General features: G+C 59.1%; 41 protein-coding genes and 3 pseudogenes (1 of these 44 running past the window's edge). 26 read left to right on the top strand and 18 right to left on the bottom strand.

The window, feature by feature from the left end; translation table 11 throughout:
• Positions 1 to 220: the 3' portion of a hypothetical protein gene (locus K3F49_RS32310; protein WP_234684941.1), read on the top strand. The gene continues 959 nt to the left of window position 1, outside the view; 220 of the gene's 1179 nt are visible here — the last part of the coding sequence; its start codon lies off the left edge, out of view; the stop codon is at positions 218 to 220.
• Between the two features lie 277 nt (positions 221 to 497).
• On the opposite strand, the gene K3F49_RS32305 is transcribed toward K3F49_RS32310, so the two are convergent.
• Together K3F49_RS32305 and K3F49_RS32300 are read right to left on the bottom strand one after the other, a co-directional pair.
• Positions 498 to 1223 (bottom strand): helix-turn-helix transcriptional regulator, encoded by a 726-nt coding sequence (locus K3F49_RS32305; RefSeq protein ID WP_027544409.1) that lies wholly within the window; start codon positions 1221 to 1223, stop codon positions 498 to 500.
• Positions 1224 to 2837: 1614 nt separating this feature from the next.
• Positions 2838 to 3083 carry a hypothetical protein gene (locus K3F49_RS32300; RefSeq protein WP_234684940.1) on the bottom strand — a complete coding sequence of 82 codons (246 nt, stop codon included), beginning with the start codon at positions 3081 to 3083 and terminating at the stop codon, positions 2838 to 2840.
• 691 nt (positions 3084 to 3774) lie between these two features.
• Between K3F49_RS32300 and K3F49_RS32295 the strand changes: the two genes are divergently transcribed.
• The gene (locus K3F49_RS32295; RefSeq protein ID WP_027544405.1) at positions 3775 to 4524 is read left to right on the top strand and encodes a P-loop NTPase family protein; all 750 of its coding nucleotides are present in this window, start codon (positions 3775 to 3777) and stop codon (positions 4522 to 4524) included.
• Between the two features lie 53 nt (positions 4525 to 4577).
• Positions 4578 to 5249, top strand: coding sequence for a hypothetical protein (locus tag K3F49_RS32290; protein WP_234685072.1), 672 nt, complete (start codon positions 4578 to 4580; stop codon positions 5247 to 5249).
• 124 nt (positions 5250 to 5373) lie between these two features.
• Here K3F49_RS32290 and K3F49_RS39715 read toward each other — a convergent pair whose 3' ends face one another.
• Positions 5374 to 5793 carry a DUF7694 domain-containing protein gene (locus K3F49_RS39715; RefSeq protein ID WP_452101135.1) on the bottom strand — a complete coding sequence of 140 codons (420 nt, stop codon included), beginning with the start codon at positions 5791 to 5793 and terminating at the stop codon, positions 5374 to 5376.
• A 923-nt stretch (positions 5794 to 6716) separates the two neighbouring features.
• Here K3F49_RS39715 and K3F49_RS32285 point away from each other — a divergent pair.
• Positions 6717 to 6989, top strand: coding sequence for a hypothetical protein (locus K3F49_RS32285; RefSeq protein ID WP_234684939.1), 273 nt, complete (start codon positions 6717 to 6719; stop codon positions 6987 to 6989).
• Positions 6990 to 8150: 1161 nt separating this feature from the next.
• On the opposite strand, the gene K3F49_RS32280 is transcribed toward K3F49_RS32285, so the two are convergent.
• Positions 8151 to 8345, bottom strand: a complete 195-nt coding sequence (locus K3F49_RS32280) for a hypothetical protein (RefSeq protein ID WP_234684938.1) — start codon at positions 8343 to 8345, stop codon at positions 8151 to 8153.
• A gap of 700 nt (positions 8346 to 9045) precedes the next feature.
• On the opposite strand from K3F49_RS32280, the gene K3F49_RS32275 reads away from it, so the two are divergent.
• The 3 genes from K3F49_RS32275 (at position 9046) to K3F49_RS32265 (ending at position 11104) form a co-directional block, all read left to right on the top strand.
• Positions 9046 to 9627, top strand: coding sequence for a transglutaminase-like cysteine peptidase (locus K3F49_RS32275; RefSeq protein ID WP_452101134.1), 582 nt, complete (start codon positions 9046 to 9048; stop codon positions 9625 to 9627).
• Positions 9628 to 9980: 353 nt separating this feature from the next.
• Positions 9981 to 10490 carry a hypothetical protein gene (locus K3F49_RS32270; RefSeq protein WP_234684937.1) on the top strand — a complete coding sequence of 170 codons (510 nt, stop codon included), beginning with the start codon at positions 9981 to 9983 and terminating at the stop codon, positions 10488 to 10490.
• Between the two features lie 155 nt (positions 10491 to 10645).
• A complete protein-coding gene (locus tag K3F49_RS32265) occupies positions 10646 to 11104 on the top strand; it encodes a hypothetical protein (protein WP_234684936.1) in 459 nt (152 codons plus the stop codon).
• A gap of 126 nt (positions 11105 to 11230) precedes the next feature.
• On the opposite strand, the gene queE is transcribed toward K3F49_RS32265, so the two are convergent.
• The 6 genes from queE to nifA all read right to left on the bottom strand — a co-directional run bounded on the left by queE (position 11231) and on the right by nifA (position 16830).
• Positions 11231 to 11887: a 7-carboxy-7-deazaguanine synthase QueE gene (gene queE, locus K3F49_RS32260; protein ID WP_234684935.1), complete on the bottom strand. Its 657-nt coding sequence runs from the start codon at positions 11885 to 11887 to the stop codon at positions 11231 to 11233.
• Positions 11874 to 12338 carry a 6-pyruvoyl trahydropterin synthase family protein gene (locus K3F49_RS32255; protein ID WP_234684934.1) on the bottom strand — a complete coding sequence of 155 codons (465 nt, stop codon included), beginning with the start codon at positions 12336 to 12338 and terminating at the stop codon, positions 11874 to 11876. Before K3F49_RS32255 ends, queE begins: the two co-directional genes overlap by 14 nt.
• 2 nt (positions 12339 to 12340) lie before the next feature.
• A complete protein-coding gene (gene folE / locus K3F49_RS32250; RefSeq protein WP_234684933.1) occupies positions 12341 to 13006 on the bottom strand; it encodes a GTP cyclohydrolase I in 666 nt (221 codons plus the stop codon).
• 667 nt (positions 13007 to 13673) lie between these two features.
• Positions 13674 to 13922 (bottom strand): hypothetical protein, encoded by a 249-nt coding sequence (locus K3F49_RS32245; RefSeq protein WP_234685070.1) that lies wholly within the window; start codon positions 13920 to 13922, stop codon positions 13674 to 13676.
• A gap of 119 nt (positions 13923 to 14041) precedes the next feature.
• On the bottom strand, positions 14042 to 14884 hold the full coding sequence (locus K3F49_RS32240) for an electron transfer flavoprotein subunit beta/FixA family protein (protein ID WP_027544396.1): 843 nt from the start codon (positions 14882 to 14884) through the stop codon (positions 14042 to 14044).
• A gap of 185 nt (positions 14885 to 15069) precedes the next feature.
• Positions 15070 to 16830 (bottom strand): nif-specific transcriptional activator NifA, encoded by a 1761-nt coding sequence (gene nifA / locus K3F49_RS32235; RefSeq protein WP_234684932.1) that lies wholly within the window; start codon positions 16828 to 16830, stop codon positions 15070 to 15072.
• Between the two features lie 1804 nt (positions 16831 to 18634).
• Here nifA and hisC point away from each other — a divergent pair.
• The 3 genes from hisC to K3F49_RS32220 all read left to right on the top strand — a co-directional run bounded on the left by hisC (position 18635) and on the right by K3F49_RS32220 (position 22508).
• The gene (gene hisC, locus K3F49_RS32230) at positions 18635 to 19735 is read left to right on the top strand and encodes a histidinol-phosphate transaminase (RefSeq protein ID WP_234684931.1); all 1101 of its coding nucleotides are present in this window, start codon (positions 18635 to 18637) and stop codon (positions 19733 to 19735) included.
• Positions 19736 to 20032: 297 nt separating this feature from the next.
• Positions 20033 to 21055: an LLM class flavin-dependent oxidoreductase gene (locus tag K3F49_RS32225; protein ID WP_234684930.1), complete on the top strand. Its 1023-nt coding sequence runs from the start codon at positions 20033 to 20035 to the stop codon at positions 21053 to 21055.
• Between the two features lie 427 nt (positions 21056 to 21482).
• Positions 21483 to 22508: an LLM class flavin-dependent oxidoreductase gene (locus tag K3F49_RS32220; RefSeq protein WP_234684929.1), complete on the top strand. Its 1026-nt coding sequence runs from the start codon at positions 21483 to 21485 to the stop codon at positions 22506 to 22508.
• Positions 22509 to 22634: 126 nt separating this feature from the next.
• On the opposite strand, the gene dctA is transcribed toward K3F49_RS32220, so the two are convergent.
• Complete coding sequence (gene dctA, locus K3F49_RS32215; protein ID WP_234684928.1) at positions 22635 to 24065, bottom strand: C4-dicarboxylate transporter DctA; 1431 nt, start codon at positions 24063 to 24065, stop codon at positions 22635 to 22637.
• A 228-nt stretch (positions 24066 to 24293) separates the two neighbouring features.
• Entirely contained in the window at positions 24294 to 25541 is a 1248-nt protein-coding gene (metC, locus tag K3F49_RS32210) for a cystathionine beta-lyase (RefSeq protein WP_234684927.1), read from the bottom strand.
• A gap of 922 nt (positions 25542 to 26463) precedes the next feature.
• Here metC and K3F49_RS32205 point away from each other — a divergent pair.
• Complete coding sequence (locus tag K3F49_RS32205; protein ID WP_234684926.1) at positions 26464 to 27204, top strand: outer membrane protein; 741 nt, start codon at positions 26464 to 26466, stop codon at positions 27202 to 27204.
• Between the two features lie 223 nt (positions 27205 to 27427).
• Here K3F49_RS32205 and K3F49_RS32200 read toward each other — a convergent pair whose 3' ends face one another.
• Positions 27428 to 27703 (bottom strand): hypothetical protein, encoded by a 276-nt coding sequence (locus tag K3F49_RS32200; RefSeq protein ID WP_234684925.1) that lies wholly within the window; start codon positions 27701 to 27703, stop codon positions 27428 to 27430.
• A 355-nt stretch (positions 27704 to 28058) separates the two neighbouring features.
• On the opposite strand from K3F49_RS32200, the gene K3F49_RS32195 reads away from it, so the two are divergent.
• From K3F49_RS32195 to K3F49_RS32180, 4 genes and pseudogenes are all read left to right on the top strand, one after another.
• The gene (locus K3F49_RS32195) at positions 28059 to 28307 is read left to right on the top strand and encodes a hypothetical protein (RefSeq protein ID WP_234684924.1); all 249 of its coding nucleotides are present in this window, start codon (positions 28059 to 28061) and stop codon (positions 28305 to 28307) included.
• A 192-nt stretch (positions 28308 to 28499) separates the two neighbouring features.
• A complete protein-coding gene (locus tag K3F49_RS32190; RefSeq protein ID WP_234684923.1) occupies positions 28500 to 33242 on the top strand; it encodes an AAA domain-containing protein in 4743 nt (1580 codons plus the stop codon).
• 3 nt (positions 33243 to 33245) lie between these two features.
• Positions 33246 to 34727, top strand: a complete 1482-nt coding sequence (locus K3F49_RS32185) for a hypothetical protein (protein WP_234684922.1) — start codon at positions 33246 to 33248, stop codon at positions 34725 to 34727.
• 231 nt (positions 34728 to 34958) lie between these two features.
• A pseudogene (locus K3F49_RS32180) lies at positions 34959 to 35154 on the top strand (DNA-binding protein).
• A 721-nt stretch (positions 35155 to 35875) separates the two neighbouring features.
• Here the strand turns inward: K3F49_RS32180 and K3F49_RS32175 are convergent.
• The 5 genes and pseudogenes from K3F49_RS32175 to K3F49_RS32150 all read right to left on the bottom strand — a co-directional run bounded on the left by K3F49_RS32175 (position 35876) and on the right by K3F49_RS32150 (position 41496).
• On the bottom strand, positions 35876 to 37273 hold the full coding sequence (locus K3F49_RS32175; RefSeq protein WP_346657371.1) for a HipA domain-containing protein: 1398 nt from the start codon (positions 37271 to 37273) through the stop codon (positions 35876 to 35878).
• Positions 37274 to 37800: 527 nt separating this feature from the next.
• Positions 37801 to 39608, bottom strand: a pseudogene (locus tag K3F49_RS32170) (amino acid adenylation domain-containing protein).
• Between the two features lie 73 nt (positions 39609 to 39681).
• On the bottom strand, positions 39682 to 40008 hold the full coding sequence (locus tag K3F49_RS32160) for a hypothetical protein (protein WP_234684918.1): 327 nt from the start codon (positions 40006 to 40008) through the stop codon (positions 39682 to 39684).
• A gap of 21 nt (positions 40009 to 40029) precedes the next feature.
• Positions 40030 to 40467, bottom strand: a complete 438-nt coding sequence (locus tag K3F49_RS32155; protein WP_234684917.1) for a condensation domain-containing protein — start codon at positions 40465 to 40467, stop codon at positions 40030 to 40032.
• Positions 40468 to 40515: 48 nt separating this feature from the next.
• Positions 40516 to 41496, bottom strand: a complete 981-nt coding sequence (locus tag K3F49_RS32150) for a metallopeptidase domain-containing protein (protein WP_234684916.1) — start codon at positions 41494 to 41496, stop codon at positions 40516 to 40518.
• Between the two features lie 1182 nt (positions 41497 to 42678).
• On the opposite strand from K3F49_RS32150, the gene K3F49_RS32145 reads away from it, so the two are divergent.
• The 11 genes and pseudogenes from K3F49_RS32145 (at position 42679) to K3F49_RS32095 (ending at position 57430) form a co-directional block, all read left to right on the top strand.
• Positions 42679 to 43617 (top strand): class I SAM-dependent methyltransferase, encoded by a 939-nt coding sequence (locus K3F49_RS32145; protein ID WP_234684915.1) that lies wholly within the window; start codon positions 42679 to 42681, stop codon positions 43615 to 43617.
• A gap of 1340 nt (positions 43618 to 44957) precedes the next feature.
• Positions 44958 to 46433, top strand: coding sequence for an acetyl-CoA carboxylase biotin carboxylase subunit (locus K3F49_RS32140; protein ID WP_234684914.1), 1476 nt, complete (start codon positions 44958 to 44960; stop codon positions 46431 to 46433).
• 1 nt (position 46434) lies between these two features.
• Positions 46435 to 46938 (top strand): biotin/lipoyl-containing protein, encoded by a 504-nt coding sequence (locus K3F49_RS39490; RefSeq protein ID WP_234684913.1) that lies wholly within the window; start codon positions 46435 to 46437, stop codon positions 46936 to 46938.
• A 1-nt stretch (position 46939) separates the two neighbouring features.
• Positions 46940 to 48547, top strand: coding sequence for an acyl-CoA carboxylase subunit beta (locus tag K3F49_RS32130; RefSeq protein ID WP_234684912.1), 1608 nt, complete (start codon positions 46940 to 46942; stop codon positions 48545 to 48547).
• A 450-nt stretch (positions 48548 to 48997) separates the two neighbouring features.
• Positions 48998 to 50518: a class I adenylate-forming enzyme family protein gene (locus tag K3F49_RS32125; RefSeq protein WP_234685069.1), complete on the top strand. Its 1521-nt coding sequence runs from the start codon at positions 48998 to 49000 to the stop codon at positions 50516 to 50518.
• A 455-nt stretch (positions 50519 to 50973) separates the two neighbouring features.
• Complete coding sequence (locus K3F49_RS32120; RefSeq protein WP_234684911.1) at positions 50974 to 52296, top strand: lysine N(6)-hydroxylase/L-ornithine N(5)-oxygenase family protein; 1323 nt, start codon at positions 50974 to 50976, stop codon at positions 52294 to 52296.
• The gene (locus K3F49_RS32115; protein WP_234684910.1) at positions 52293 to 53546 is read left to right on the top strand and encodes an MFS transporter; all 1254 of its coding nucleotides are present in this window, start codon (positions 52293 to 52295) and stop codon (positions 53544 to 53546) included. Before K3F49_RS32120 ends, K3F49_RS32115 begins: the two co-directional genes overlap by 4 nt.
• A 21-nt stretch (positions 53547 to 53567) precedes the next feature.
• Entirely contained in the window at positions 53568 to 54347 is a 780-nt protein-coding gene (locus tag K3F49_RS32110) for a phytanoyl-CoA dioxygenase family protein (protein WP_234684909.1), read from the top strand.
• 26 nt (positions 54348 to 54373) lie between these two features.
• Complete coding sequence (locus tag K3F49_RS32105; RefSeq protein WP_234684908.1) at positions 54374 to 54703, top strand: cupin domain-containing protein; 330 nt, start codon at positions 54374 to 54376, stop codon at positions 54701 to 54703.
• Position 54704: 1 nt separating this feature from the next.
• Positions 54705 to 56288, top strand: a pseudogene (locus K3F49_RS32100) (class I tRNA ligase family protein).
• Between the two features lie 11 nt (positions 56289 to 56299).
• The gene (locus tag K3F49_RS32095) at positions 56300 to 57430 is read left to right on the top strand and encodes an aminotransferase-like domain-containing protein (RefSeq protein ID WP_234684907.1); all 1131 of its coding nucleotides are present in this window, start codon (positions 56300 to 56302) and stop codon (positions 57428 to 57430) included.
• Positions 57431 to 57671 lie beyond the last annotated feature (241 nt).

Raw genomic sequence — 57671 nt, 5'->3', positions numbered from 1 at the left:
CCCATTGTGTCGGAGCACAAACATTGCGGTGTTGCGAAGTCGACATTTTACCGGGACATTCCAGTTCACCTCTAGCGATGATCGGTCTGTGGTCATGGCTTATCGCCACGGCCACGCAGGTCCCATTGGCGTGCTGATCGGTCTGCCGAAGGATCTGTCAGGACCGATATTTGGTAGCTGGGCCAACGCGGGAATGACCTTGCCGCCACCCCAGAAATGACAACGGTTTGGACCGCCGCCCAGCCTTGTCTGCGCAGGCACGATCAGGACTGATCCGTCACTGCCCGTGCGAACCTAAGCCCCTGCTTGCTGAAACACTCGGCGTCCGCTCAACCCTTCCTTGGCGGTAACGAAGCTGCGAAATTGGCCGTCCACGGGCACCGCTCGCCACGGCGACGTGCGGCTCAAGGCGATGTCCACCTGGTCGGTTGCACATCGCGGGCAGGACGGTCGTCCCTTACCGAATGATACTGTCGGTGCAGGGGCGGGCCGGGCATTCAAATGAGGTTTTGGCGAATGGCCTTTGCAATTCCGTGGGTCCGGTTTGAAGTCCCGAGCTTTCGTATCGCGTTCTTGAGATGGAAGTTGACTGTATTCTCGCTCACCTCGAGTATCTTGCCTATTTCCCAGGAGGACTTGCCCTCTCCCACCCATCGCAAGCAATCTTTTTCCCGCTCAGACAGTGCAACTTCGCAATTTGAGCCGCTAGCGGAGGGCCGCGAGATTTCAGCAAGGGCAATGTGGAAGTGCCAGGCCAGTACGTTGAGATGACTCATCTGGCACTGCGGATCAGCATCGTCGAACGGGGATGCAAAGGATGCCAGAGCCACTTGGCCCAATGGTCCGTACAACGGCACGCTCATACCGTGCTTCAGACCTGCCTCTTTGGCTTCTGCGAGTACGCGCTGCTCGCTGGGTTGCAATTGACATTTTTTGGCAAGTTGATCCCACAGGAACGGCCGCGAAAGCGTTGGCGCCCGTCGTACCACCGGATCGATGACACGGTACTTGCGTTCAACGTACCGGCCGCACCAATCGGACGGGAAGGTTACCGTTACCCCGGAGGGCAGATATTCAGGCAGACCACATGCCTCCGCGAAAGTGAGGGCTCCATAAGCGACTTCACTGAAGCCTTTCTCGCTCGCACAGCTTACGAGAAGGTCGAATAAGACCTTGATAGAGTGAGTTGCCTTGGCGCATTCGATGAAATTGAAAAGATCCATGTAGCGCCTCACGAGGCCCCACGGCCCAAAAGTCGTACTGCGTCATTGCGCGCAGAGCTTGGTGAGCGCGGGCGTCGTTCACTCGCCTTCACCGTTGGGCTTCGCGTCTTTGCAATGCGAGCGCCCGAGCGCTGCGGCACGCAGTTCCAGAGCCGGGTAAGCTCTCCCGAAACGCGCTCGGAAGGGATAGGCGCCTCGAAGCAGCGACGAGTCGAGAAGGCCGCGGACGCGTGTCGACGGATTAAGCCCGCCACGTCTTAACTGTCGTGTGGACAGCTGCGATTCGGCTCGTCGCAGCGCGCAGGGCCGGCTATCATGAACAGTGAGAGCGGCCGCTATCGGACTGCCGGCGAGCTCCTCGCTGAGTTGAGGATGACCGACTTCTAAAAGAGTGCGGTTGTGCAATCGCAGGCGCCATAGCGGTGGCGGAGCCTCGGGATGCCTTTTTGCGTTTCCGCAACCCGGATCCACGGTAGAGCAAAGCGCATCCGCTCTCTTTGTTCGATGCTGGTGAAGACGCCCTCGGCGAGCCGCACGAGATAGCCGTTGCCGAAGACGAGAACCTCGCACAAGAACCGCATGCCATCTCAAGCGCCAATGACCAAGCGTCTCAGCGCGTCCGACGCGGACCCGCGCGCAGTTGCAACTTTGCTTCATCGAGACGAAACGGTGCATGCGGGACTCCGGAACTTCCGAGCTGCCCTTAGGACAGCAAGTGTCGTACCAATTTCCGGCAGTCATGAATTCACGTCTGAAAGCAGTGTGTTGAGCCACTCGTCGGTCATTCGGCGGGTCGGAGGATCGAAGCAACTCCGACATTCGTCCGAATGCGACACTGCGCTTTGCTACAGAAGCGACATTTGCAGGTCAGCAAAGCTGCCGCCAACAACAAGATACGTAGCCTGTCTGCGGCACAAGGCAGGCGCACAAGAGGCGCCCCTGTAATCCCATGCGCGGCGAAGCGTATGGTCGAGAGCTGCTGAGCGCGGCCGACCGCCAGAGCGGGCGCCGTTTCAGTTCCAGCCAACAGCCATCGAACATCCCGGTCCAGCACCAATGCTCTGGGTTGCGATCAGCGATCGCGCTCCCACTCGATGGCACTGCATCCTCAGCCGTTGGCTGGTCGACTTGCGGATCGTCGGCCAGCTCGCCTTGACTGGATGCTGGACGACACACGCGGCTGAATGGCCGCTACCTTCAAGATCTGTACGATAGACCGGTGCTCATCGCACGAGGAACGAGCTGCCGCCGACCTGCGCGGTTTCCGACAATTTGGCGTGACGCGCTGGCAATCTGAAGCGGCACTACTCCTCGATTGGGCTTATCAAGCCGCGATCGTGTGTCACGCGGCGGACCAAACGTCGCAATGGTTGCTGCCAACAGGCCCGGTTGCGTTGCACCAGATACAGAAAGTGTGACGACGGGGATTGTGCCGCGGACCAGCATCGCGTCATCCTGGAACGTTACCTCGCGCCCAACGGGAATGCGCCACAATCCAAATGCGCGACCTGCGAGCAACACCCTCGGCGCCGTTTACATCCGACGTACGCCGAGGGCTTTTGCGTGCACGGACAGTGGTTCCGCTCGCAAACTCACAACAACTCTATTGGTTGCTCATTGCAACTCACCGGTATCAGGACCGACGAATTCCAGAATCGACTCTGCCTTCTGAACCTCGTGCGCGAGGCGCTTGAAGATTCGAATGGCAGACGCCGGCGTAACAAGGAGTCCAACTCTCTTGCAGGCGAGCTCGAAATGATGCGCAACCTGTTCGTTACTGGGGGCAACCCGGGTCTGAAGCGCGCATGTAGTTAGCGAGGCGAGCATGTGCTCGACGACATCCATTTCAGCCTGACTCACCCCTCTTCCTTCTTTCAGCTGTTGGCCCGCCCGCAAACGTCATCTCGCGAATTGACGGCCAAGTTATGACCGACAAAACAGCGAACCGTCCTGCGGCGGCGCCAGCCTTGCGACGGCCCTAGCATGATGTGCGCTCATTTCACAACCCCGCGGCGGCTTATGTCGACGCTCATGCTGCACACTTGGCTGCGCAATGTCGCTCAACTGTAAAGCCGTCGACACGTCCATCAAGGTAACACTTCAGTCGAAAGGCGCTCTCTTGATTCGACCGAGGCACGATGCCCTCCTTCGGCCAAGCTGGTCCTGCCGCCGATCCAGTTTGTCTAGCTTTCGCGACCGCTCTCGTTTTGCCCAAGATATCTCTGCGTGGTCCCCTCGCCTGCAAGCGAGCAGGCGGCATGTGACGCCCCACCGTTGGCTCTCTATTGCCCATACGCGATAGACGCCGAACGTGCCTGGCGTTCCGAGTTCAAACCTGACGTCACGTCAGATCGACGACGAAGGCCGCAGTCCGGATTCTCCGAGCTGTTAGATGGCCGCAAACCTGACGTAGAGCGCTGCCACGTCAGACCTCGCTCGCATAAATTTGCAAAACTTCGACGACCTCTTCTTTCTGCCATGTTCACGTCCAAAGCAAAGACTGTCGATCGCGCCTCGCGGTTGGCGTAGCGCGTGTCTTAAAGGGAATTCGATGGCGAAGCCGGTTGTGATTGTGGTGGGCGCGGACAAGGGTGGGGTCGGCAAGACGACCGTATGTCGGACGCTTCTGGACTATTTCAGCGTCAACAAGGTGCAGACCCGCGCCTTTGACACGGAGTCACCGCGAGGGACGCTGAAGCGCTTTCATTCCGACATCACTGAGATCGTCGATATGACGACGACGGCAGACCAAATGAGGATCTTCGACACCCTGAACGCCGGGCTGTCGGTCACCGTGATCGACGTCCGCGCAGGTTTGCTATCGGTCGCTCTGAACTCGTTGCGGGACATCGGGTTCCTGGATTCAGTAAAGTCTGGTCAGATCACCTTTGCCGTCTTTCATATCCTTGGCCCTTCGATCGCCTCTCTGGACGAGATCGCCGAAACTTCCAATTTCATGAACGGCGCGAAATACTTCCTCGTCAAAAATTTCATAAATGATACCCAGTTCTTTCAATGGGATCAGTCGACTTACGACTCGTATTTTCGCCGCATCAAGGGCGCCACCGAACTGACGATTCCGAAACTCAACGAGATGGCCTATGAGCAGGTCGAGGTCGCTTCCGTTTCGTTCGTGAATTTCGTCGCAAACAAGGGACCGCTCGATGAGATCGCGAACTACTCCTTTGTGCTGCGGGGCTATGTCCGGCACTGGCTGGCCAACGTCTGGTCCGAGTATGACCGCATCAATTTGACCGATGTGACTGGCGCCACATCAAGGCCCCGCAGCAGTGAAACGTAGCCCTTTTGGTATGCACCTTGGGGAATATACGAAGTCGTGTGATGTCGCTGGAGATGCCGCCCACGCCGGTCTACATCATCTGCTCTCCCGGCCTGCAGGTCGGCAAGACTCTGATCGCGCGGCTCTTGAGCGAGTTCTTGTTGCTCAAGAACGGATCGGTGCTCTCCTTCGACATCAGTTTGAGGGAGCCGTCGCTGGTCGATTACCTGCCCACAATTACCGAGACGGCAGATGTGACAGACACTTGGGGCAAGATGCAGTTGATGGACCGGCTCATCCTGGACGACGGGGTCGCGAAGGTGATTGATCTCGGTTTCCACGCATTCGACGAGTTCTTCAAAATGTGCATCGAGATTGGGTTCATGAGGGAGGCGGTACGCAACCAGGTCGCACCAATCATCCTATTTGTCGGGAGCGCCGATCGCGTCTCCTCACGGAGCTATGAGGTGTTGCGGCACCAGATCCGGGCACCAGCGCTGATCACCGTCCATAATCAGTTCGTGCTGCGCAGCGAGTTGCCCGAAGCAATGGACCGCGCTCCTGTGCTGCGCATCTTCGCACTGCCGCAATTTTTGAAGACCTATATCGATCGCCTGACGTTTTCCTTTACGGGGTATTTGCGCCACGAGAAGGATTCGACCACGGAGCTGCATCAATGGATTCGGCGGAATTACACCCTGTTCCGAGACCTCGAATTGAGCCTCATGCCGGCGCGCTCATTTTGAGGCCAAGCAATGAATCGCTGACCCGTGCAGTCGACGGGCCCTCTCCATCTTAAAATAGGAGACGTGGACCGACGAGGTCCAGCGTCCGGGTGCATTGGGCCGGGTGCCAACCGCACACATCCGATCACGATCGTTCTCTCATTTGTGCCAACAGCGACGCGGCCTCCGACGGTCCGAGGCCGACGACGCCTATAAAGGATGCCGGTGGCCTTGGAATATTCTCACGAATGGGCTTCCAGAGGTGCAGGCAGTACCTGCTGTTGTTCACGTATTGCGAGTATGGAGGATGCAGCTGCATGACGCATTCCTCTTCATCCCAAAACAGGTCCTTGACGAAGCACATCTCTTCCCAGTTCGGACAACGCCGCGGCGTCGAGACGGAGACGTGCTCCCATCCCGGACGGACCAATGCTGCGATCTGCAGTTTACAGCCGCAAGGTCCTTGAACAAAAAAGAGACCACAAGGACCTGACCCTGGCGCGCTGGCGAACTGCCCATGCTGTACGCGGCCGGCCTCCAATCTATCTATGATCTGCGCTCTCACGCGTCCTCCTTGGCTTTTCAACTCATCTGAAGTCGGCGCACAGGAAGGTTTCGCCGGTGCTTCATCGACTTCACCCAATGCTACCGCACATAGGTCAGCCTGAAACAATCCCAATACGTCATCTATGTGGCCGCAGCCGTTGAGTTCGTCAGGTCAATCAAGCTCGCGATCGCATTCGTCGCTGCATCACTCTCTCTCGAATGATCGGTCAGTGGGAAAGTGGCGTTCAGCGACGCATTCCGAAAGACCTTGGGCAGCTTCAGATTCGAATATCCCCGCTGGGACGCGTGGAGCAAGAACCGAATCATGGGCTGCGAGCGCGTCAATCCAAGATGTCGCAGACTCCAAACCGCGGGATTCGAGCAACTTCGATATTGCCTCACACGAGTTTGGTTGACGCAAACGGAAAAGACCGCCTGCGCACCGCTTAGCATTCAGGTCCGGTTCGTGACGAAGATGTCGGAAACCGGACCCTAAGCGCGACACCATTTGCCGCGGCGACGCCAAACCCTAGGCTTTCTTGCGTCAACGAACGCCTACAGCACCGCTTCCTGCGGCACGCCAATTGCTGAGCGGAATATGCGGCAGCGAACGCTTGCGCACAGCCCACCAACGCGGGATCTCTCGATGACACTTGGTCAACCCACGCAGATCAACACGCGGACGACTCGGCGGCTTGGCAATTGTCCGAGATGCACTTGACGGTCGTCGCAATCACGATCGAACCGATACCTGCCTCGACCGATCCGGAGATTGGCCAGGGCTAGGCTTGGCTTAACGTCCCAATCGGCTGTCGATGAGGTCGGCCGGGCGTTGGCCGCTCCGATCTTCAATTTGGGAGCATCGGGCCGTTTCGCCTGGCCATGGTGACATCCGATTTCGCGCGGATGCGACGCTCGCCTCGATTCACTAGGGATAGATGAGTGCTGATGATGCACTGGCGTGAACCAAGACGACGCCTGATCAACGCGCAGGACGCGCTGCGAGCGGCGCGTTGTGATCTCCCCCTGAAGTCGGGCACGCCACAACTTTGGTCGCTTGCGGCAATTTTCGCCGCGCTCGTCTGGATGAGCATCTATGGGCTTGCCGGGGTTTTTCGATGGGCGACTGCAACCCGCCACAGGTGCGTGCTGCGCTTAATGCGCCGACGACCCGGCTCGCCGAGCCTCGCCCGCGCCAAAGACAGATACAAGTGAAGTGGGCCATCGCGTTTTCGGTAAGCTTGTGGGCCATGCTTATCGCTTACTGCGCTGACAGTCCTGAGGCGTTCATCGCGGCGAGCCTTGCCGCAGCGGTAAGCCTCTGCCGATTCTTGGACTAGCCAAGTATCCGGAGAATGACGCAAATCTTCCGACGACAGTTGCGCACGAGCCTCTTTTGCGGCGTCGGGATGGGCCGCCTCACCCGCCTCGGGCTTGTCGGCGTTCATCTTCACTCGGCGACCATGATTACCGTCTTGGGACATTCAGCCCCGCTACTGGAAGATGGATCCTGAGCCGCAGCACTGCTCGGCTCGTGCCGCGCCCTGGTCCCAAGAGCGATGTCGGCGGTCGATAGCAAGGATGAAAACGATCGCAGTGTCTCAACATAAAAAAGCCCGACGCCCTCGGAGCAGGCTGGAGGTGCGTCGGGCCCAACCTGGCGAGGTTGGGGGCATCGACGTGCCGCTGAGGGAGCCCACGTCCATGCCCACGATGATTGTTGCAAATGATGTGCCGCGGAAATTGGCAGAGAGGTTTCGCGACGGTCATTGAATGTGTGCCGCGAGGTGTCGTCGGTACCCCTGCATGAAGGTCTATGTCTCGCCTGCCCGACAACGTCCGAAGTTCTGCGAACCCGATACGACGTACGTCGATGTTCAACACGGCCAGGGATGTCGCATGCTGGTTGATACAGCTCATTGTGCGTCTCTCGGCTGAGCAGCACGAAAAAGCCCGACGCGCCTTGCCGGGTAAAAAGGCGCGTCGGGCCGGCGAGGCATAGGCGCTGGAGAGCCTTTCCCCTCAGAAGGCTTCAGCAAACCACGTGCCACCCTGAAGGCTGCCGCGATGATCCGTCGCGTCTCAGGATGGGCGGGGGCGACGCGCGTGCTCACTTCCGGGTACGCGAGCCTATCCGAACGTCTAGTTCGATGCCGCTGGGCGACAGCACGCGTTGTCGTCGCATTGCTAGATCCAACTAAAAGACCCATCGAATTCGAGTCGGTGAGACCTCCTTCGAATTCCCGACATCGAAGGCAACGTGCGGATTATGGGCGCCGGGTGTCAAGGGTGCGAGCGCATGGGTCGCGGTCGCTTCAAATGCAGCGGGCCGGAGCCGAGAGAGATCTTCTCGGAAGGCCACCGGATTGAATATATTCATTGCTCCTCGTCGGCATCTCTTCTCAATCTTTCCCGCTCGTCGGCCCACCGTTCCAGCTTTTGATATTCCTCGGCGATTTTAAGCGGCTTGGCTTTTGACTTTGGACAATCGAACGACTCCGCCTTGGCAAGCGTCGCCTGAGCTCGCTGCCGCCAGTGTGTTGGACCGCTCGATGAGCCTTTGCGCTTCATGGAAATGGATATGCAACGGCTAGACCAGGTGAAGCGGCGCCCAACATCCGTGGTGATACGTAGGAACTTCTCGGGCGTGGGTCACACTACCTTCAATATAGGAAGTGGCGCCATTTTTGGTCAGGGCGGACATTATTGATGTCGCGAAGATCGTTGGCAGTAATGCCTGAGAGGCAAAACTAGCGGGGGTCCCGGTTGTCGGAACGGACTCTCCGCGCTGACAAGTGAAGAGTCGTCGGCGGTTGGACCGCCCTGCAGACCGGGATCTGGTGACGACTTCTGCGCAGCGAATTGTCCGCAGAACGGCGTGAGCCCGAACACGCTCGCACGACCTTCATGGGGGCTTGAATCGCACGTGGCGTCAGATTGTACGGTTTTCGGATCAGGCAGGCGGGCCTTTGCTCGTCCTCGATCTCTTCCCGCGCAGTCACAGGGGGTTGCACATGTCTTGCAGTTTCGGGGGCACGGCGCATGGGCTGCCGGTACGGAGTGGACCTGCGCATGACTGGCGGACCGCGGCGTCGCAGAGGTGCTGCGGACGACAGACCCTTTGGATGATGGCGTTCCTCGGGTCACTGCGCCTCGTAGCTCCGCTGCAGTGGATCTGTCGTTTCGTGCTCGTGACCTCGGGTCTGATCGGCCGTCCGTCAGCTACAGCATGCGCAGGACGTTAATCCTGGCTGCAGTCGCAGCCACCACAATGGGCTCTCAAACGATGACGGCCGCTCGATCTGCCGATCAGAGATCGTCGGGTATGCCGGCGATCGCGGTGTCGGCGTCTCCGCACATCAAGCTTGACCGTCCGGCGCTCCCTCCTATGGCATACACCATGTTCTGCCTGCGCTATCAGAATGAATGCCGCCTCCGCCTCCTGTTTCGCGGCGGTCCGGTCCACCTGACCGAGGCACGGTGGGCAGATTTGAAAGAAGCTAACCAGACGGTGAACAGCGCCATTATCCCGGAAGCCAGTGAACCCGGTCCCCCCGTGGAAGCCTGGCTCATTGATCCGGAGCGCGGCGACTGCAACGACTACGCCGTCAGCAAGCGCCACCAGCTTCTACAGCGTGGATGGCCGCCGCGAGCGCTGTTGCTCGCCGAGGTCGTGACCGCCTCGGGCAAACATCATCTGGTCCTGGTGGTACGGACTAAAAGCGGCGACCTCGTGCTGGACAATCTGACCCCGCAGATCCGATCGTGGTCGCGTGCTCCCTATCGCTGGGTTCGAGTGCAGTCGCCAGGCGATCCGCGATATTGGCGTACTATCGCGCAGCGCGGCGAGTAAGCGCCTCACGGAGGAGATCGGAAATGTTCCCGGCTAGCGCCACGGGCGCACTGCAGATGATCGAACCCCTGGGTAACTTTGTTCAGCGCGCCACCGGTCGGTCTCCGACCGGCGCCGCAACTGATCTGTGGTCCGCGCTCTGATCGGCGGCCGTCAGGTATTACGAAATCGCCTGCAATCAGACCAGCATCGCGCGCTGGTGAGATAGCTCGCTCAAGGCCCCGTTTTGATTGATCCATTCTCCTTGTTCCTTGGATATTTGCCTAGCGTGGTCGCGCGTCTTGAATCTGCGGAGCTTCGTAAGCAGAGCCGGCGGACATCACGCCTCTTTTGGCCGCTCCAAGAAAATATGGATGATCACGATGAAGGAACGTCACCGCCGATTGGACGCTCTCAGGACCGCTATTTGCAGTGCCGTCGGTATTGTCCTCCTCCAACCTGAAGGAGCGGATTCGCTACCACTGTCCCCCCATCGTATCCCCGAAGCATTTCGAGGAGATCGGCTCTTCAACCCCGATTTGGCAGCAGCAGACGAGATGCGTGGTTTGGAGCGAAAGGCAGATCAAGCGGATCGATCAGAACCGTACCAGGAGAGTTCACCTATGCGCTGCCCGAAATGTGAGGCCGACAAATGGTACGAAGTTGCAACGCACGATCCCTGGAGCGGTCGGCCGGTGATCGCCTGCAAGATCTGCGGCGAATATGCCGAGCTCGAGGCGCTCAAACGTGAGGATGCGCACGATGTGATTGCCCGAACGCTGGCGGCTGACTTGGTCGGTGAGGGGCAGGCTGACGCGCGGGCCCTTGCGAGCAAGATTCTCCAGGCGCTGGAGAATGCCGGCCTGACAATCAGCCGCTCCTGACGCGATTTCCCTCGACCCTACCTCATTCCGTGCCCGCGGAATCAGACACGATCGGGGTCTCGTTGCACTGGCATCCGCGGACGGGTTGATGTCTGTCAAGACTCGATGATCGGTCGCAAAACTGAAGCCCGGCCTATTGGAGCTTGACGGGGCGTGTGGAAGTGCCCGCAAACGTGGTCTCGACCGTTAGCCATGACGATGAAGCCGCTTGTCTCAATGTCGGTGATTGCGAGGAGGTACATTTTGTTGTTTTGAGCGTGAAAAAAGCTCCACTCGGCCATCGAAAGGGCTTGAACCTTACGCTGCGTAAGATTGTAGGCTTGCGGTTGCGGCGAAAGCTGGCTTGGCTTGCCGCCGCCGAGATTATTGAGCCGCCAGATTATCTGGCTATTCGCTTGACGTCGGCGGCTGTTGCTAAGGAAGAACCGATGATAGCCGGGCGAACGACGACAACGCTCACCTCAATCGACCGCATGTTTCTGAAGATTCGGGAACTGATCGACACAGACGACTCGATCCCGCTTGAGCTTCGCGCGTCGCTGCACACGACATTGGACAGACATCTTCGCCTGGCAAAGGAAGGATTCTTCAAGGCTCCTGTGAGGAGCCAATAAGCGGCTTGCGTTGCCCGGCTCCTGCTCGGTTTGCCCGAGGAGCCCGGTTTTCGGTGAAGTTGTCCCATTTCACAATCATTTCCGCGGTAGCAAACGTGGACTTTGTGACAATTGCTTTAGCGGGCTTCACCGCACGCCGATATACTTCTGCATTTGGATGCTGACGCGCCAGTTGCGTACAGTTGCCTCTCGGATGCACAGCTCCGTCGCTTTCCGGCTTTGGCTCAATGGTTGTAGCCAGATCACTGGCTCGAGCGCGTGCTCGATAGGCAGGCTCAGCAGGTTTTGGATGTCGGCAGGCTTGCCCACCGGGTGTTTGATCTCATTGGCACGCAGCAAGGCCTCCCCCAGAACGGACCGCCGACCCGGCATGCCAACTTTCGGACTAACGGTTACCCATGTGTAGGGATGCGCCTGAATGGCTTGGGTGCCCGATGTCTCCAATTGCACTGAGAATCCGGAGCCGATAAGCAGCGTGGTCAGTGGCCGCAGGTCGTACAGCGCGGGCTCGCCACCCGTAATCACGACATGCCGGGCGCTGAACGCCTGCACAGCGAGCAGGACGTCCTCCGGCGACATCATGGCCCAGGTGTTGGTGTCCTCGGTCTTGATCATCATGTCGGCGATCGACACTCGCCGCTCTGAATCGACGAACCAAGTGTGCTTGGTGTCGCACCACGGACACCTGACCGGGCATGCCTGCAACCGTACGAACACGGACGGTGTGCCCGCCTTGCAGGCCTCCCCTTGGATGGTTTCAAATATTTCGTTAATCGGCAGCACGGCCTGCCTCCCGATACATGGCGCTGTTCGCGCCGTGCTCCTTCACCTCGACTGACACCAGCCGGCAACGCGGAGCAAGTCCCTTTTCCGACAACCAGTTGCTGCCGACGCGGTAGACGTGTTCGGCAAATTTTTCACAGCCAACTGCCGGCAGGACAACGACGTCTGCTAAGCCGCGCCGTGCGGCTTCGCGAAACCATTCGAGCTCGGGGTCGTCTGCGGCCACGACCGTCTTGTGGTCGAACGTACCTTCGAGGATCGCCCTCAGCTCTTTGAGGCCGCCAAAATCGACGACCCAATTCTTGTCGTCCAGGGTGTAGGCTTCGAACTCGAAACGAAACGACAGCGAGTAACCGTGCAGCAGGCGACAGTGCGACTTTGCGCGCCACTGGCGAAACGTGGCAGATAGGCCGACCTCATGGCCGTATGTCTTCGTCGATAGGTATGCCACGCCTAGTCCTTGATCTGCGCCATAAATTCGCTACGCATTGACTTGCTGTCGCGGAAGGATCCGCGCATGATGCTGGTCGTCATGATGGTTCCGGTTTCGCGAACACCGCGCCAGACCATGCACTGGTGCTGTGCCTTGAGGACGACGGCCAATCCCTTCGGCTGGAGACGGCCCTCGAGCTCGTCCGCCAGCATGACGGTGGCTTCCTCTTGCAGGTGGGGTCGCGACAAGATCCAGTTGGCGAGGCGCACAAACTTGCTGATACCGATCAGCTTGTCCCCAGGCAGCACACCGACCCACATGCGACCGGTGACGGGGACAAGGTGGTGGGCGCACGCAGAACGTACTGCGATAGGGCCAAGCGAGTAGACCGCATCCAGACCGCTGTCGTTCTGAAACTCCGTGACCTCGGGCGCGGCCTCAAAGCGGCCGGCAAACACCTCGCGCACGTACATTTTGGCAATTCGCTTCGCGGTCCCCTGCGTATTGTGGTCGTGATTGGTATCGATGACCAGGGCATCCAGCACGGCCTGCATGTGCCGCTCGACCTCGGTCTGTATCACCTCAATGTCACCGGGCAGCAGGTGTTTTGCGATGTTGGCGTTTGGCGCAAACGACACGCCAGCTTCGAGGAGGCGTTTACGAATTGCCTGCGTTGAGCTTATCAAGAAGACTTCCTGCCTGACACTTTGCCCTGTTTCCGCCGAGGACTGATCTGCGGTCCGATCGCGTGATCCGCCCACGCCATCTGATTCGTCGGCCGAAAGAACTGAGAAATGGCCGCCTGGAGAAAAGGCATTTGGGGCATAACCTGCGATTGAGGGCACTTCAAAGACCGGACGCTAGTCAGCGGTGCAGGCGAAGCTTTTCAATGCACAAATTCGATACATTTGAGATGAACTCCTGGGGTGGTCGCTCCGAGGACCGCAATTGTTGAAATGGGTCTTCTCATCTCTAGCAATCAGCATGCCGGATACGACTCTGCGCGAGCTTGCCCGAAGAAGACCACGGGCTTTGCACCGCTCGCGCGGATGGGATACGCCGTCGCGTTCGCCCCCAGACATGGGCGTCTTCGACCCGACGGCGACTGATACGACGATACGGCCACTCTTCTACGACCCAATCGACTGCCAGAGACATGACGCCCCCCTAAGTGGGGCTGGAGTCCGCGGCCGAGCGGCTCGATGTGGAAACCAAGAGGCAACGCAAGATGCAACGCCAGAAAAGGAACGTCTCGGCCGCAAATGTGCGAGCCGCCTTCTCACCGACATAGTGGGGGCCAATCGCCATATGTGGTTGACGCTCCCGTTCATTGCAGCGCATCGGCTCTGAGCTTCACGCTGTCAGATGCTTCAGCATCGAGTTGCAGGCTTGCTCGGCATCGGCGAACGTTGTGAAGGGCGAGCCAGCGATCTTGATTGCGCTACGACTTCGATGGAGCGGGCGCCATGACGCCACATAGCCGGGACGTCCGTGAAAGCCGTGGCCTGCGCGGCTCGCATAAGCGATCACGAAGGAGAAGCCATGTCCGCTTGCACTCCACACGTCCAAATGCTCGACGGCGCAGTGGAATCGCAGGATCATCGCCACTCGTAGCCTGCAACTTTCGGCTTAACGCTCTGTCCACCCACCTGCTCTGCCCCGGCGTAAGCTCGTCGACGGCCGCTGCTCGTCCTTGCCGATCGCCCGAACCTCTCTCCGGGTCATGAGCCCCGGGCGAGAGCGGCAAGCTCAGCTTCAAGCTTGGGCTTCTGCTTGAAAATGGTGTCGATCAAGGCTTGCGCCGGCTGCTCGGCAGCATCCACGATGGCTGCCTTCTCTGCGCGCGCCGATGGCGCGAAGACGCGTTTAACAACGGTGGGCGAGCCCCTGAGACCGCATTTTGAAACATCCTCGACGCCAGCCTCCTGGGCGTTCCATTTTACAATCGGCGCTCGAGCGGCGCGCAAAGCATCTGCCATTGCGCCACGGCGAATCTGGTTGGTGGCCTCCATCATGGTGATGAGCGACGGCAGGCTTGCGCGCAGCACCTGGGTGCCGCCCTCGCAGCGCCGCTCCGCTTCGATTGTGCGCGCGGTGAGATCGATGGTCATGATCTTGGCAACGTAGGTTAGCTGTTGCACAGCAAGCCGCCTTGCGATACCAGGCCCGACCTGCGCGGTGTCGCCATCGATCGTCTGCTTGCCCGTGAATATGAGGTCAGGCTGGCCATAATCCTTGCCGATCTTGCGGATGGCGGTCGCGAGTGCGTAGGTGGTTGCCAGGGTGTCCGCACCCGCGAAGCAACGGTCGGTCAGCAGCACCGCGCGATCGGCGCCAAAGGTGAGGGCTTTCCGAAGAGTGTCCTCGGCCGAGGGTGGGCCCATTGTAAGGACGGTGATCTCACCACCAAACTTGTCGCGCAGATCGAGCGCAGCTTCGAGCGCGAACAAATCGTAAGGATTGATGATGGTGGGCACACCCTGGCGCATGATCGTGTTGGTCACAGGGTGCACGCGGATCTGTGCGGAATCAGGGACCTGCTTGATGCAGACGACATTGTGCATGTGCTTCTCCAGAGACTTTCGAAATCCGGAGAAAGCACAGCAAATGTCGTACCATTTGCGGTTTAAGGCATGAGTCGATGTAAACAACAAGTTCTGAGAGCTTGACGTGCTCCAACACGTGCAGACGCATTTCGGACATTCGTCGTCATCGCGACAGCGCTATGGTCGCACCGATCCCACACCGCTCAGAAACGCTTGATCTCGATGCCGTATTTCCTCAGCGCGTAGCCAATCTGGCGGGGAGTAACGCCAAGCAGGCGCGCCGCCTTTGCCTGAACCCAACCCGACCGCTCCATGGCCGCGATGACGCGCTCGGGATCGGTCATCTGTCCGGTACTTACGAGCGCGGCGCCGGCTGGACCCAGCCCAGCCTGCGCGTCCCGGACAGGCGGGACGGCGGCGGCGGTCGACCGACCAGCTTCAGCGCTGCTCGGCTTCGGGGCCCCTGCGCAAGTTGGGCGCGCATGCGGCGCCACGTCTTCAGATCCCCCCTTCCACAGCATCGCCGAAAGGCACTGGCCGTGGCAGCAGGCGAAGTCGTCTCTGCAGATCGAAGGTCCTGGGGCGAGGGTCGCTGTCCGCTGCACGCAATTTTCGAGTTCACGGACGTTACCCGGAAACCCGCAATTCATCAAAATGTCCGTCGCACCTTGATCGAATGTCAACGTGCGGCCGTTTTCGCTGTTGAAATTCCTGAGAAACTCGGCGGCGAGCAGCGGAATGTCGCTGCGCCTTTCGCGCAGGGGCGGCAGCAGCAAGGGAACCACGCTCACACGGTAATAGAGGTCAGCGCGGAACCCGTTATTTGCGACCGCTTCCTCCAGGTTTCTGTTCGTAGCTGCAATGACGCGAACGTCGACTTTCATGGTCTGATTGCTGCCGACACGCTCGAATTCCTGCTCTTGCAGGACGCGCAGCAGCTTTGCCTGAAACGAGGGCGAGATCTCTCCGATCTCGTCCAGAAACAGCGTACCCTTGTCGGCCAGCTCAAAGCGCCCCTTGCGCGAACTGAAGGCGCCGGTAAAAGCACCTTTCTCGTGGCCGAACAATTCGGACTCCAGAACGGTCTCGGGGAGCGCCGCACAGTTGAGCTTGATGAACGGCCGCTTGGAGCGCGCCGAGAGGGCGTGAATAGCCTTGGCCACCAGCTCCTTCCCGGTACCGGATTCGCCGCGCAGCAGAACCGTGCTATTCGATTTGGCAACCACCGCGATCTTGTCGAGCAGCGCGCGCAGCGCCGGACTATCGCCAATGATGCCTTCCACATTGACCTTCTTGCGCTCGCGAGCGGGTTGCTGGATTTCGGCCAATTGCTTTTGCAATCGATCCTTTTCCGCCATCAGTCGCTCGCGGTCTGTCGCAAAGAGCCGATGCAGCTTCACGGTCTGCCCGACCAGATTGGCGATCATGGTGAGAAGTCTCACGTCGTATTCGAGCCGTATGCTTGAGCTGTCGTCCAGAACACGGTCGATGGTCAGCGCGCCAACTGCTTTCGCGTCGATCCGAATGGGAACGCCGATGAACGATACCCGTGCGTTATCGCTGGCACCGAGCACCTCGAGGTCGGCCGTCGTGAACGCCGAATGGACTGCGATGTCCTCGGCCACGAGCGGCATGTCCGTCGCCACGATCTGATCAATCGCTTTCGGTGGGAGCCGCGTCCGGTACCGCTCGTCGCTGCCTTCGGTCCAGCCGACGCCGACCGTAATGTCTGGCTGGCCATCATGGTCGAAAAGCGAGACGATGCCGTGCCGCATCTGAACAAACGAATGCAGAATATCCACGACGTTGGCCAACGTGAGCTCGAGCCGGCAGGGGGCGGCGAGTATCTTCGAGATTTCGAAGATCCCGACAACGGCGCTTTCGTGCAGCGTTACAATGGGAACAGTTTGGCTCGTCTCCGACACTGAGTCAGGCCTTTCGTGTGCGGAAGCGATGTTCAACATGACGACGTCTCCGTTATTTTCAGCATCCTCCCTACCATCTTGTTTGGATTTTGCGAGTTTGATGCTGCGCCTGATGCTCGTGCGCAATTCAGGTCGCCAGCTAGACATAGCGCTCTTTCATGGCACTGCTATAAACGCATCGTGGTCCTAACGTCCTTGTTATGAGGTCGTCCTGCGTTCACAGTGCACGGCACGAGTTCCATGGACCTGCATCAACGATTTTCCGACTCCATCTGTAGCCGACCGCGAGCCGTCGGCAACCTTTGAATAGCAACTTGGCGCATGCGTCATCTTTTTCCCGATGAGAATGGGATTTTTTCCCGGCCAAACATTGGAATACGATGCTAGCGGTCTCTTCTGGTGCAGTCCCATGCGAGGAGCGCCGATGTTTTGCAGGGATGCTCATTCCTCACCTGCGACAAAACGCCTGCTCTCGCATGCAATCGCATTGCTCGGAATCTGACGCGGCGTGTTGGTGCGTGCGATTTCGCTCGTAAGACTCGGTAACCTCGCTTTGCGAGGGGCTGATCGCTGCTTGCAAAGGCCGGCGAACGCGCAAACGCCGACGATCACAGTATCGATGTCGGCGTGGCTCTTAGCTGACGAACAACAACATGCGGTTCACATCGGGTCCCCGATTCACGTGGAATAGGCCGAGCGCAGTCTTGACTGAACTCGTCAACGGCGAGCTTGGTGACGTCCGGCGACGTCGCAGGAATGCCGCCACTGTCGATCGATGCATGCGATTGCGCTCGCGAGCCGTTCATCGACGTCTAGGGCGCCGAATAATAGCTGCCGATATCTGCTGCGATTGACCTCGATCTTGACACTGGTTGCAGGGTCGCACCTGAATCGCTCACGTTGAAGCGGCGGATGTGTGCAGAGGGCCATCGGCCAGCCGGCGGCCCGAGACGGCGCTCCAGCAAGGCACTCGGGATTGCGCGAGGCCGCGGCGGGAACCAGCGTCTTGCGTCCTCGCTCCGGGATGCTGCCTTCGAAACACGTGAGGCCGATGGACGCCAGTCGTCGGCTCCGGCCGACTGAATTTCCCACGTTCTTCGCCAAGATCGAGGCCCAAACACACACCTTATTCCCATAACGCGATCTTTGGGCGCGTTGCAGGATCTGGGCCACTGCGATCAACAACGTAAGACTTCGCAGCCAAATGTCGTCTCGCGAAGGGGCGCGGACTCAGGACATGGGCTGCGTTTGCTTTCTGACATAGGGCAGAATTCCAACAGTCGATTGCCCGAGAGCCGTCCGGCGCTCGCCCCGGCGACCGATCTTGCCCCGTGATACCTCCCGAACCGCCCTTGATTCGCCGCACGCGCTCTCAAAGCCCGAGCTAGGCCCAACGAACGTTCAGCCACAAGCTTGCGCGAATTCGTACGACGAGCACGTCGACAGGACTTGATTCGCACGTAGCGTCAAATTGTAGCTTCGGCAAACAGGTCGCCACGGCCTTCAGAAAAGCCGGCGTAGGTCAGTGCCTCGCCGGGGAGCATCGCATGACGCTGCCAATGTACCGACTTTCAAACCAAGGCTTGCGGCTCGATCGTGCTGGGACTGCAAGGGCTGGCTTAGCGACCAGACTCGGCTGCGCCCAGTCGGCTGAGATTGACAGAGCGATCGCAACGTCGCGAACAAACAACCAGATCGCTGCATCTTAACCGCCGCCTTTTGGCTCGTGCACCGCCAACGAGCCAGGCGACGCCACGTCAGCTGTGCGAAACGGATTTCTCGCTAGACCGTCAAGCACACTCTTAATGGCGACTGCCGTCTGCGTATCAAGAGGGACAAGAATATGGTCGATGCAAAACTGCAAAGTGTGCTCTCTTCTCTGGCGCAGCCGGCTAAGGATCTAGAAGCCCAGTCGCCCGGCCAGCGGGCGCCAGATGCGCGTTACGTGAAACTAAACACCAATGAGAACCCATTTCCACTACCAACAATGGTATGGCGAAGTGCAATCTCGGCGCTCGAGCGTCAGTATCTGTATCCGGAAGACGATAACATCGGTTTGAGGGAGGCTGCCGCCAATGCCTACGGCCTCTCAAAAGACCATGTGATCGCCGGCAACGGATCGTCGGAGCTTCTCGGCCTGATCTACAGGGCCTTTCTTGGGCCGGGCGACAGCATCGCAATGATGTCTCCCGGGTTTTCGTTCAATCGTAAGCTAGCTGTGTTGCAGAGCGCCAAATTTCTCGAAGTTTTGTGGAGCGACTCGCATTCGATCCCGATTGATCAGCTGCTGTTCGGTCCGGCAAAGGACGCCAAGTTCATCTTGTTGGCTAATCCGAACAATCCGACTGGGACGTTCGCCCCCATCGCCGACATCGAACGCCTCGTGGCACAATCTGACCGCTTGGTCGTGTTGGATGAAGCCTATGTCGACTTCGCACCTGATAACGGTCTACGGCTCGTCCGCCGCCACCCCAATCTCCTGCTTCTCAGAACGCTTTCAAAGAGCTATGCGGCCGCCGGCATTCGCGTCGGCTTTGGCCTTGGTCATCCAGAGCTTATTGGAAGACTGCGGAATATTCAGAACGTCTTCAACATGAATGTCATAGCGCATGCGGTCGGCGTCAGCATCCTTTCACATCGCGCGGCCTACGAAGAGAACCATAGACACATCAGGCACGAGAGAGAACGAGTTGCGGCCGCACTGCGTCAGTTCGGGTTCCGCGTCGCGCCCTCTCATACCAATTTCTTGCTGGCGCGTGTCCCGAACGGACAGGACGGCAGGTGGTGGCACGCCGCACTGGAGAGGGAAGGAATACTCGTTGCCGTTTTTCCAGATGACGGCCTCGACCACTGCATCCGCATCAGCATTGGCACAAACGAACAAATGGACTCGTTTTTAGCTGCAGTTGCCGCGATCTCAGAACGCCTGAAGCGAGGTGGATAGCCAACCGCGCGTCGATGTCCACTCTCTTCGTTATACCGCTGATGAAACAGGAAGCCGATGATAGCGGCTCGAGCCAGGCAAGGACCCATGCAGGTGACGGCCAAGTGACCGCGCATTGAGTGCTTGCGCCTGCGCGTGTTGCAGGGCTGAAGCGAGACAACGATCTCGTGCGCTCGACGCACGGGCACCCATCGAAGTTCAGACCCGACGGTCGTGAGATGTGGCCATAATAAATGCGGCGCCCTTAAGCCTTCCTGGGGAACGAGCAGGCATTCCGCCCAAAAAGGATCTATGCAAATGACACAACAGCCTTCGTCAAAACTCACCTGCGGGATTTTCGATCACCTGGACGACGACGGCCGCGATGTTGGTCGTCAATACGAAGATCGCCTTATTTTGGCGGAGGCATACGATCGCCTCGGCTTCTATGCGTATCACGTGGCAGAGCATTGCACGCCCCATGGAAGAGGTCCTTCGCCGGGTCTTTTCCTGTCGAGTGTCGCCCAGCGTACGCGGCACCTTCGTCTCGGCCCATTTGTCATGCTGCTCAACTTCTATCATCCGCTCCGCGCTTTTGAGGAGATCTGCATGCTTGATCAATTAAGCGGCGGCAGGCTCGAGCTGGGTTTCGGACGGGGGGGCCTTCCAGTGGAGTTGAGCTGTTTCGGGATCTGCGAGGACGCGGCGCCAAGCCGGTACGAGGAAGCCAATGACATTTTCCTAAAGGCCATGACGGGCGGAGCCTTGTCGTACCAAGGCCGACATTTCCAGTTGAACGAGGTTCCTCTGACATTAACGACTCACCAGCGTCCATCTCCCCCGATATGGGTGACCACCAATCGGCTCGACACGGCAATTTGGGCCGCCGGCAATGGCGCGAACCTCGCCTGCGTGGGTCCCTCCGCCGGTGTTCGCAAAATTTCCGATGCTTACCGCACACATCGAGAGCGCAGTCCCTCCGCCCCTGATCGCGGGCCACTTGTTGGATTGCTGCGTATGGTCGTGATTGGGCGATCCGAGACGGACGCTTATTCGCTGGCTAGATCCGCCTACGAGCAATGGCTGCGGAGCTTCAAATTCCTGTACGAGCTCAATGATATCCCGACGCCACAGGCCTTTCCGCTGACATTCGATGCGGCAATCGAGAGCGAATTGTGCGTCGTCGGAACACCAACGCCCGTCCGACGCCTTCTGCTCAATCAGCTGGAGGAGGCAGGCGCAAATTACCTGCTTTGCCAGCTCGCATTTGGGAATTTACCACTCGATGCATCGCTATACGCCGCAAGAACCATCCAATCCGAGCTGCTAGGCCATCCCTAAGTCGTCATTTGGTACGCCAAGCCACCGTGACTCGTTGCCGAGTCTCCAGATGACGGCCTTGACCACTGCATCCGCATCAGCATTGGCATTAGCTGCAGTATGCCGCGATCTCAGAATGCCTGAAGCGAGGTGGATAGCCAACCGCGCGTCGATACCACTCATTTCGTTATCCCACTGGTGGAACGAGAAAACGATGATAGCGGCCCAAGCCATGCATTGACCTGTTACAGCTGACGACCAAGTGGCCGCGCATCGAGCGCTTACCGCAGCGTCACGGAGGCGGAACGGAACAACGATCTCGTCGCTCGATCCGACGGCACCTATCAAAGCTCAGACCGACGCTCGCGAGATGCGGCCAAAACAAATACGGCCCTTAAGTCCCGCCCAGAAAACGAGCAGGCCTCCCCCCCAGCAAGGATATATTCTAATGACACAACAACCTTCGTCAAAACTCACCTGCGGCATTTTCGATCACCTGGACGACGACGGCCGCGATATTGGCCATCAATACGAAGATCGGCTCATGTTGGCGGAGGCCTACGACCGCCTCGGATTCTATGCGTATCACGTGGCAGAGCATCATTGCACGCCCCATGGAAGAGGCCCTTCGCCTAGTCTTTTCCTGTCGAGTCTCGCACAGCGTACGCGGCACCTCCGTCTTGGCCCATTGGTGATGCTGCTTAACCTCTATCACCCGCTCCGCGCTTTTGAAGAGATCTGCATGCTCGATCAATTGAGCGGCGGCAGGCTCGAGCTGGGTCTCGGGCGGGGCGCTCTGCCGGTCGAGTTGGGCTACTTTGGAATTTGCGAGGATGCGGCGCCAAGCCGATATGAGGAAGCCAACAACATTCTCCAGAAGGCCATGCAGGGTGGAGTTCTGTCCTACCAAGGCCGACATTTCCAGTTGAGTGAGGTTCCTCTGACATTAACGACTCACCAGCGTCCATCTCCCCCGATATGGGTGACTACCAATCGGCCCGAGACGGCCATCTGGGCCGCGGGCAATGGCGCAAACCTCGCCTGCGTTGGGCCCGCCGCCGGCGTCCGCCAAATTACCGATGCCTACCACACCCATCGAGAGCGCAGCCCCAGCGCCCCTGATCGTGGGCCATTTGTTGGATTGCTGCGCATGATCGTGATTGGGCGATCTGAGGCGGACGCTTATTCGCTCGCCAGATCCGCTTACGAGCAATGGCTGCGGAGCTTCAAATTCCTTTACGAGCGCAATGACATCCCGACGCCACAACCCCTTCCGCTGACATTCCATGCGGCAATCGAGAGCGAATTGTGCGTCGTCGGAACGCCAAGCTCCGTTCGAAACGTTCTGCTTCATCAGCTGGAGGAAGCGGGCGCAAATTACCTGCTTTGTCAGCTCGCATTTGGTAATTTGCCGCTAGATGCTTCCCTCTACACCGCGAGGACGATCCAATCCGAGTTGCTCGACCGATCCTGAGTCATCATTCCGCCGTTTCAACAGCAGCTCGCCTTCAATGCTCGTTCGCGTTTGGTCTATGCGCGGAACCACCCACGACCTCGACCTTCGCCTACTCCATCAGGCGTTGGTCGCGTTGAAACAGCATCACGACGAATGCGTTCGTCCGCGTTTGCAACGCGCACGTTCAGTCCAATTTCCTCCTCTTGCGGACGCGATCTCTGAATTGCGCGTGTCTTCCGAGGCAGGAACGGCGTCAGCAGTCGCGAACGCCGTTTCCACATCGGGCAAATCGACCTGGCGGCCAAGGCGTGCATGCAGCGTGATCCGGTCGAGCTCGCCTTCCCACCAGGACACGAAAACAACGGCAACGCCATTGCCTATGATATTGGTGAGTGCGCGCACCTCGCTCATGAACTTGTCGATCGAGAACACGATCGCCATCCCTGGCACCAGAGCCGGGTTGACCGCGGACAGGGTCGCTGCCAGCGTGATGAAACCAGCTCCGGTGACGCCGCTCGCCCCTTTTGAGGTCAGCATCGCCACGATCAAAATCGTGAGTTGCTGGTCGAAAGCGAGGTCGAGCCCGAGGGCGCGCGCGATGAACAACGTCGCGAGCGTCATATAGATGTTGGTGCCGTCGAGATTGAAGGAATAGCCGGTCGGCACCACGAGGCCGACCACGGGCTTCGAGCAGCCCAGCCGCTCGAGCTTCTCCATCAACTGTGGCAGCGCACTCTCTGAGGACGATGTGCCGAGCACAATCAAGAGCTCGTCTTTGAGATAGGCGATGAACTTGAAGATGGAGAAGCCAACGAACCGCGCGATCAGCCCGAGAACCACGATCACGAACAGCGCGGCGGTCGCGTAGAACAGCGCGATCAATCCGATCAGATTGGCCAGCGCCGCGGGTCCGAACTTGCCAATTGTAAATGCCATGGCGGCGAACGCTCCGATCGGCGCGGCCTTCAAAATGATGGCGATTACGCCGAACACGGCCTGCGCGGCGTCGTCGATCGTGCTGCGCAGCCTCTCGCCGCGCTCTCCGAGCGCCATCAGTGAAAAGCCGAGCAGAATCGCAAACAGCAGCACCTGCAGGATGTCACCGCGCGCGAGCGCGCCGACCACGCTGTCTGGAATGATGCCAAGAACAAAGTCGACGAACTTGGTCGCCTTTGCCTGCTCGACATAATTGGCGACTGCGGTCGCATCGGGCTTGGCGGCAAGGCCGCGGCCGATCTGGAACAGATTGCCCATGACGAGACCAATCACGAGCGCGAGGGTGGAGACGATCTCGAAATAGACCAGCGCCTTGATCCCCACCCTGCCGACCTTCTTCGCATCCTGAATATGAGCGATGCCGGAGACCACGGTGCAGAAGATGATCGGCGCGATCACCATCTTGATGAGCTTGATGAAGCCGTCGCCGAGCGCCCTCATCCAGTCAGAGGTGGCAAGCGACGGCCAGCCCCAGCCGACGATGATGCCGAGTAGGATTGCCAACAACACCTGGACGTAGAGGACCTTATACCATGACCGAGACGCCCGTGCGGTTGGCGCAGCTGCAATGGTTGTCATAACGCTCCTCCCAGATTTGGCGGCGATCCCGCTCGATGGGGTATCGGAGCTGTTCCGACACCATCCCGCGAGCGACCTTCTGACCCAGGAATCGTAGGCCAGAGCATCTCGATGACGAGCGGGTCTCTCGCTCTTCATCAAAAAGCGCCGATGGCGTTCCCTTTACGACTCGTTCACTGCCGACTTCTGTCTTGGCCAAGCCAAGGTTCGGCTTCGAGTTGACTGCGCTTAAGCTCGTTTGGAGCGCTCAGCGACAAGCGCATCATCGTTGTCCGGATCAAGGCGACTGCTTCTTGTCTCCCAAGCCGCAGCGAGCGCCTGATACATATCCGCGATCAGGTCGCTTGCGTCCTCCAAGCCCGCGTGAACCCGAATCAGCGGTCCAGCGAGAGCAAGCGATGGTTCCGCGCGTTTCACTGGGTCAACATGCATCACGAGGCTTTCATATCCGCCCCAGGACCAGCCGATGCCAAAAAGCCGCAGCCTATTGAAGAAAGTCGAAAGCTGCGGCTGCGACATCGGTTTCAGCGCAAGGCCAAAGAGGCCGCTCGCCCCCGAAAAGTCTCGTTTCCAAAGCGCATGGCCAGGATCGTCCGGACACGCCGGGTGCAAGATGTTGTCGACAGCTGGATGCGACTGAAGGCTTTGGGCCAGCTTGAGGCCATTGTCCCAATGACGCTTCATGCGGACCGCCAGGGTACGCAGTCCCCGCAGGGCCAAATAGATGTCGTCCGGCCCCGCGATCTCCCCGAAATCATGGGCACTCGACCGCAGCGCCGGCCACGCCGATTCGCTGGCAGTGGCGATACCAAGCAGCGCGTCTGAATGGCCGACGATATATTTGGTCGCCGCTTGGATCGAGATGTCGATGCCGTGCACAAACGGCTTGAAATACAGAGGCGTTGCCCACGTGTTATCCATGATCACTACCGCATCGGAGCGATGGGCGATGGCAACAAGCGCAGGAATGTTTTGCACCTCAAACGTGAGGGACGAAGGTGATTCCAGATAGATGGCCCGGGTCTTCTGGGTGATTTTCGCCGCAAGCTCTGCAGGCTGCGTTGGAGAGAAGTATTGCACCGTGATCTGAAGTCTTGAGAGAACCTCGTCTGCAAATGTCCTGAGAGGTGTATAGACGCCATCGCTGATCAGAGCGTGGTCGCCTGCGCGCAGAACGCCGAGAAGCGAATGCGTGCAGGCAGAGAGCCCCGACGGAAACAGGAGCGAACGATAGCCGCCCTCCAGTTCGCAAACGGCAAGCTCGAGTGCGCGGGACAGAGGCGAGCCAAAGCGGCCGTAGTTCGCCGTCGGATCGCTCTGCCTGCGCGATTCGTATTCCTCCATGGTTTCCGAAACAATTGTGGAGCCCCGGTAGACGGGCATGTTGACCATCCCCGAATGTTCGGCGGGCGCACGACCGAGACGAGAAAGCCGGGTCTCGATGTCCAGGTCCTTGCTGTCCTCCAGGTACTTCATTGCTTCTTTCTTCTGAGATTGTGTTCGGCCTGGCCGGGGGGAAGGACACCAGGTGCGGTTCGGATGGGCCTAGTCGATGCGAGTCGTTTTCGTAGGTCGTCTCCTCGTTCTAAATGAAATCGGCTCGTTCCTTCGCACCAGATCCACCTGCGTTGCGTTCGCCTCATCAAGATTGGTCGCACATCGGGACGACGCAGTATCAAAGCACGCCCCCTTGTAAGATCCACCAATAGGCCGGCATTCACCGCCTCCTATCAAGTCGAGCCAAATCCCTTAAGCGCCATCGAAGCAAGAGGCGGGCCAAGCGGCCTGGGCCCTCGATCGCAACGGCTCATCGTGAATGCGCAGCGACGTGGACGCCGCGCGCGCTTTGTCGCGAACGAAACACATCGTGTTGAGAACCCGCCACCATCGGGCGACTATGTTCGAACTGGCTTTTTCCCGATGATGTTGTGAACGAGGTCGACGAGCAGCGCGCGTGCCGCGTTTGATGCCAGTGCAGTCTTGATCGTTTAAACGTTCAGCCCACTCACGGACCGTGACGTGATCCGTCATGAGGGACCAGATAGTGGCTGCGTCCGGTTTCCGGGTCGTGACGATCAGAGGAAATGGAACGACATGATAGCGCTCGCTCGATTCTCTCGTCGCTGCTTCAGTGTGCGCGCCTGTCGTGATCGCTCTGGTTCGAGTGCAACGACGCCACGACTTCATGCCGGAGCTGACGCGTACATCCTTGGGTTCGATACACGATGGACTACTGCGTGTTTGTCGGTTTGATCATGATTGATGAGCGCGCAACCTGACGCGGCGTTCGATTCAAGCGCTTCTGGAAGCGAGAATGTTGCGCGACAGCTACAGCAATTCGCGACAGCACTGTTAAGACGCGCGTGGCGCAGGGGACATGTGAAGGAGCGTATTCGAAATGAAGAAGTTGTTGCTTGTGACTGCGAGCATCGTCGCGTTTATCGGGGCAGCGCCCGCATTCGCCGCCGATCTCGCTCAGCAGCCCATCTACACCAAGGCACCGCCGCCAGCACCGGTCGCGGCCGCAATCTATGACTGGAGCGGTTTCTATCTTGGTGCCAATGGCGGCTGGGGTTCGACCCATAGCTCCTGGGATTTTGGCGGCGTCACGCCCGAGGGCTCTCACGACGCGAGCGGCGGAACCGTTGGAGGCCAGTTCGGCTATCGCTGGCAGACGGGCCAGGTGGTTTTCGGTGTCGAAGGCCAAGGCAACTGGGCCGATTTCAGCGGCTCCAATGTCAGCGCCGCCTTCCCGGGCGACATCAATCAGACCAAGACCGGGTCGTTCGGCCTGCTTACAGGCCAAGTCGGCTACGCCATCAACAACGTGTTGCTTTACGCCAAGGGCGGTGCCGCGGTGACCGGCAATACCTATCAGATCAACACTCTCGCCGGCGCTCCGCTGGCGAGCGCCGACAACACCCGCTGGGGCGGCGTGGTCGGGGCGGGCATCGAACTCGGCTTCGCGCCGAATTGGTCGGTCGGGGTCGAGTACGACCATATATTCCGGCACGACGCTAACGTGAACTTCAGCAACTCCGCGGGTGCGGTCGGTAGCGAGCGCATCGGGCAGGATTTCGACCTGCTGACCGCGCGGCTGAACTACAAGTTCTGGGGCCCGGTCGTTCTCAAATACTGACTCCATCGCGTTAGAGCGGTGGATCGAGAGCCCCGGCCCCAGGCCGGGGCTCTTTTTTTCAGCTGTTCATTTGCCTCCAACAACGAGCTTCCTGTTTCCGCGGACTCGACATAGTTATGTTCTAATTCGGGCATGACCGACCACCCCGCGAGCTGGCGCATGCCAACGCCAAAGCCGCGCAGAAACCATTTTTCGTCTGGCCACAATTCTGCATCGCCGGATTTCATTCGTGGGCGACTTTTCTCGCGCAACCGCTTTCACTTTCCGGTGGTGTCCTGCCGATCGACGCCTCATGGCCGGAGATATCCAAGGTGAGAAGATGTTGCGCCACCCGGTGCGCCACCTCGCCCAGAGTAAGAAACTTCCAGCCGACAGGTTCGCCGTGCATGGCGCTTAGCAAGCAATGCATCATGCCGCAAAAGTTGCCATCTGAGCTCGGCGTGTCCGGTAGCTCGATGCTGTGCTTGGCTAGGCTCGTCTTGACCGACTGCCAGCGCACAAGGCTTTCCTGACTGCGTCAAAGTGGGGCTGGACAGACTTCCTCTGGGAGTTCTGCCTCGGTCTCGCGGCCAAACGACGAACCTCGTCTTCGTAATTGAAGAAATAGGCGCGTTGTTGATCGACGCTGGCTGCGCCGCATTGCCCGCAACTCATGGCGCTGTTGCCGCCAACCTGCGGGAACTCACAATAGGGGCGAGAGGCTTGGGTGACGGCGCTCCGCGGCGCGGTCGCAAATTTGGCATTGACCCTTGACCCAGACATGACGGTAACGCGCTATTTCCGTATGCCGCCCAATGCCGAAATGGAGCCAATTCCTAAGGCCGCGCGCCGATCTGGCCACTATCGCGTGGGCAATGATCCACGAGGCAAAGGGCAGTGAGTATGGCGCCGTATGCGTGGTCGTTCCACCGGGCGAATATACCGAACAGCTTATTGCTGCGTGGGAGAACCGAACCGAATTCGAGCCCAAACGCGTGATGACCCGCGCTGAGAAAATCCTGGCCATTGCCGTTCCCGCTCAACTTGTAGCTCGCCTCAGCGGTATCCTGCAGACAAATCGGGTTCCGTTCGAGCTTCATGACCTGTCTATTGAACCCGCGTAGTACGTCATGACCTTCGATTTCCCTGTTTAACACAGCGGTATAATGAAACCGAAATCCATCTTTGGGCAATCGCACGAAATACGTGTATTGCAACGTTAGACTGTCGAATCGCGTGTTTCGCGCGATTCGAGGATTAGACTGCGCTCCGGGACCGGGATCCACCGGAGCGCCAGCGTGCGCAGGCGATCGACCGTGGACATCAAATTTTTCCGGCCGGAAGGCCCGCAACCCACAGAAAAAGTCGGTCTCGAAGAGATTCGCCTCGCTCTTCCACGCCAATGGAAGGGGTTCGCCAATTTCGTGATGCGGCAACCCAACAAGCGCGGTCAGGACCGAGAGATAGACCTGGTCATCGTGGCGCCGGACAGGCTCATCTTGGTCGACCTCAAACATCTCCGCGGCCGAATCGAGAACCGCGGAGGGTTCTGGTACCGGGGCGAAGAAAATCAGGGCGCCTCTCCGGCGCACAAGATTCGCGACAATGCGAAGAACTTGGCCTCACTCATCCGCGCGGAAATGCCCCAGCTTCCTGCAGTGCCGCCCGTGGAAAGCGTGGTCGTCCTCACGCATCCTCTCTCCGATCCGAGCGGCCTCGATCAGGTCGAGCGTGATCGCACTTTCAAGCTCGCCGACTTCGTTCGCATTTCTAATGGCGCGCAATTCCACGCGATGTTCAGCTCGGCAAGCAAGTTCAGTTCTGCTCAGCCGCTCACGGCGGCTCCGGCGCTGCCCGCCTTGCAGAAATTCTTCAGCAATGGGCGGCTGTTCGAGCCCAGGAAAGCCCAATTTCATGGCTTCATTCCGCAGGGCGAGCCAGACTTCAAGCATCGCCTCTATCTGGAATATGCGTGCCATCAGCCGACCGACACGAACTACACGGGCCTGCTTCGCCTCTGGGACTTCAGTATCGATCCGGATTTTCTGGTCGAGGAAGATAGGCGGCCGATCGCCGAGCGTGAGCGCGCCATCCTGGGCCACATCCGCGCTCACGACCCGGCCTTCTATCAGAACTATTTGCTTCAATCCGTCCGATACGACTCTGAATTCACGCTGCGCTATTCGGAGGTCTTCGACAAGCTCCCTGATCTCGAGCGCTTAACGCGTTTCTCGGCCGTCATCGACGATCTCTCGCTGGAGCGCAGGATCGAGCTGGCGACCTTGTTTCTCGATCGCATCGCGAGCCTGCACCGCCTTCGCGTCGCCCATCGCGATCTCGACCGTCATTCCATCTGGATTGACGATCGCCGCAGCAAGGTCGTGCTATCCTCCTTTGGCGCCGCCCACTTTCCAGAGCGCAAATCCATCGGGGCATCGCGGTCGAAGCTTATGGCCGGGGGCCATCGCGTACCCGAAGACATCGGCGAAGGCTGCGAAGGAACACCTTTTCATCAAGATGTCTTCCTTGCAGGCGCCGTAGTTTGGAACCTGCTGACGGGAAAGCGCCTGCCCGTTGTCGATGCAGTCCCGGTCTGGATGTCCGGCACGTTGGCGACTGCCGACGGCCTGCCCGCACTTTTTGCGTCCTGGTTTGACCGCTGCCTTCAGTTGGAGGCGCGTGCTCGCTTTGCCGACGGCGTCGAAGCCGCTGACGCTTTCGCGGAGTTGGTCCGCAAAACGGAGAAGGTTTCACTCGAGAAGCAACTCGAACGTTATCGCCAAGATATCGATCCAATCTCTGACTATCCGCCTACCGAATGGATCACGCAGAAGCCGTGTCGAATCTATCGCTCGCGAAAAAACAACACCGATTACTTCGTCAAGAGCTGGCCAGAGCGGTCTCTCGGCGAACGCCGAAAGACGGCCGCGCGGCTCATTGAATTCTTCGGCAAGGCCGACGTCCTGCGTCTTACAGCGGTCGATTGGCTGCCCAAGACAGAGCTGTCGTGCCTGTGCACGGACGGGCTGCTTATTGTCCAGGAATGGATCGACGGTAAGCCTCTTGCGCAGTCCGATACTGGTCAATGGCCCGCATCCGACCTTCGATCCTTCGTGATCGATTTGACCACCGCCATCGACGAGCTTCACGAACTCGGGCAAGCGCATGGCGATCTGACGCCGACGAACATCGTCGTCCGAACAGGCGAAGGGCGAATCCACCCCGTGCTGGTCGATGTCGTTGATTTTACGTCGGACGATAATGGAAAAAAGACCCCTGCGTACTGCCCGCCCGATGATACCGATATACGCGTGCGGGATCGTTACGCAGTCGGACAGGTCGCACTTGAGTTGGCCGACAAGTGCGATGACGCCGAGACAAAAGCAGCCTTGCTCGCCGGTGTTGCGAAATGTGGCGAGGGTGCTGCTCCCTGGATCACTCTAAAGCCTTTGAAGGACGCGCTTGCGCCGCGCAAGACGCAGTCGCTTGGCGGCACCTTTGAACTCACGATCGAGACTGCCCGTGCTGCCTTCGAGGGGCAGATGCTGTCTGACAACGGCCTGTTCCACCTCGTCAAGTTGAAAGGCAAGAGCTCAATCGACATTTACGGATTCGACCAGCACGTTACGATCGACCTAGACGACAAGGACCTGAAGCCACGGCATGCTATCGCGCATAAGGCGGACCTGCGCGGCGCGTCCTGGGCGCAGCGATGGCGGTCTTTTTCATTCAGGGGGAGCGTCAGTGTTCAGCGCTCGACGAAAGCTCGGTTCTCAGGCTTCGATCCGCTCGCTACGGTGCTCAGGGACATGGTTGCCCCGGTTGTGCCCGTTCTCGAAGCCGTGGCTCCGCAGCCGGCCATCGCGATCGCAAAGACGACACGCGAACAGTTTCCCGTTGCCCGCTTTTGGCAAGAGACGATCACGATCGAGCAGGAAATCACTCCGGAAGTCGACTTGGCCGACGATCCCAAGTTTGACGAGAGTGACCGAACCTTGACGATATCGGTGTCAGCTGACGCCTTGTCCGATCTAGAGCCAACCGATGGACAGCCCATCGGAGTCACATGGAACGGCTATAAGATTGGCGATCTCGATCTCGCGCGCTCGCGCGGGACTACGTTGTTGATCAGGAACGTCAGGGGACACCGCGGTCTGCGTTCTGGAGCGACTCTAAGGCTTCAGACCTCGGATGACTTCACTAGCTTCCAACGCCGCTCTCGGGCGGTGTCCCGAATACTCGAAGGCCGCGCACAGGTAAGAGATCTAATCGGTTACTTCGACCCGCAAAATACCGCCGCGCCGAAAGATATCGGCGGAGAAGTCAGCGCCGAAGACATCGCTCCCTACAAGCTCAACGACGACCAAGCCAGCGCTCTGAAACATCTCTGGAAGTTTGGACCGGTAGGCCTGTTGCAAGGCCCACCTGGCACCGGAAAGACACTATTTATAGCGTCTCTGGTCCACTACGCACTCACCCACGCCCGCATGCGAAATGTACTTGTACTGTCGCAGTCGAACGAGGCAGTGAACACTGTAGCTGAGCGCATCCTGCAAGTATCGGAGCGTTTGGGAGGAGACATTTCCCCGCTTCGGGTCGGGTACCATGAGAAGATATCACCTGCGTTGCGGCAGTACCACGCGCGAGCGATTCAAGACCGATATCGAGAGCTCTTCCGCGCCGGCTTGAAGGAGCGGGTTGGCTGGGCAGCTGGGCGGCTCGGCCTGGATCGGAACTACGTGTCCGAGGCGATCGAAGTCGAAGCCGTGTTTGGTTCTCTCTTTCATCAAATCGAGCTCTGTGAGGCCGATATTTCCGGCGACATCGGGCAAGACGTCGTGGCCGCCGCGCGAGAGCGGCTTGCTCAACTGAAGGATGTGTGGAGCACTGCGCTTAAGGAAAGAGGGCTGAGCGAGGGTGACGAACCGCGCAGCACGCTAGAGCAGCTGCGAGACGATTTGGCCTCGCGCCACTCAGTCAATGATCCTGATGCGCGGCGACGCCTACTTCGCCTGTTGAGCTTGGCGAATGAATGGACTTCGGTTCTAGGCATTCGCCACAGAAGCCTCGAAGAGCTTCTTGCCCGCAGCCGCAATCTGATCTGCGGGACTTGTGTCGGCATTGGCCGGCCTGGCATTCAACTCGATCGAAACGCATTTGACCTCGTGATCATTGATGAGGCGGCACGTTGCACACCGAGCGAACTCGCCGTGGGCATGCAATCGGGGCGCCGCATTCTTCTCGTCGGAGATCACCGGCAGCTTCCGCCACTTTACGATCATGACTTGCTCAATGCCATCGGGCCGCGGCTGGGTAATCTGTCACGGAAGGAGTTGCAGCGGAGCGACTTCGAGCGCGCTTTTCATTCTGATTACGGTCGTACAGTCGCCCGAAGTCTGCGAAAGCAATACAGAATGGCGCCAAAGATCTGCAGCGTGGTGGCCAGCGCGTTCTACAAGGGCCAAGAGCTAACAGCTGAGCGCGGCCCGCCGCCGGAACACTATCGGCTGTTGCCGAGGCCGCTTGATGATGAATTGACGTGGATAGATACAGGTCACTCCAGATCCGAGCGCCGGGAAGCAGCAGTCGGAAGCAGCTACGTGAACCGGCGCGAAGCGAACGCCGTGATGGCTTTGTTGCGGCTCATCGCATCAACGCCGGCGTTCCTGGATGCGGCGAAGGCTGACGTCAAGAAGGACGAGCCGCTGATCGGCGTCATATGCATGTACGGACCTCAAGCCGCCCTGATTGAGGAACAATTCGTCACATCGGGATTGCCAGAGGTGTTTCGGGATCTGGTGAAGATCGACACCGTCGACTCCTATCAAGGAAAGGAGAACCGGATCGTCGTCGTGTCGCTGGTGCGAAGCAATCCGGAATATGCCATGGGTTTCTTGCGCACCGAAAACCGGATCAACGTTGCACTTTCACGAGCCATGGAACGCTTGGTCATCGTTGGCTCCGCACAGATGTTCAGCGACAGGAACCATCCGCTCTCGACGTTCCTGCAGACGTTGCGTCCTCAAGGCCGCGTTTTCACCGACGATCGAATTAGGTGACGCATGGTAACAGTTCCTCAAGATCACGGCGTTGAAGTAGACTCGGTATCGTTCCAAGTTCGTGCCCAGAAATTTCGGGTTGCGGCGATGATCATGAAGCGGACGCGAACTCCTGTCGCAACCGAATTCGCAACGCGCCTAGTCCATCTTGTCAAAGGCATTCGCCTTGACGACATGGCAGGTTTCTTTGATTTCGAACCGAGCGAGACGAAGGTACTTCTGGAGGACGTGCTCGGCACGGGTCTGGTCAGCGAGCGGAACGGCCAACTTGTCCTTTCTGAACGCGGACAGGACGCGCTGTCACCGAGCACGGACACGTTGGATCTCTATGAGGTCGAGGAGCTCGTCACAACTATCTCGTTCGATCTCGCGGCTTTCGCGCCTGTTGAGGAAAGCAAGCTCAATCCGCGCGAAGCGCGAATCGTCGAAGAGCTCAAGCTGCCCGATCGGGAGAAAGCCGCAGCGGCCGCGAAGGCCGCTGAGAATGCCTTCGAGCTCCATTTCCACGAGTGGCGGCAAAGATACGGTCGGCGCGCGTGGGACGAGGAGACAAGGCTCCATTCAATCGATGATGTGCAATCCATCGCGACATTTCCGGCGGTCTTTCAAATGCCAGTCCGCTGGCGGTCGGGCGACATGGCGGCGGTCGAAGCAGACTTCTCGGAGCTTGCTGGGAAAGGTCGCGCCGGCTCGCGGAATGCACTCATATCGGCGCTGAGCACGCGCTTGAAGGATTTCGCCGCGCCGTCCGATCACGCGGTCGCTTTCGAGCTTGTTAGTGAACTTGACGGTGGCGTGTTTCGGCGCGACGGGGTCCGTTCGACCCAAGAGGTGTCATCGTGGGCCGACCTGTGCGGGAGCATCCAAGACCGCGCTCTACCTCATCCGGCTGAACCGGGCTTGCGTGTTATCGGTTCTACGGCAACGACTGCCGTTCGCGCGGCTCTGCTCGATTGGACACAGAGCATTGGCGGAGCGCAGACCGCAACCAAGGCACCTGTGTTCTGGCTTCCACCCGAAAGTCCCTCGTGGGGCCGCTCCCTGCCTTTCGCCAGTCTTGCTGCGGCACTCTCTACGGCCCACGCGTCCGACGATGGGACCGTGCTTTTGGCCCGAACGCGTGACGCGGCTGGCCCCGATAAATTCTGGTCGAAACTCTATGGACCGACAGGTTCGCTCTCAGCTGTATTTGATCGGTGTCTCGCGGTCCCCGCTATGGAGCTACCGAATGCACTGGAATTGATCGTGAAGCCCGGGTCTTGGGCCTTCGTTTTGGTACACGCGCCTGATCCGGCAACCGGCTATCCGTTTCCCTTGGGCTACATCACGGCCGCGCGCGCCATCGTCGACCGGTTTTCATATCAGGTCGCCGAGCTCGCATCGAAGGCGGATGGCACGCGTGCCATAGCATGGCATCGGAGCAAAGAAGATGCCCACGCGGCGCTCGCTATGATCGATGAAGCCCTTGGCATTGGGGTAGCGTAGCGACCAGCGTGAGCAAGGACGACGCACCCGGTCTCCGGCCGAGAGACGCAAATATTGTCGCTACGCGTCGCTCCGCCGTACGACGATCAGTGACGAATAGCGACGTCAGTCTTGCGCGTTCGACGTGAGCTACGAGCCTTATTGAATGTCGTTTTCTTGCGTCATTGCGGACACCAACATTGCGCCGTCTCGTCCATGACGTGTTTTGCGGCGGGGTGATGGAGAATTCGAATGTCGGGCACCAAATTCCTTACCCCCGGAGAAGTGTCGGCACGGTATCGTGACGAGGGTCACAATGGGCACGCTGCGAAATTGGCGTGCGATGCGGTTCGGACCGGCATGCATCAAGATTGGTAAAGACGTTTTGTATCCCGTGAGTGAACTTGACGCCTGGGATAAAAACAATCTTCAAAAGGCTCGAACGTGAGCTAGCGTTGGAGACGGTTACGATCGCGGAAGAGCACGCTCAACCGCCCCCAATCCACGTCCCCACCGTTTTCGAGTTGGCCAATTTTTGTGTTTAGTTCAACCTCTTTCGTCGGATAGCCTGCTTCTCCACAAAGATCCCACTTACTATCCATCTGCACGCAGGATCACGCCTCATCATTCGCATGCAGTGATTGAACGTGATTCTTGTGCCTTCCGCGCGGCGCGCCCTTCTCGGTCACCTTCTCACTTACCGGTTTTCCCGTGCAGACCAGCCCCGGGACAGATGAACCTCAGATTCCTCCATCAGACCTAAAGCGGCCCAATCTTCACTTCCGCTTGTGGCAATCGGCGGCGGAGGTGCTCCGTGACTTGAGCCGACCTATGTCACCACCGCAGGCTAAGCCTCGTTCTCCTCGACGTACTTGGGACTGGGATTTAGGGTCCGGCGCCTTTTCCCTCACCAAGCCGAATGGATTCCTGGCCTTGATGACCGGCTGCTCAAAATGCTGAGCATGTTGTCGTAAGCGCTCTTCTTCTGGTAGTCCTTCGCGAAGTGGACCACGTAGTCGGACATATCCGTCCAGTTAGATTTGTTCTTGCCGAAGAATGGGGACGCCATGGCTGCTCCAAATTGCTTCTTACGCGCGTGTGTTGTGGGGAGTCAGTAGTAGCTTCCGCCGACGTAGGTAGATATCAACGAGCCACAAGTGTATGAAGGCTCATGCGAACGCGCCGCATCGCTCGGCGACGATCGCCTTGACGCGCTCCTCTATGGACTTGGCGCCTTCGCCGTCCCGCGCCATTTCTGGCAGCGAGATGGCGCCCGCGGCTTTGCGCGTCGCCGCCGTGACGCTCGCCATAGCCTCTTCCGCACGCGCGATGGGAAGCTCGATCGTGCGGGAGAGCGTCAGAAAATCACGCGGCGTGAGCCGTTCGTCCTTCCCGCTCAGCTTTAGCGCCATGCGATCGCTGGCGAGGCCGGGAAAGACCCGCGTGGTGACGGCATCATAGAGTGGCGCGAACCGGACGCTTTCAAATTGTCGCGCGCCGGGCGCGGCGCCCCTCAGCCGCGCCAGGTTTTTGAGGTGCATGTCCCCGTCGGCTATCAACCACGCGAACAGTGCGCGCCGGAATAGAATATCGAGATCGTCGGCGGGATCGGTGGACAGCGGTCGAAGCCCGCGCGCCACGCGCTCGATGGTGCCGTCGTACTTGGCCGACGCGGGCAGGTCGAGCACCGAGCAAAAGTCCTCGAGCGCAAGGCGGCGCTTGTCAGCCTCATCTCGCCTGATGTCGAACCGCTCGACGACGAGCGCGGGCGCCATGCCGTCGGGCATGCCGACGAGCGCCGCGTCGGGAACGACGAACCCCGCTGCGCGACCGAGCTCCAGGCATATCCATTCGACGATTGGCAGCGCCTCGAAGCCGGCCGTCCCGGCGGGCTTGAGGATGTGAGTGAACGGCGCGTCGATCGCCGCGATCAGCGCGCCGTCGGACGTCAGGCACATCGGCGCCTTGATCTGCACGCCGGATAGACGAGGCGTTTCCGCGCGCTCAAATAGTTGCGCGAGATTCTCCTCGAAGCTCTGCTCCAGCTCACCCCTCGACGGGCCGACATAGCGTCCGATGAATTGCCCGCGCTTGGCAAACTTCGCGAGCGGCGCCTGCAGGACGTCGAGCGGCAGAGCGTCTAGCTCCTTCTTGGTGGCAACGACCGCGATGTTCGACGTGAACCGCTTGCCGCGCCGAATGGCGTCGCGATTATCGCGCTCGTGAAGAACCTGGGCGAGCCAGCCTGCCGGCAAGAGGGACTCCACAAAGGCTGGCAGCCTGCCGGGCGCCGTCTGGCGGACGAGCGGCGGCGCCGTATTTGCCGCAGCCTTCCAGCGCCATTCGAAGCCGTCATGCGTCAGGCGGCCGAGGGGCTCGCCATGCCAGGCCACGATCCGCTCAAGCGCCGCCTTGTTCGCAGCGGCCTTGCCGAGCGCCGGGCGTGTCGTCAGGTAGCGCTCGGCGCCCTCGCCCTCGCGATACCATCCGTTCTCGCGAGCCAAAGCCCAGAGCGCGTCCGCCGCCGCTTGTGGTGATCCAAACTCCTCGACCAGCCGCGCGGCCATGTCCGCGCGAAGCTCGTCGGTGATCGCGCTGGCGTGCTCGCTTCGGAGGCGGAAAGCTTCCAGGAACCGGTGGCGCGGCGACGACACCTCGATCCTGATCTCGCCCTGATCGTCGCCTACGATCGCAGGCGCTGTCGACGGATGTGCCGGCGCCTCGTTCTGGACGATTTCGAGAGTGCGAATCCTGGTGTGCTGATTGCGACGTCCGCTGAGGAAAAGCCGACCGTCAGAGGTTGGCCGCAGGAGTGCAGCCGAGGCGGACGAGAGATAAGCGGCCGGGTAGAGATAATGTGCGATGCGCACGGCGTGGGCCAAGACCGCCGTGTCGACATCGGCATTGGCTTGGGCATAGACCCCGCGGACGAGCTGAATGAGCTCGCCTGCCGACGCCTGGACATGGGCGCGTCGCCTGTCAATGGTCTCACCGACCAGGAGGATCGTCACAGACTTGCCCGCATTTCAGATGCGCGAAAGTCAGGGCCGCTTCGAACCGGTCGGTTCAGGCGAGCAGCCGTATTCGATCGGCCTCAAGCCGCGCCAGTCGATCCCGCAGACTCGTCCTGCGCCAGCGCGATCAGCGGCAGCATCTGCGGCGTGATCGCCGCACTCTGTTCGGTGATCAGGTTGGCCGGGACCGCCACTTCCTGATGACTGCCCAGGCTTGCCGCCAGATCGGCCAGCACGGGCCTTGCGAACAGGGTGCGCACCTCCACCCCCAGCGACAACTGCCGCAGACGCGTAATCAACTGCACCGCCAACAGCGAGTGGCCGCCGAGCTCGAAGAAGTGGTCGTGGCGTCCGACCCGCTCGACGCCGAGCAGCTCGGCCCAGATCTGCGCGAGCGCGGTCTCGATCTCGCCCTGCGGGGCTGAGTAGCTGGCCCTCGCAAAGGCCTCATCGTCCGGAGCTGGCAGCGCGTTGCGGTCGAGCTTGCCGTTCGGCGTCAGCGGCAGCGCCGCGACCCGCACGAGCGCCGACGGCACCATATAGTCCGGCAGCCGCGCACTGAGGTGCCTGCGCAGCGTGGCGGCCAGATCGGCCTCGGCCCCGTGCTCCGCCGGAACGACATAGCCAACCAGGCGCGGCTCGCCACGACCATCCTGTTGCGCCACCACCACCGCCTCGCGCACCAGCGGGTGCTCGGCCAGCCGCGCGGCGATCTCGCCCGGCTCGATCCGGAAGCCGCGGATCTTGACCTGATCATCATTGCGGCCCAGGAACTGCAGATTGCCGTCCGGCAGATAGCGCGCCAAGTCGCCAGTCCGGTACATCCGCGCGCCGGCCTCGCCGCTGAACGGATCGGCCACGAACCGCTCCGCGGTCAGCTCGGGCCGGTTCAGATAGCCGCGGGCAACGCCGGCGCCGCCGATATGGATCTCCCCCACCGCCCCGAACGGAACGGGCGCGGCATCACCGTCCAGCAGGTAGATCCGCGTGTTGGCGATCGGCCGGCCGATCGGCAGCCGACCGGCTGTCTCGTCGATCGCGGTGATCTCGCAGACCGTCGCAAAGGTCGATGTCTCGGTTGCGCCATAGCAGTGCAACAGACGTTGCGGCCTACACCGGCGCAACACCCGTGCGACCGCCGCCACATCGACTGCGCCGCCGCCAACCAATAGCAATCGCAAACTCGCGAGCACCGGTGCCAAATGATCGGCGCTCCGGTTGAACAGTCCGGCTGTCAAATGCAGCACGGTGACGCTGTTCTGCTGAACCAGCTCGCACAGGATGTCCGGCTGCAGAACGGCAGTGCATGGAACGACAATCAGGCGCCCACCGTGGAGCAATGGCGCCCAGACTTCCAGCGTACTGATACTAAAGGCGGGATTGCCCACCCACGCTACCCGATCACTCCAGCTAAACTCCGCATATCCATTGTTGATGACAAGCCGGTTGACGGCACGATGAGGAACAGCAACCGCCTTGGGAACGCCAGTCGACCCCGACGTGTACATCACGTAAGCGGTGGCCTCGGCGGCCAATGTCAAGCCTGGATCGGCATCACATCCCTCTCCAGCGATGATTGGCTCAATGGCTTGAACAGGAATGGCAGCCTCGACCTCGCCGTCACTGTCAGTTGCCGTGAGCACCAGACGCACAGCACAATCGATCATCATCCAGCTCTGTCGCCCGGATGGAAGCCCCGATCGATCGGTACGTAGACCGCGCCTGCCTTCAGAATGGCCAGTTGCGCTACGACAAGAGCGATGGAGCGATCCAACACTGTCGCGACGCGATCCGCCGGCTTGAGTCCAAGCCCAATGAGATGATGAGCGAGCCGATTCGCTCGCCTGTTGAGCTCGCCATAACTTAAGTCCGTCTCCGCATCGACCACCGCTACCGCATGCGGCGCTTTCCGGACCTCGGTCTCGAACAGTTCATGGATGCACTTATGCGACGGATAGGGCTCAGCTGTTCGGTTCAGTTCCTCCAAGAGGTAGGTGCTCTTCACCTGACAACAGCGCAAGCCGTCCCAGCGGCTGCCCTGTATCGGCCATCACGGCGTGCAAGAGATTGTTCAGATGCGTCATCATCCGCTCGATTTGCGTGGACGCCAGCCGACTTGCATCAAAGTGCCATCGAAAGCTTCCATCGAGCACGCGGATTTCTAACGTCAGCAAATCACCACATGGAGCCGCGTCCGAACTGGCGCGCGAAGCCAGATCTCCAGCAGCGGGAGAGCCGATGTCGCTGATGGTGATGCCAATCGGCCAGGGTCGGCAGGACCGTAACATCCCGATCTCCCGCAACGCCGGTCAGCGCGCGATCAGATCGCAGGCAAAACTATCGTGCGCTCTCAGAACGGCGCATTCGGCTGCAACAACCCCGTGCAGCTGCGCAAAGTCATGAGCAAGATCAATTGCCACCTCCATTGGCACGACGGATGCGACCAGCGCCTCACCCGCCTTCAGGCCCACTTGCGGCCGCTTGGGTGCGGGCTCCCAGCCGAGTTGAAGCTCAGATTCACCTGTGATGCGGGCAAGATAGATCAGGAACGCAGCTAGTACGCACTCCGTGCGATCGATCGGCAGCAATTCGACCAAAGCATCAGGAGACAGCCAAGCAGTCGATTGCCGTCGCGGCGACACCTCTTGTGAAGACGATGCAAAGGGAAGCTGCAATGACTTGAACCGCTCAAGTCGCTGTCGCCAAAAGCTCTCCCGAGGCGCCAACATTTCATGGGCAACTGTCATGCGGGCGCACCTTGTCGTCGCTTAGAAATAGCATTGCGAAAACTCCGGCTAGCGCACCTTCACGCCGACAACGTAGCGGTCCTCGCGTTTGGCTTTGATCGAAAGACTGAACGGCAACGTCGGGTCATCGAGGATTGATCCTGAGGAAAACGGCGCTTCGAACAATTCCCCGTAGTTGAAGTTCGCCGTCGTTTTGGCCGGCACGATTCTCACCGGGCTCTGTCCAGTCGGGATGACGGCATCAACGCTATAGACAAGGACACCGTCGCCGGTGGTTGTGCCATCGTGTCCTCGAATCGGCTGTGCAAGTTCGATCGCGTACACTTTCGATGGATTCAACGCACCGTCGGCTGGTACCACAATCATCGATGTTCCTGTGCTGCCTGGCAATGGTGTGAGGACAGTCTCACGCTCACCGTGCGCCAGGTACGCCTTGCGCTCGTCTGCAAGCCAGCCAAGTTTGTGGCGATGCCAGCCGATCAGCGAAGTCCCCCGAAAGATATCGCACATGATGTCCCAGGAGCCGGTCGTAAATCGCAATGGCTCGAAGTTATAGAGATCAGGCAACCCGAGGGTGTGGCACACCTCATGACACAGGTTCATGTGGGTGTTGGTATAGCTGTCCTTGCCGAAGGTCACGCCCCAACGAACCGGCCCCGTTGGAGTCACAGGTGCATTGATCGGCGTGGCGATAAAAGTTGGTGAAATAGCAATCCCGTCGGTCTTCGCGCCAACGACAAGCAACAGGGGGTGGGTTCGGACATCGAGTTCTGGGAAAAGTGCTGCGGCGTCTGAGATATAGTCCTTCTGCTGCTGGAAGGTAAAAGGTTTGTTGGCGCCGGTGTAGCTGGTGGAGGGCTTCGGCATGCGTCGCCAGCCAGGAATTCTGGCAATCTCGAAAGTGAGGCGCCCGTACGACTGGTCCCTAAACCATTTCTCGGCCCTACCGTGTCCGGTGAGAAGATCGGCTATCCCTTCCGTGCCGCCGACATCGCCGGGTGCGTCAGCGAAGTCCACAAACACCATCATGGCTCTCAGCGCCCCAATAGCTGGGTGGCTTCGAGGGTCCGTCTCACCTTCGCTCAAATAGGTATTCCACTTTCGGTCAAGAACCGGGATTCGGTCTGGCCCGGCGAATCGCGCCGGGCCTCCGGACATCACCGGAAGCCACGCTGAAACTCCAAGGGCTAACACATTACGACGCGTGATCTCTGACATGCTTGTCTCGAAGTCGCCTCCAGTCCGGGCCTGACATCGCCCAGACTTCATTTTGAACCTGTCGAAGGGTAGAGCGTCATCATGAGCACGCTGTTCTGTGCAGCGCGGACGCGAGATTTGTCCGATCTCTCGCGATGAAGCTGCAACAAGCTGAGTGCCTGTGCGAGGAGGGATTATAGAAGTGAACCGAGCTCACGCTCCTCCCAATTATGGTAGGGAGCTGCGATCCGGCTTCCGATATTCTTCCATTTGGACCGATAAAACTTCTCATAACCGAAACCGCCGCAGCGGGTGGAGAATGACGGGTCGGTTCGAAGAACGGCGAGACGCTCTCAGAGCTCCCGTGGGTCTTCGCCCAGGCGGGAAGGAAGATGAGAGGTAAAGACCGGAGGGCGATCATGACTACAGTATTGGCAGGTCACGTGCGCGCGGGGGGAATCTGATATCTCGCTGAATGGTCTGGATGCGAGCGAGGTCAAGTCCCTACAAGATGGCAGCGATGGCCTTACTTCGAGCGGTTGCGAAGGGAAGATCGCGGCCACCATTGTAGAGATCGTCTCTACGGTCCGATTGGTCCATGACATCGCCATGCGCTTGAGCTGTTCGCGCATCCGGCTCCTCGACATATAGAGAGACCTAGGCGGAGGGCGCGCCTGGTGGAACGACTATTGCAGTGGGCGTTATGTCGAGAAGATGCTCGCAGCCCCGAGCCTGCCCCAGCATCTTGGAAAGCGTCCTTCTGCGCAGCTTGTCGCCACGGATTGGCCATCGCTCTACGTCTTCACCCCGCCTCAATGTGCAGGGTCAGCATCAATGCGACGAGCTGCAGGCCTCACGGAGGGAGAATGACTGGCTCATCTTTCAAGGAATTGGGATTAGGCAGAACGCAAAGCACCGTGAGGTTCATAGATCGGCCAACATCTGCAATAAGAGAGTACCGGTCGAGGCAAGAGCCTCGGGCTTATGTGCAAATTGAAATGTGGAGACGTGGGGTTGCGAACAGATTTTTCGCGTATCAATCAGGATAAAGCTGCCTTCGATGACATCTATGCTTCGGATGATCCAAGAGCGTATTTCTCCGTCCTGGGAGGCCTGGATTACATGATCCCGGATGTGGCTGAGCCGATCGTGCGTCAGATTCTGGCAGCGAAAGCTTCGGCAACCAGCGTTAAGCCGATCGTGCTTGATGTCGGCTGTTCATATGGCATCAACGCGGCGGTGCATCGGTTTCCACTGACCTTCGGCGGCTTGCGTCACCGCTATGCCCGACGCGAGATGAGGGCGATCAGTTCCGAAACACTGGTGCGTCTCGATCGCAATTTCTATTCGGCCTGGCCTGACGTTGGACTTGCGCGATTTATCGGTCTCGATGTATCAGCACCGGCCGTCAGTTATGCAACGGGCGTTGGTCTCCTTGAGCAAGGTATTGTCGCCGACCTTGAAAAGGAACCGCTTTCGACCGAGAGCGCGCGTATTCTCCGCTCCATCGATGTCATCATGTCAACGGGCTGCATCGGCTACGTCACCGAGAAGACGTTCAGCAAAATTCTCGATGCGACAGAGAAACGTCCATGGATCATCTCTTTCGTGCTGCGGATGTTTCCTTTTGATTCCTTGGCTGCGACGTTCGCGAAGCGTGGTCTTGTGACGGAACGTCTTGCTGGCGCGACATTTATTCAGCGTCGATTTCGCGACGCTGAGGAATTTGAAAGGACTTTGGCCACGTTGGCGGCTCTGGGCATCGATGCGACCGGACTGGAATCGGAAGGTCTGTTCCACGCCGATCTGATCTTGTCCCGCCCTGAATCGGATGCTCGCGCCGCTCCCCTGGACGACATTGTCACCGTCGCCAGCGGTCGAGGTCGGCCAATCGGGCCGCGTTACGTTCACGTTGGAGGCCACGAGGGTTTGCAGGTCGCACTCGAGCCTTAACGTTCGTGTTTGCGAGGATAGCCGCGCGTGCGCCCCGGAACGGCGCACCGAAGTGGATCATGCTCCCGTCCTTTCGAGGTTGGAGCATGATGAGGCCTGACTGTGCGGCTGCGACAAGCGTTTCCGCCGTGCACGGCGGTACCGGGTCCGGGCGGTAGGCGCGCATCGAGCAGCGCGCGAGGAGACTGGCCTGCACCCTGTCCAGGCCTCGCTGTAATCCCCGGGCACATTTTGCGATTGAGGCGTATGGCGCGCCCCAAGACGCCTTCATTCGCCTGGCGCCTGCGATGGCGCTCTCGCTCTGCATATCCCATGAGAACGCGATAACAGCGAGTGCGGACCGCCTCGAGCATTGGGCGGGCAGCTCTGTTCGGCACAGGCCCTTCTGGCAGCGTGACGGTTTCGACCTATTCTCGCGAGCGGCTCTCAAGGGGCTTGAATCGCACGTAACGTGAGTTTGTATCATCATACGGGTAAGGCGGCGGACCACGTTCGACCGTCGGTCAGTTCCTGGCGCATGATGAGAATAGTGAACCTCACAGACTCTAGAACCTGCATCGCGACACTCTGTTCTGATGCCCGTGCACTCCCCACACGGCCAAGCGGTCCCACGCCTGGACCGCCGGTCCAGCGGTCGCTCGGGTGAACCGGGCACCTGAAATCGGAGCGCCGCATTCTCGCATCACGGCGGGGCTTGAACGCAAGCTCGCCCATCGCACGATTTCCGATGCGAGGACGCAACATCGGAAGCATGCCAACCGCTCATGCAGCTAAAAACGACGTCGGCGTCTCTTACGCGCTGGTGTCGTTTTCGACAGCATGAACAAGATCATAGATCACACCGACAGAGGATAGAAGTGAACCACAAGCAGCGAACCAACGGGTCGTCGCGCCCCACAGCGCGTCACTATACAATCGCTCTTTTTGGCGTTGCGATGACGACAGCTCTGTGCTGCGCAAGTGCAGGTGCGCGAGATCGGCCGGTCCCAGCGGAGGCGCGACAGGCGTGCACACCGGATGCGTTTCGCCTCTGCGGCGCCCACATACCTGATGAGGACGCCGTCGCGGCCTGTCTCAAAGCCAATATCCACCGGTTGAGCGCGCCATGTCGCCAAATCATCTCAGTTCGGGATGCTGCCACAGGAAATGGCGGCCCGAGATGAGGTATGCGCGACCGCTGGTTTCGCTTGATCGTGTTCGTGCCGCGACATGTGTGCGTGCCGCCGCCTTAGACCGATCCGATCAACGGTTGTGACACGTGACGCCGGGCTGACAGGACGATCGTCGCGCCCAAGCCCAACGTCTGTGGTCGGGCACACCAAGCAGCGGAAGGTACGGACATGCACGAACTGCCTTTTGATACCGTTCTGATCGCCAATAGGGGGGAGATCGCCGTTCGTATCATCAAGACCCTTCGCAAGCTGGGGCTTCGTTCTGCGATCGTCTACCACGACATTGATGCCCGCACGCTTGCGGTCTCTATGGCCGATGCAGCCATCGCGATCGACGGTCGTACGCCGATTGCGGCCTATCTCGACATCCCGCAGATTATCGCCGCCGCCCGAAAAGCGAACGCTGGTGCACTGCATCCAGGTTATGGATTTCTGTCGGAGAACGCGGAGTTCGCCAGGGCCGTTACGAGTGCCGGCATCACGTTCATCGGACCTGCTCCCGAAAGCATCGAACTGATGGGTGACAAAATCCGGGCTCGGAACTTCGTACAGCGGCACGGGTTTCCAGTCGCTCCTTGCGCCATCGAGGAAGATGATCCAACGACTTTTGTGCGCAGAGCGCGAGCCATGAGCCCCCCTTTGGTCGTAAAGCCTTCCGCGGCCGGTGGCGGCAAGGGCATGCAGATTGTGCGCGACACCGGCGCCCTGGAGGACGCAATTGCGCAGGCGCGCAGCGAGGCGCAGCGCTACTTCGGAGATGGCCGGCTTTATGTCGAACGATATATCGAAAGCCCTCGCCATATCGAAGTCCAGGTGCTCGGCGACGCCTTCGGAAACGTTACCCATCTGTTCGAGCGCGAGTGCTCGATCCAGCGTCGGTTCCAGAAGGTCATCGAAGAGGCGCCCGCGCCGGGGCTGTCGTCGGAGTTACGTCAACGGATCTGCGATGCCGCCGTCGGCATCGCCCGTGCAGCCAACTATCACAGTGCAGGCACTGTCGAATTCATCCTTGGCGGAGGAGAGTTCCATTTTCTGGAAATGAACACACGTTTGCAAGTTGAGCATCCCGTGACCGAGATGATCACCGGCGTCGATCTTGTTGCCGAACAGATCCACATCGCCGCGCGCCGCCCACTGAGATTGGCGCAGTCCGACATTGTGCCGAGCGGACATGCGATCGAAGCCAGGTTGTGTGCAGAAGCGCCGGAGCGCGGATACGCTCCAACAACAGGTAAGGTCCTTGTGCTCGAATATCCCAACGGCGACGGTATACGTATCGACAGTGGCCTTTCGCAAGGTCAGAAGATCACGACAGCATTCGACCCCCTGCTCGCCAAGATCATCGTGCATTCCCCATCCCGTATCGAGACTGCGCAAAAGGCGCATCGCGCGATGCGGAACTTGGTGCTTCTCGGTTGCGCAACCAACGGAAGCTTCCTTGCCCGAATCCTCGCGGACGACGGATTTCTGCATGGACAAATTCACACGGGTTATCTTGAGGAACATCCGCATATCGCCGCAGGCGACCCCCGGGCCGACTTATCGGCCTTCTTGGTAGCAGGCGCCCTCCTGACCGGACCGGTCCGCGAATCGGCAGATGCCGTGTCCGACCTTCACGCGGCGCTGGGCAGTTGGAGAAACTAACGTGAATCACTCTTTTGAGGTCGATGGCGTCGAATACCAGCTATGGCTGTCACGCTGCCGAGAGGACTACCGTCTCTGCTTGCATGACAGGGTGATTGCCCCGGTCGCGTTCTCCCATCGCGGTGACGGCTGCGGTGTTGTTGTTATTGCGGGTGAAAGCTGGCCCGTCAGGTTCGCCATTGATGGCGAAACCATTCACGTGCACATGAGTGGCGAAACGCGCAGTTTGCATTACCGGGACCCATTGCGAACGCTTGCCACGTCGAAGCAGGAGATAAGCCAAGCGGTCGCTCGCGCGCCAATGCCGGGCGTCGTCATTGTCGCCCGGGTTTCGCCTGGTCAGGCCGTTTTTGCCGGGACGGCCCTGATGACGATCGAGAGCATGAAGTTGGAGACCGTCATACGTTCGCCGCAAGATGGCATTGTCGAGCGAATTCACTTCAAGGAGGGCGAGAGCTTTGAACAGGATGCTGTACTGGTTACGCTCCTCAAGGAGCGGTCCTGAAATGCAGCAGCTCTCGTCTCTGGTGGATGTCAATTCGGAAGACTATCGGCTCAACGAAGTTCATAACAGGCGACTTGCAAAAGAATTGGAGGAGCGTCAGCATGCCGCCCGCTTCGCGCGTCCGGTACGGGATCTTGAGCGTCTCAAGCGGCAAAACAAGCTGTTTGTGCGTGATCGGATCGAGGCTTTGCTTGACCCAGAAACCCCGTTCCTCGAGCTTTCGACGCTGGCGGCTAACAAAGCCTATGATGGTGGGGTGCCCGGCGCCGCTCAGGTCGTCGGAATCGGCATTGTCGCGGGTCGAGAGGTCGTCATCCACGCAGATGACGCTAGCGTCAAGGGCGGGGCGTGGTATCCGCTATCGGTCAAGAAGATCGTGCGGGCCTTGGACATCGCGATCGAGAATCGCCTGCCGGTCGTTCATTTGTGCGACTGTGCCGGCGGCTTCTTGCCCTTACAGGCGGAGTTCTTTGCTGATCGCTATCACGCGGGTCGAATCCTTCGCAATCAGTCCATTCTTTCAAAGATGGGAGTACCGCAGGTCGGTATAGCCATGGGCCATTGCAGTGCCGGCGGCGCATACGTCCCGGCGCTTAGCGACTACAACATCATTGTTGAGGGCACAGGAGCGATCTTTCTGGGCGGTCCTCCGGTCGTCAAAGCTGCCACCGGTGCTGAGATTTCCGCCGAAGAACTCGGCGGCGCTCACTTGCATACCAGCGTATCGGGGACGAGCGACTATCTTGCAAGTTCGGAGCTGCATGCGATTGCAATTGCCCGAGATATTGTCGCTCGCTTCAGTGATCCTGTAAAAGCCCCGATCAACCGGGCCGCTCCGGAGCCGCCCGCCTATAGTCCATCCGAACTGTACGGTATTGTTCCGAGGGATCCTCGGACGCAATTCGACATGCGGGAGATCATCGCCCGTCTGGTTGATGGCAGCCGGTTCCACGAATATAAGTCAAATTATGGCGAGACTCTTGTGTGCGGCTTCGCGCGTCTGCATGGCTATCAGGTTGGTATTCTCGCAAACAACGGTGTGCTCTTGAGCGAAAGCGCACTGAAAGGCGCTCACTTCATCCAACTGTGCGACAAGTCGCGAACGCCTCTACTCTTTTTGCAGAATACCACCGGCTTTATGGTGGGCCGCGACTACGAACGGCGTGGCATAACCAAGGACGGCGCCAAGTTGATCATGGCCGTCTCCGGGGCGTCTGTGCCAAAATTTACAATCGTCTGTAACGCCTCCCACGGAGCTGGAACCTACGCGATGGCCGGCCGGGCCTTCGATCCGCGTTTTGTGTTCACTTGGCCGCAGTCTCAGATTTCGGCGATGGGCGCCGAGCAGGCAGCGGGCGTGCTCACACATGTCAAGGCAAGGCAGCTGGCCCGTCACGACGGGCACCTCTCCAGGGAGGAGTTGGCAGCCATTCGCCAGCCGATCTTGGAAGAATATCGGGAGCGGTCGAGCGCGTACTATGCGACATCCGAGTTGTGGGATGACGGCATTCTTGATCCGATCGATACCAGAAACGCGCTAGCAATCGTTCTGAGTGCCTCGCTCAACAGCCCAATCACCTCGCCGCACTACGGCGTACTCCGAATGTGACGGTGACAGCGAAGGCCGCGCACGGGGCGAGATGCTCTGCTCCAGATGTCCCCGTCATCGTAAGGGTCACCTATCCCATCCCCACAAATAGCTAATCCGCTTGCGGATCTTGAAGGGAACACCGAATCGCCGCGGGTTCATTGAGACTTGAAACTCACGCGACGTCAGGTCGTAGGCTCAAAAAGAGAGCATGACGATACTGCACCATGCAAGCCGCACCGGCTAAACACTGCAGTCCCGTCATTTCGTCTCGCCGCCAGTGCAGAAGCCGCGGTCTACGTGACGTCGCCACAAGATCAAACGACTAAGAGATCTTCGGTCGACCTGAGACGACGAGAATTTCAATCCACCCAATTTGATTGCGATTGCCATCTCCGTCACGACGATTGAGTGGCTCTATCTTCGAAAGCGTCGGCGGCAGCTAGCTCAAGTGAAACCGCGAACGACATGATGGATCTTCTTACACTGATTGAGCGCAACGCGGCGTTCGCTCCGGACAAGCCGGCGATCCGTTTCGAGGGCACGATCTGGAGCTACGACGTTTTCAACAGGCGCATCGAGCTGGTGGCGCGGGCCCTCAAAAGTCAGCTCGGCGTCGAAAAAGGTGATCGCGTTGCGATCCTGAGCCTCAATCGGCCTGACTATTTGGTGCTGCTGTATGCCTGCGCGCGACTTGGGGCAATACTCGTGCCGCTGAACTGGCGGTTGGCTGTAACCGAGCAGCTCTTCATCTTGTCTGACGCTGGCGCCAAAGTGCTGGTGCTCGAGCACGCTTTTGAGCCGCTTCTATCAGTTTTAGCGGAGAGGCTGCCGTCGACCGCCATCGTTGGTCTTGATTTCGCGCCGCGTTGCGGAAGCGGCTGGGATGAGTTGCTTGAAGGAGGTCGGGGCGATGGTCGCAATGCCCATGCTGACCTGTCCTGCCCGCTTCTGATTGTCTACACATCAGGCACGACGGGCCGGCCGAAAGGTGCCGTCCTGCGCCAGGAGGCCTTACTGTGGAACGGGGTGATGAGCCAGCACATGCACGGCCTCACCTCAGCTGATCACGTCTTGACCGTGTTGCCGCTGTTCCACGTCGGCGGCCTCAACATTCAGACCACACCAGCACTGCATCACGGCGCAACAATAACGATGCTCCCACGGTTTACGCCGGACGCATCACTTTCTGCATTTGACCGGGATCGACCTACGCTAACGGTGCTAGTACCGACCATGATTCAAGCGCTGATCGATCATCCCCGATGGCCGACGACCAACCTATCCTCGCTGAAGGCGATCTCCACGGGTTCAACCATGGTCCCGCAGCAGGTTATCGCAGGTATCGCAGCGCGCGGGATCTCGGCGCTGCAGGTTTATGGGTCTACGGAGACCAGTCCCATCGCGATCTACACAAAGCTCGGTGGCGATCTTGCCCGTGAGGGATCAACTGGCCTCCCCGGCCTATGCTGCGACGCGGCAATCATCAACGATGCTGGCGACCGATTGCCGGCAGGGACCTCAGGCGAGATCGCGGTGCGAGGCCCCAATGTGTTCTGCGAATACTGGGGCAATGGACAAGCAACCCGCGAGGCGCTGCGCAACGGTTGGTATCGCACGGGCGACATCGGACGTTGCGATGCGGACGGATATTTTTGGATCCTTGACCGAAAACCAAATCTGATCATTTCCGGCGGAGAGAACATTTATCCGGCGGAAGTGGAGCGTGTCCTCCTGGAGCACCCAGATGTTGCGGAATGCGCGGTCGTCGGACGGTCGGATCCGAGTTGGGGCGAGGTGCCGGTCGCCTATGTGATTCGGCGTTCGGGGGCTCAGATTGAACAACAAGCGCTGACGGCGCATGTGCAAGCGCAACTCGCCCGCTTCAAAGTGCCTCACGAGATTATCTTCACGAACGATTTGCCTCGAACGACGTTGGGTAAGATCGAGCATTTTATCCTGAAAGCAATTCAAGCGGGATCACGCCCCTAGGTGATCAGACGTTGGGTTAAGCCTATCTATCTTCGGCCTCCGTTGCCGCGCCGATATGGATAGGTTGCGAGCACGAGAGACAACTCGCAAAGGCGCCGCGCCCGATGAAATTGCCGAAACGCCTTTGCCGCGAACGGGTCAAGAAAGCTGGTCGTTGTCTGTGCATCTGCTGGCGGAGTGCGGCACGCAACCGCGCAGTCAGGCGAGTCTCGAATCGCACTTCTTCGGAGCAAGGGGATCAGCAGCCACAGCACCGCGCCATGCATCGTAAACTCTCCTGCGCGTTCGAATTCAGTTAGCCTTTCACGGCACCGATCCAGCTGAAGTCGGTATCCAGCTGGATCATCTGAAGGCGCTTGTATCGCACGTGACGTCAGGTTGTAGGCTGCCAATTCGAGTAGGCGATTTCCGTCGCCCTGCGGATAGGTTTTACACGAGCGTGAAAAGAGGCCTCTGTGGATTTGCTTGATGTCATTGGCATCGGGATCGGCCCGTTCAACCTCAGCCTGGCGGCACTGATTGAACCTACCCCGCTACGCGCGCTCTTTTTAGAGAAACGCGAGGGATTTTGTTGGCATCCGGGACTGGCGCTGCCGAACAGCCGGCTACAAGTGTCGCCACTTAAGGATTGCGTGACCCTGGTAGACCCTACCAGCCCCTATTCTTTCCTGAACTACCTAGCACTACAGGGGCGGCTCTACAGCTTCGTCAACAGACGCGACGCCTCAACCTCGCGGCGGGAATTTACCGACTATTACCAGTGGGTCGCACGCCGGCTCAAGACGCTCCGCTTTGGCGAAGAGGTGGTCGACATTGCGCCCTTCAGGGATGGCTACCGCGTCAACACGAGCTCAACCACATACCTCGCGCGCGCTGTGGTGATAGGAGTTGGCGTAGAGCCGAAAATTCCCGCGTGCGCTAGGCCCTTGATCGGCAACGCCGTCTATCATGCGGCCGACTATCTCGAGCGGGATCCACCTTACGTCGGCGAGCACGTGCTCGTGGTGGGAGGTGGTCAGAGCGGCGCTGAGATTGTTGAGCACATGCTGAGTCGTCCCGTAGCGGCCCGGATTACGTGGGTCACGTCGCGGACAAACCTGTTTGCAATGGACGACAACAGTTTCGTGAACGAGGCTTACATGCCGGGGTACAGCCGGCGTTTTCACGCTCTCCCGCTCCAGCAACGTCGTGCCATCGTGGAGCACGAGAAGCTGACAAGCGACGGCATTTCCGTCGAGTTGTGCAATCGCCTCTATGACATGTTGTACGAACGCGGCGTGGCGGGCACGCTGGATGACAGTTTTCGTTTGTTGTCCAGCGTGGTCCTAACGGACATCACGTCCCACAACAAACGTTGGCAAGTCGATCTGAATGGGATCGCAGCGCAGCAAAATCACAGCATCTTGGTTGATCGCATCGTGCTCGCCACAGGCTTCCAGCCGCATACCCCGCCCTTCTTGCAAACGCTCCTTCGCGGCGCGCGCATGGAGGATAGCCAGCCTGTCGTCGGCCCGGACTACGCGGTCCGGTTCGATCAGCACATGCCAGGGCCGGTATATTTGCAGAACCAAAGCCGCCTGCAGCATGGGCTGCAGAGCGTCAATTTATCACTGGTCGCATACCGCAGCAGCCTCATCATCAATAGCCTGCTCGGACAACCGTTCTATCTGGATACGTCAGATCGGCAGATCCTGGACGGTTATGACACTTCAGACATGCCCGAACCAGGCGGTCGGGATGCGATGCCGTCCACGCACCACATGGCCGCAATCACATGAGCCAAGCGTCGTTCTCCCCCCGACACGGCCGTCGTGTTGATGCTCCCGCTATAGCTGCGAACGAGCTATCTGTCAGGCTACATCACCGAGCTTTTGCACCATTTCTGGTCGCGTCGATTGTTATTGCAGCAGCTTACGGCACGAGCTTCCTGTTGCCGGACTACATGCAGACGCTCGGTAAGAGCAGTGAAACCGCAGGCTTTCTGATCTCCAGCGCCATGGTTGTGACGATCGTGTGCTGCTGCTCGGCAGGCTGGGTCGCGCAGCGCATCGGCATTATGCCCACAGTGGCCGCCGCCTCGATCACCATGGCGCTAGCCATGCTGCTCATTGCCGGCGCAGTCCTCGATGAGCGAGCAGCTTATGCTGGCAGCATGCTGATGGGCGCGGGATGGTCGGTGGCCTTCATCTTGTCGCCGTTGCAGATCATTCGCCATCTACGGCCCGCCGCACGTATCCAATACTTAACCATTTTGTCCGGCTCACAAATGGCCGGGCTCGGTTTAGCCACTCCACTCGGTCACTTCTTGGCAAACGTCACCGGCTCTTTGGCCATGGTCTATGTACTGTTCGCGATAGCATGCGTCATCGCGACCATCTGCGTAGAAATTGCACGACGTGCCATGTTGGGCCTGTCCGCAGTGCCGATGCCGCATATCGGAATCACGGTAACTGCGACCGTAGCGCTCGTTCGAAAATCCACAGCTGCCCCCATTGTTATGATTGCGATTGCCGCCTGCACTTTCTCGGGACTGTCGACGTATCAGAGCGCCTATGCCGCATCCCGTCACCTGAATTCCGATTCGTTCTTTTTGATCTTTACCGCGTCCAGCGTGGCGCTGCGCTTCTCTCTCGCCCACGTGATGGGCCGCCTGCCCGTACACCGACTTGCGCTCACGCTCTTCGCAGCTACTGGTGCGTCACTGGTCCTATTCATTGTCAATACCGGCAGCACCCCACTCTACATCGTGGCTACAGCAATTTTCGCGACAGGCTATGGACTCACCTACTCCACCCTCAACGCAATGGCCGTCAATCTTGCTATCGACCACGGGGTGTCCGTGCCCGTCACCTCACAAATCTTCACGCTGGCATATTTCCTCGGATTGTTCGGCTTTCCGTTGGTCGGCGGGCAGTTGATCCGCGGATTTGGTCTCGACGCGATGTTGCTGACGCTACTGGGCGCGACGGCCTTGAATGCGCTGCTGGTAGCTGCGCTTCGAGTGAAGGCTACAACTGGTTACCTGTAATTTTTGGAAAGGAGCTCGCCTATGCTGACCGAGTCGCAAAAAGTGAAATGGCAACAGGACGGATATCTCCGGCTCGAAGGCTTCTTCGATCCAGCCGCTCGCGACGGGATTTCCAATTTCGTGGACGACGTCGCGCGCTGGGATGTAAGCGCCGACAAATGGATGATGTGGTTCGAGAAGACGTCCGGCAATCGCAAGATTATCTCAAAGGTGGAGAACTTCCTGGATTACCATGACGCTCTGCGCGAGGCGCTGTTAGCCGACGGCCGCATTCGCAGGACTGTCGAGACGCTACTCGATGAGGACACGCGGATGCTAAAGGAGCTGCTGATCTTCAAGTATCCTGATAGCGGCGGCTACCGCCCGCACCAGGACATTTATCATATCCCACACAAGATACCGGAACGCATGGTGCATGCAGTGGCAGCCATTGCCATCGACGATTCGGAGCCTGACAACGGCGGTCTTTTCTTCACGCCAGGTCGCCACAAGGAGGGAGTGTTTCCAATGGATGCCGGTGGCGTGATCAATCCAGAGGTCGCCGAGACCTTCACATGGGAACCGGTGTCATGGAAAGCCGGGGATGTGTTTATTTTCGACGACTACGCCCCCCACTATTCACTGCCAAATAAGAGCGATCGCTCCCGCCGCGCGCTCTACCTGGTTTTCCAGCGCGCATCGACTGGAGGACCAACGCGTGCCGAGTATATGCGCATGAAGCGCGTCTACAACCCACCCGAAGGCAAGCTATCGGATGTGGAAAACCTGAACGCACCTAACGGCATATTCTATCGCGAGTGAGCGCCGATTTGGAAGGAAGGACTGTCGTGCACACCAAGCAGATCGATCATTCATTGATGCGAACAGAATATGGCGTGCTGGTCTGCCGTCTGTTGGAGCATCTTCCGGATGGTCTCAGCCCCGGGTTCGGCGCCTCAGTGGTCGAGGTCGCACCCGGCGGTGCGGTCGATCTGCACGATCACCACGAGCACGAACTGTGGGTGGTGATTTCCGGGCATGGAGAGTTCGAAGCTGACGGCCAGATGAGGCCGGTGAGCGAGACGACGTTGTGCTACATGCAACCATACCAGCAGCACACTATCCGTAACGTCAGTCAGGACAGCCCTCTCAAATTTCTATCTATTTGGTGGGATTGACATGCGGACCTATTTTGTCTGTCCCGCTCCCCCTTGCCCCAACGGCAAGCTACATCTCGGGCACGTCGGCGGCGTATACTTACTCGCCGACATGTTCACGCGCTTTCAGCGTATGGCCGGCCATCGCGCGTACTATATTACGGGTGCGGATGAGCACGGCACGTACACGCTGGTGAAAGCACGAAAACTCGGCCAACCAGTTAGCGACGTCGCACAGAAGCACATTCACGAGATCTTGCAGTGCTTGCGCGCGGTGCAAATCACGCCTGATGCGTTTGTGCGTACATCTAGCGAGATCCACAAAGAGAATGCGCTGGCGATTTTCCGCGAGTTGCAGGAGGCCGGCTATGTCGACGTGCGCGACGGTGTCCAGCTCTATTGCGAACACTGCGACGAATTCGTGGCCGACTCGCTGGCAGTTGGCACCTGTCCGGCATGCGATGCAACGACCGACAGCAATCTGTGCGAAAACTGTGGCCTAGCTGTCCAGCACGACACCCTACGCGACGCGCGGCACACCACGTGCGGCAGCACACTTGGGCTAAGGCCGATCAAGCAGGCCGTGTTTGATATGCCCCGGCTGGCTCAGGTGCTGGACAAAGCCATCGGACAAAGCACCTAGCCCGGGGTTATCCGCGACAAGGCGCGGACTTGGTTAGCCGGCGCCGTACATGGCTTGCCGATGTCGCGCCACTTCAGTCATGGCATCAAGCTAACACAGCCTGAACATTTGATTGGCCAAACCCTACTCACATGGTTTGAAGGCCTGTGGAGTTTCGACACTGGGATTCGCGAGCTATGCGACCGTGACAATCTGGACGCCCACTCTGCATTGCACGATCCGAACACCCAGCTTTTGTTTTTCATGGGCCAAGATAACCGTTTTTACTACACGGTAGGTGTGACAGGCACCCTGCTCGCGCGCGGCTACCCAATTCCCAAAAATCATTCCGTCCAGGACTTCTACAAGCTCGAGGGCGAAAAGTTCTCGACCAGTCGTGACCATGCCCTTTGGGCCGATGAAGTGACGCGAGAGGTGGACGCCAGTGTACTCCGCTACGCGCTGGCGCGCGTGGCCAAGCCATTCGATAGCAATAAGAACGACTTCGATGTTGACAGCCTGATCATGGCAGCGTCACGCCTTCGGATCTGGGAGGATGCGTTACGTCACTCAGCCAACAACGCACACACAGTGGACAACAAGCACCTCTGCCCCACTCTCCGCAGTCTGGTTCAGCGTTATGCCGATGCGATCGAGTCACTGCGTTTCTGGGATGCGCTTGATATCATCGACATGTACCTTGAGGCGGCCGACTTTGCGCGCGAGGCCAATGGTAAGTGGAATGCCGCGAAGATCTCATTGTTCCTGAGTCTGCTTTATCCCGTGGTACCTGAGCTGGCGATACGCTACGGTCAGCATTTCTTCGGCGCATCCTGGCAGCCGTCTCTCAAGACACCCGCTGCTGCAGCTGCGCTGCCGGGCGCAAGAGTGGACTTCCCGTATTTCAGTGCGGCGGTATCTGCGAACTTCATTGCAGCGTACAACACGCGTTTTCGCACAGAACAGGTGAGGCAATCTGTTTGAGAGACGAAACCATGACTTCGCGGGCCTCCAACCGCAGCGCTCTCGCTCAGGGCTTTGCGCCGTTCTCTTACTCAGGTGCGAAGCACGCCATCAATTTCGGTTACGGCCTGCCCGATCCGGTGATGTTTACAGAGCTGGCCTGGCCGGATGCATATAACCGGGATACCGGAGTCGCATCCGCCGATCTGCCGCAGTATACGGATGCGCTAGGTTTACCCGAGCTCCGTACCAAGCTCGCAGGGCGCTACGGTGTGCGCGATGACCAAGTTATCCTGACGGGTGGCGCTTCACAGGCATTGCAATTGATTGCCGACGCCTGGATCGACCCAGGCGATATCGTCCTGACCGAGGACCCATGCTATTTGGGCGCACTGCGAACGTTTTCGATCGTGGGTGCGAACATCCTCCAGCTCGGTATGTGCGCAGAAGGGGTCGATCTGAATGAACTCGAAGCAACGTTGCGTAGTCATACCCGCGTCAAGCTTTTCTATACGACGCCGGCATTTCATAACCCGACCGGGCGCCAGATGTCGCGCACCCATATGGCCCGGGTCGCAGCGCTGCTGGACCACTATGGCGTGGCGTTGGTACAGGATCTTGTGTATGCGGAGCTGCCCTATAACGGCACGGTTGATTGGTTGGCACCAGGCGGCAACGTGATCAACATCCATAGCGTCTCCAAGGTCGCCGGACCGGGGTTACGGGTAGGCTGGGTGCTTGCGGAGTCGGACATCATCAACCGGCTTGCACGGCTAAAATGCGATGGCGGCGTAAGCCCCATCGTCAGTAATATCGTTTTAGCGTTGTTGCAATCGGGCGCCATTGATGCGCACATTGCGCGCCTGCGCCAGCACTATCGTGCCAAGCGGGATATCCTGCATACGCTCTTGCAGTCCAGCCGATTTTGCGAGCCAGAGTATGTCGTACCAAGCGGTGGTTTCTCGTTTTGGGTGCGGTTGGCCGCTGGCATCGAGGTTGAAACTTTCATTGAGGCTGCACGTCGCGAGCACGCCGTTCATCTCATAAATGGTCGCAATTATGGCCCACGAAGTGGCGATCATGTACGCCTGTGTTTTAGCTATCTCCCCGCATCGCTCATCGAACAGGGCCTGGCGCGATTGGATACCTTGCACGCGACCTAACTAAGCTTCACACACATAACGTCGCCTGCTCCCGCACGGCTTCCAGCGCGATCTTTGCCTTCAGTGCCGCGTCGATCTTGCGTCTGGTCTTCGTCGTCATCATGGGCTCCGCCTATCAAACGTAGCGGCCCCTTCCAACGTAAGCGCTTAGCCGCGGCCCTATTGAGGCTGGCTTGACGTTTTGCGGAATCGCCACGGCATGAGGTCTTCGATTCTGCTATGGGGATGGCCGTCGATGATC

The organism is Bradyrhizobium monzae (genome assembly GCF_021458635.1).
Lineage (GTDB): Bacteria > Pseudomonadota > Alphaproteobacteria > Rhizobiales > Xanthobacteraceae > Bradyrhizobium.
Note: the sequence above shows the minus strand (reverse complement) of the source record. Positions and strands in the feature narration are given on the sequence as shown.

What these genes read in the sequence shown, in the direction of transcription:
- K3F49_RS32175 (WP_346657371.1), bottom strand. Translation starts at nt 37,273, where the DNA reads ATGGCCGCGCGGCTGGTCGAGGAGTTTGGATCACCACAAGCGGCGGCG.
- K3F49_RS32290 (WP_234685072.1), top strand. Translation starts at nt 4,578, where the DNA reads ATGCCGCCCACGCCGGTCTACATCATCTGCTCTCCCGGCCTGCAGGTC.
- K3F49_RS32220 (WP_234684929.1), top strand. Translation starts at nt 21,483, where the DNA reads ATGACACAACAACCTTCGTCAAAACTCACCTGCGGCATTTTCGATCAC.
- K3F49_RS32275 (WP_452101134.1), top strand. Translation starts at nt 9,046, where the DNA reads ATGGGCTCTCAAACGATGACGGCCGCTCGATCTGCCGATCAGAGATCG.
- K3F49_RS32225 (WP_234684930.1), top strand. Translation starts at nt 20,033, where the DNA reads ATGACACAACAGCCTTCGTCAAAACTCACCTGCGGGATTTTCGATCAC.
- K3F49_RS32160 (WP_234684918.1), bottom strand. Translation starts at nt 40,008, where the DNA reads ATGTTACGGTCCTGCCGACCCTGGCCGATTGGCATCACCATCAGCGAC.
- K3F49_RS32130 (WP_234684912.1), top strand. Translation starts at nt 46,940, where the DNA reads ATGCAGCAGCTCTCGTCTCTGGTGGATGTCAATTCGGAAGACTATCGG.
- nifA (WP_234684932.1), bottom strand. Translation starts at nt 16,830, where the DNA reads ATGTTGAACATCGCTTCCGCACACGAAAGGCCTGACTCAGTGTCGGAG.
- K3F49_RS32095 (WP_234684907.1), top strand. Translation starts at nt 56,300, where the DNA reads ATGACTTCGCGGGCCTCCAACCGCAGCGCTCTCGCTCAGGGCTTTGCG.
- K3F49_RS32195 (WP_234684924.1), top strand. Translation starts at nt 28,059, where the DNA reads ATGATCCACGAGGCAAAGGGCAGTGAGTATGGCGCCGTATGCGTGGTC.
- K3F49_RS32295 (WP_027544405.1), top strand. Translation starts at nt 3,775, where the DNA reads ATGGCGAAGCCGGTTGTGATTGTGGTGGGCGCGGACAAGGGTGGGGTC.
- K3F49_RS32115 (WP_234684910.1), top strand. Translation starts at nt 52,293, where the DNA reads ATGAGCCAAGCGTCGTTCTCCCCCCGACACGGCCGTCGTGTTGATGCT.
- K3F49_RS32155 (WP_234684917.1), bottom strand. Translation starts at nt 40,467, where the DNA reads ATGACAGTTGCCCATGAAATGTTGGCGCCTCGGGAGAGCTTTTGGCGA.
- dctA (WP_234684928.1), bottom strand. Translation starts at nt 24,065, where the DNA reads ATGACAACCATTGCAGCTGCGCCAACCGCACGGGCGTCTCGGTCATGG.
- K3F49_RS32110 (WP_234684909.1), top strand. Translation starts at nt 53,568, where the DNA reads ATGCTGACCGAGTCGCAAAAAGTGAAATGGCAACAGGACGGATATCTC.
- hisC (WP_234684931.1), top strand. Translation starts at nt 18,635, where the DNA reads ATGGTCGATGCAAAACTGCAAAGTGTGCTCTCTTCTCTGGCGCAGCCG.
- K3F49_RS32245 (WP_234685070.1), bottom strand. Translation starts at nt 13,922, where the DNA reads ATGATCCTGCGATTCCACTGCGCCGTCGAGCATTTGGACGTGTGGAGT.
- K3F49_RS32240 (WP_027544396.1), bottom strand. Translation starts at nt 14,884, where the DNA reads ATGCACAATGTCGTCTGCATCAAGCAGGTCCCTGATTCCGCACAGATC.
- K3F49_RS32140 (WP_234684914.1), top strand. Translation starts at nt 44,958, where the DNA reads ATGCACGAACTGCCTTTTGATACCGTTCTGATCGCCAATAGGGGGGAG.
- K3F49_RS32150 (WP_234684916.1), bottom strand. Translation starts at nt 41,496, where the DNA reads ATGATGGTGTTTGTGGACTTCGCTGACGCACCCGGCGATGTCGGCGGC.
- metC (WP_234684927.1), bottom strand. Translation starts at nt 25,541, where the DNA reads ATGAAGTACCTGGAGGACAGCAAGGACCTGGACATCGAGACCCGGCTT.
- K3F49_RS32125 (WP_234685069.1), top strand. Translation starts at nt 48,998, where the DNA reads ATGGATCTTCTTACACTGATTGAGCGCAACGCGGCGTTCGCTCCGGAC.
- K3F49_RS32270 (WP_234684937.1), top strand. Translation starts at nt 9,981, where the DNA reads ATGATCACGATGAAGGAACGTCACCGCCGATTGGACGCTCTCAGGACC.
- K3F49_RS32280 (WP_234684938.1), bottom strand. Translation starts at nt 8,345, where the DNA reads ATGAAGCGCAAAGGCTCATCGAGCGGTCCAACACACTGGCGGCAGCGA.
- K3F49_RS32305 (WP_027544409.1), bottom strand. Translation starts at nt 1,223, where the DNA reads ATGGATCTTTTCAATTTCATCGAATGCGCCAAGGCAACTCACTCTATC.
- K3F49_RS32185 (WP_234684922.1), top strand. Translation starts at nt 33,246, where the DNA reads ATGGTAACAGTTCCTCAAGATCACGGCGTTGAAGTAGACTCGGTATCG.
- K3F49_RS32205 (WP_234684926.1), top strand. Translation starts at nt 26,464, where the DNA reads ATGAAGAAGTTGTTGCTTGTGACTGCGAGCATCGTCGCGTTTATCGGG.